Annotated in this window: 55 protein-coding genes (2 of these 55 only partly in view); 40 read left to right on the top strand and 15 right to left on the bottom strand. The window is 62.4% G+C overall.

The annotated features are described in order from the left end of the window. From aroQ to P3T20_RS07975, 3 genes are all read right to left on the bottom strand, one after another. Positions 1-279: the 5' portion of a type II 3-dehydroquinate dehydratase gene (aroQ, locus tag P3T20_RS07985; protein ID WP_074262516.1), read on the bottom strand. It extends 177 nt beyond the left edge of the window; the window shows 279 of its 456 coding nt (coding positions 1-279); it begins with the start codon at positions 277-279; the stop codon falls past the left edge of the window. 194 nt (positions 280-473) lie between these two features. Beyond that, positions 474-1,025: a TlpA family protein disulfide reductase gene (locus P3T20_RS07980; protein WP_429286632.1), complete on the bottom strand. Its 552-nt coding sequence runs from the start codon at positions 1,023-1,025 to the stop codon at positions 474-476. A gap of 10 nt (positions 1,026-1,035) precedes the next feature. Then, positions 1,036-1,689, bottom strand: coding sequence for a UDP-N-acetylmuramate--alanine ligase (locus tag P3T20_RS07975; RefSeq protein WP_429286631.1), 654 nt, complete (start codon positions 1,687-1,689; stop codon positions 1,036-1,038). Between the two features lie 232 nt (positions 1,690-1,921). Here P3T20_RS07975 and mpl point away from each other — a divergent pair, with 232 nt between their 5' ends. The 5 genes from mpl (at position 1,922) to mtgA (ending at position 7,885) form a co-directional block, all read left to right on the top strand. Then, complete coding sequence (mpl, locus tag P3T20_RS07970; RefSeq protein WP_429286630.1) at positions 1,922-3,361, top strand: UDP-N-acetylmuramate:L-alanyl-gamma-D-glutamyl-meso-diaminopimelate ligase; 1,440 nt, start codon at positions 1,922-1,924, stop codon at positions 3,359-3,361. After that, positions 3,358-3,957 carry a YqiA/YcfP family alpha/beta fold hydrolase gene (locus P3T20_RS07965; RefSeq protein WP_074262512.1) on the top strand — a complete coding sequence of 200 codons (600 nt, stop codon included), beginning with the start codon at positions 3,358-3,360 and terminating at the stop codon, positions 3,955-3,957. The genes mpl and P3T20_RS07965 overlap by 4 nt, the downstream gene beginning before the upstream one ends. Positions 3,958-4,095: 138 nt before the next feature. Further along, a complete protein-coding gene (locus tag P3T20_RS07960) occupies positions 4,096-6,219 on the top strand; it encodes a ribonuclease catalytic domain-containing protein (RefSeq protein WP_429286629.1) in 2,124 nt (707 codons plus the stop codon). Next, a complete protein-coding gene (gene aroE, locus P3T20_RS07955; RefSeq protein WP_429286628.1) occupies positions 6,216-7,157 on the top strand; it encodes a shikimate dehydrogenase in 942 nt (313 codons plus the stop codon). Before P3T20_RS07960 ends, aroE begins: the two co-directional genes overlap by 4 nt. A 5-nt stretch (positions 7,158-7,162) precedes the next feature. Beyond that, a complete protein-coding gene (mtgA, locus tag P3T20_RS07950) occupies positions 7,163-7,885 on the top strand; it encodes a monofunctional biosynthetic peptidoglycan transglycosylase (protein ID WP_429286680.1) in 723 nt (240 codons plus the stop codon). Positions 7,886-8,063: 178 nt separating this feature from the next. On the opposite strand, the gene P3T20_RS07945 is transcribed toward mtgA, so the two are convergent. Continuing rightward, entirely contained in the window at positions 8,064-8,204 is a 141-nt protein-coding gene (locus P3T20_RS07945) for a hypothetical protein (protein WP_429286627.1), read from the bottom strand. Positions 8,205-8,993: 789 nt separating this feature from the next. Here P3T20_RS07945 and P3T20_RS07940 point away from each other — a divergent pair. From P3T20_RS07940 to P3T20_RS07880, 13 genes are all read left to right on the top strand, one after another. Next, complete coding sequence (locus tag P3T20_RS07940) at positions 8,994-9,941, top strand: IclR family transcriptional regulator (RefSeq protein WP_429286626.1); 948 nt, start codon at positions 8,994-8,996, stop codon at positions 9,939-9,941. Beyond that, positions 9,938-11,065: a 2-dehydro-3-deoxygalactonokinase gene (locus tag P3T20_RS07935; protein ID WP_429286625.1), complete on the top strand. Its 1,128-nt coding sequence runs from the start codon at positions 9,938-9,940 to the stop codon at positions 11,063-11,065. Before P3T20_RS07940 ends, P3T20_RS07935 begins: the two co-directional genes overlap by 4 nt. 44 nt (positions 11,066-11,109) lie before the next feature. Next, on the top strand, positions 11,110-11,790 hold the full coding sequence (locus tag P3T20_RS07930) for a 2-dehydro-3-deoxy-6-phosphogalactonate aldolase (RefSeq protein ID WP_074262507.1): 681 nt from the start codon (positions 11,110-11,112) through the stop codon (positions 11,788-11,790). Next, positions 11,787-12,623 carry an SDR family oxidoreductase gene (locus P3T20_RS07925; protein ID WP_074262506.1) on the top strand — a complete coding sequence of 279 codons (837 nt, stop codon included), beginning with the start codon at positions 11,787-11,789 and terminating at the stop codon, positions 12,621-12,623. Before P3T20_RS07930 ends, P3T20_RS07925 begins: the two co-directional genes overlap by 4 nt. Before the next feature lie 193 nt (positions 12,624-12,816). Next, entirely contained in the window at positions 12,817-13,815 is a 999-nt protein-coding gene (locus P3T20_RS07920) for an arabinose ABC transporter substrate-binding protein (RefSeq protein ID WP_074262505.1), read from the top strand. Between the two features lie 193 nt (positions 13,816-14,008). Continuing rightward, a complete protein-coding gene (gene araG, locus P3T20_RS07915) occupies positions 14,009-15,538 on the top strand; it encodes an L-arabinose ABC transporter ATP-binding protein AraG (RefSeq protein ID WP_429286624.1) in 1,530 nt (509 codons plus the stop codon). A 71-nt stretch (positions 15,539-15,609) separates the two neighbouring features. Then, positions 15,610-16,626, top strand: a complete 1,017-nt coding sequence (gene araH / locus P3T20_RS07910) for an L-arabinose ABC transporter permease AraH (protein WP_074262503.1) — start codon at positions 15,610-15,612, stop codon at positions 16,624-16,626. 40 nt (positions 16,627-16,666) lie between these two features. After that, complete coding sequence (locus P3T20_RS07905) at positions 16,667-17,467, top strand: SDR family NAD(P)-dependent oxidoreductase (RefSeq protein ID WP_429286623.1); 801 nt, start codon at positions 16,667-16,669, stop codon at positions 17,465-17,467. Next, positions 17,464-18,387 (top strand): SMP-30/gluconolactonase/LRE family protein, encoded by a 924-nt coding sequence (locus tag P3T20_RS07900; protein ID WP_429286622.1) that lies wholly within the window; start codon positions 17,464-17,466, stop codon positions 18,385-18,387. The genes P3T20_RS07905 and P3T20_RS07900 overlap by 4 nt, the downstream gene beginning before the upstream one ends. A 105-nt stretch (positions 18,388-18,492) precedes the next feature. Beyond that, entirely contained in the window at positions 18,493-19,557 is a 1,065-nt protein-coding gene (locus tag P3T20_RS07895) for an aldose 1-epimerase (RefSeq protein ID WP_429286621.1), read from the top strand. A gap of 89 nt (positions 19,558-19,646) precedes the next feature. Then, positions 19,647-20,462 (top strand): orotidine-5'-phosphate decarboxylase, encoded by an 816-nt coding sequence (gene pyrF / locus P3T20_RS07890; protein ID WP_429286620.1) that lies wholly within the window; start codon positions 19,647-19,649, stop codon positions 20,460-20,462. Positions 20,463-20,526: 64 nt separating this feature from the next. Beyond that, on the top strand, positions 20,527-20,853 hold the full coding sequence (locus P3T20_RS07885; protein ID WP_074262498.1) for a type II toxin-antitoxin system RelE/ParE family toxin: 327 nt from the start codon (positions 20,527-20,529) through the stop codon (positions 20,851-20,853). Further along, positions 20,850-21,131: a helix-turn-helix domain-containing protein gene (locus P3T20_RS07880; RefSeq protein WP_074262497.1), complete on the top strand. Its 282-nt coding sequence runs from the start codon at positions 20,850-20,852 to the stop codon at positions 21,129-21,131. The genes P3T20_RS07885 and P3T20_RS07880 overlap by 4 nt, the downstream gene beginning before the upstream one ends. Positions 21,132-21,134: 3 nt before the next feature. Here the strand turns inward: P3T20_RS07880 and P3T20_RS07875 are convergent, their stop codons facing one another. The 4 genes from P3T20_RS07875 to thiL are packed head-to-tail and all read right to left on the bottom strand — an operon-like array spanning position 21,135 to position 23,756. After that, a complete protein-coding gene (locus tag P3T20_RS07875) occupies positions 21,135-21,659 on the bottom strand; it encodes a cupin domain-containing protein (RefSeq protein ID WP_429286619.1) in 525 nt (174 codons plus the stop codon). 2 nt (positions 21,660-21,661) lie between these two features. Beyond that, positions 21,662-22,162 (bottom strand): CinA family protein, encoded by a 501-nt coding sequence (locus P3T20_RS07870; protein ID WP_074262495.1) that lies wholly within the window; start codon positions 22,160-22,162, stop codon positions 21,662-21,664. Between the two features lie 27 nt (positions 22,163-22,189). Then, a complete protein-coding gene (locus P3T20_RS07865; RefSeq protein ID WP_429286618.1) occupies positions 22,190-22,768 on the bottom strand; it encodes a phosphatidylglycerophosphatase A family protein in 579 nt (192 codons plus the stop codon). Next, positions 22,758-23,756 carry a thiamine-phosphate kinase gene (gene thiL / locus P3T20_RS07860; protein ID WP_429286617.1) on the bottom strand — a complete coding sequence of 333 codons (999 nt, stop codon included), beginning with the start codon at positions 23,754-23,756 and terminating at the stop codon, positions 22,758-22,760. The genes P3T20_RS07865 and thiL overlap by 11 nt, the downstream gene beginning before the upstream one ends. A 221-nt stretch (positions 23,757-23,977) precedes the next feature. Between thiL and P3T20_RS07855 the strand changes: the two genes are divergently transcribed. The 3 genes from P3T20_RS07855 (at position 23,978) to P3T20_RS07845 (ending at position 27,628) form a co-directional block, all read left to right on the top strand. Then, a complete protein-coding gene (locus P3T20_RS07855; protein ID WP_074262492.1) occupies positions 23,978-26,272 on the top strand; it encodes an NADP-dependent malic enzyme in 2,295 nt (764 codons plus the stop codon). Positions 26,273-26,634: 362 nt separating this feature from the next. Then, positions 26,635-27,051 carry a ribonuclease gene (locus P3T20_RS07850; protein WP_429286616.1) on the top strand — a complete coding sequence of 139 codons (417 nt, stop codon included), beginning with the start codon at positions 26,635-26,637 and terminating at the stop codon, positions 27,049-27,051. Between the two features lie 7 nt (positions 27,052-27,058). Next, the gene (locus tag P3T20_RS07845) at positions 27,059-27,628 is read left to right on the top strand and encodes a barstar family protein (RefSeq protein WP_174567496.1); all 570 of its coding nucleotides are present in this window, start codon (positions 27,059-27,061) and stop codon (positions 27,626-27,628) included. Between the two features lie 99 nt (positions 27,629-27,727). Here the strand turns inward: P3T20_RS07845 and P3T20_RS07840 are convergent, their stop codons facing one another. From P3T20_RS07840 to speE, 3 genes are all read right to left on the bottom strand, one after another. Continuing rightward, positions 27,728-28,468 carry a 16S rRNA (uracil(1498)-N(3))-methyltransferase gene (locus P3T20_RS07840; protein ID WP_074262487.1) on the bottom strand — a complete coding sequence of 247 codons (741 nt, stop codon included), beginning with the start codon at positions 28,466-28,468 and terminating at the stop codon, positions 27,728-27,730. A gap of 19 nt (positions 28,469-28,487) precedes the next feature. Beyond that, positions 28,488-28,901 carry a VOC family protein gene (locus tag P3T20_RS07835; protein WP_074262486.1) on the bottom strand — a complete coding sequence of 138 codons (414 nt, stop codon included), beginning with the start codon at positions 28,899-28,901 and terminating at the stop codon, positions 28,488-28,490. Between the two features lie 105 nt (positions 28,902-29,006). Beyond that, positions 29,007-29,876: a polyamine aminopropyltransferase gene (gene speE, locus P3T20_RS07830; protein WP_429286615.1), complete on the bottom strand. Its 870-nt coding sequence runs from the start codon at positions 29,874-29,876 to the stop codon at positions 29,007-29,009. A gap of 287 nt (positions 29,877-30,163) precedes the next feature. Between speE and tkt the strand changes: the two genes are divergently transcribed. Next, positions 30,164-32,185 carry a transketolase gene (tkt, locus tag P3T20_RS07825; RefSeq protein WP_074262484.1) on the top strand — a complete coding sequence of 674 codons (2,022 nt, stop codon included), beginning with the start codon at positions 30,164-30,166 and terminating at the stop codon, positions 32,183-32,185. Between the two features lie 103 nt (positions 32,186-32,288). Continuing rightward, entirely contained in the window at positions 32,289-33,299 is a 1,011-nt protein-coding gene (gene gap, locus P3T20_RS07820) for a type I glyceraldehyde-3-phosphate dehydrogenase (RefSeq protein WP_074262483.1), read from the top strand. A gap of 125 nt (positions 33,300-33,424) precedes the next feature. On the opposite strand, the gene P3T20_RS07815 is transcribed toward gap, so the two are convergent. Beyond that, positions 33,425-34,117 carry a FadR/GntR family transcriptional regulator gene (locus P3T20_RS07815; protein WP_429286614.1) on the bottom strand — a complete coding sequence of 231 codons (693 nt, stop codon included), beginning with the start codon at positions 34,115-34,117 and terminating at the stop codon, positions 33,425-33,427. Positions 34,118-34,344: 227 nt separating this feature from the next. Here P3T20_RS07815 and P3T20_RS07810 point away from each other — a divergent pair, with 227 nt between their 5' ends. The 3 genes from P3T20_RS07810 (at position 34,345) to P3T20_RS07800 (ending at position 37,359) form a co-directional block, all read left to right on the top strand. Then, positions 34,345-35,673 (top strand): C4-dicarboxylate transporter DctA, encoded by a 1,329-nt coding sequence (locus P3T20_RS07810; RefSeq protein ID WP_429286613.1) that lies wholly within the window; start codon positions 34,345-34,347, stop codon positions 35,671-35,673. A 126-nt stretch (positions 35,674-35,799) separates the two neighbouring features. Next, on the top strand, positions 35,800-36,810 hold the full coding sequence (gene alc, locus P3T20_RS07805; RefSeq protein WP_429286612.1) for an allantoicase: 1,011 nt from the start codon (positions 35,800-35,802) through the stop codon (positions 36,808-36,810). Positions 36,811-36,849: 39 nt separating this feature from the next. Next, positions 36,850-37,359: an ureidoglycolate lyase gene (locus P3T20_RS07800; RefSeq protein WP_074262479.1), complete on the top strand. Its 510-nt coding sequence runs from the start codon at positions 36,850-36,852 to the stop codon at positions 37,357-37,359. Positions 37,360-37,492: 133 nt separating this feature from the next. Here P3T20_RS07800 and fur read toward each other — a convergent pair whose 3' ends face one another. Beyond that, positions 37,493-37,921 carry a ferric iron uptake transcriptional regulator gene (fur, locus tag P3T20_RS07795; RefSeq protein WP_074262478.1) on the bottom strand — a complete coding sequence of 143 codons (429 nt, stop codon included), beginning with the start codon at positions 37,919-37,921 and terminating at the stop codon, positions 37,493-37,495. Positions 37,922-38,083: 162 nt separating this feature from the next. On the opposite strand from fur, the gene bamE reads away from it, so the two are divergent. The 10 genes from bamE (at position 38,084) to P3T20_RS07745 (ending at position 49,888) form a co-directional block, all read left to right on the top strand. After that, positions 38,084-38,893 carry an outer membrane protein assembly factor BamE gene (gene bamE, locus P3T20_RS07790; protein ID WP_074262477.1) on the top strand — a complete coding sequence of 270 codons (810 nt, stop codon included), beginning with the start codon at positions 38,084-38,086 and terminating at the stop codon, positions 38,891-38,893. 176 nt (positions 38,894-39,069) lie between these two features. Continuing rightward, positions 39,070-39,867 carry a 4-hydroxy-tetrahydrodipicolinate reductase gene (gene dapB, locus P3T20_RS07785; RefSeq protein WP_429286611.1) on the top strand — a complete coding sequence of 266 codons (798 nt, stop codon included), beginning with the start codon at positions 39,070-39,072 and terminating at the stop codon, positions 39,865-39,867. Positions 39,868-39,931: 64 nt separating this feature from the next. Continuing rightward, positions 39,932-40,594, top strand: coding sequence for a MotA/TolQ/ExbB proton channel family protein (locus P3T20_RS07780; RefSeq protein WP_429286610.1), 663 nt, complete (start codon positions 39,932-39,934; stop codon positions 40,592-40,594). A gap of 70 nt (positions 40,595-40,664) precedes the next feature. Next, on the top strand, positions 40,665-41,096 hold the full coding sequence (locus tag P3T20_RS07775) for an ExbD/TolR family protein (RefSeq protein ID WP_429286609.1): 432 nt from the start codon (positions 40,665-40,667) through the stop codon (positions 41,094-41,096). 142 nt (positions 41,097-41,238) lie between these two features. Next, positions 41,239-43,830 carry a leucine--tRNA ligase gene (gene leuS, locus P3T20_RS07770; protein WP_429286608.1) on the top strand — a complete coding sequence of 864 codons (2,592 nt, stop codon included), beginning with the start codon at positions 41,239-41,241 and terminating at the stop codon, positions 43,828-43,830. Between the two features lie 88 nt (positions 43,831-43,918). Next, positions 43,919-44,470 (top strand): LPS assembly lipoprotein LptE, encoded by a 552-nt coding sequence (gene lptE, locus P3T20_RS07765; RefSeq protein ID WP_074262472.1) that lies wholly within the window; start codon positions 43,919-43,921, stop codon positions 44,468-44,470. Positions 44,471-44,518: 48 nt separating this feature from the next. After that, a complete protein-coding gene (holA, locus tag P3T20_RS07760; protein ID WP_429286607.1) occupies positions 44,519-45,646 on the top strand; it encodes a DNA polymerase III subunit delta in 1,128 nt (375 codons plus the stop codon). 139 nt (positions 45,647-45,785) lie between these two features. Beyond that, positions 45,786-47,108 (top strand): glutamate-5-semialdehyde dehydrogenase, encoded by a 1,323-nt coding sequence (locus P3T20_RS07755; RefSeq protein ID WP_429286679.1) that lies wholly within the window; start codon positions 45,786-45,788, stop codon positions 47,106-47,108. Between the two features lie 60 nt (positions 47,109-47,168). Further along, positions 47,169-47,585 (top strand): CopD family protein, encoded by a 417-nt coding sequence (locus tag P3T20_RS07750; protein WP_074262469.1) that lies wholly within the window; start codon positions 47,169-47,171, stop codon positions 47,583-47,585. Positions 47,586-48,292: 707 nt separating this feature from the next. After that, the gene (locus tag P3T20_RS07745; protein ID WP_429286606.1) at positions 48,293-49,888 is read left to right on the top strand and encodes a YadA family autotransporter adhesin; all 1,596 of its coding nucleotides are present in this window, start codon (positions 48,293-48,295) and stop codon (positions 49,886-49,888) included. Between the two features lie 163 nt (positions 49,889-50,051). Here P3T20_RS07745 and P3T20_RS07740 read toward each other — a convergent pair whose 3' ends face one another. After that, entirely contained in the window at positions 50,052-50,897 is an 846-nt protein-coding gene (locus tag P3T20_RS07740) for a MurR/RpiR family transcriptional regulator (protein WP_429286605.1), read from the bottom strand. Between the two features lie 290 nt (positions 50,898-51,187). Between P3T20_RS07740 and edd the strand changes: the two genes are divergently transcribed. The 4 genes from edd to P3T20_RS07720 all read left to right on the top strand — a co-directional run bounded on the left by edd (position 51,188) and on the right by P3T20_RS07720 (position 55,919). Next, positions 51,188-53,071 carry a phosphogluconate dehydratase gene (edd, locus tag P3T20_RS07735; protein WP_429286604.1) on the top strand — a complete coding sequence of 628 codons (1,884 nt, stop codon included), beginning with the start codon at positions 51,188-51,190 and terminating at the stop codon, positions 53,069-53,071. Between the two features lie 2 nt (positions 53,072-53,073). Next, positions 53,074-53,715, top strand: a complete 642-nt coding sequence (eda, locus tag P3T20_RS07730; RefSeq protein WP_429286603.1) for a bifunctional 4-hydroxy-2-oxoglutarate aldolase/2-dehydro-3-deoxy-phosphogluconate aldolase — start codon at positions 53,074-53,076, stop codon at positions 53,713-53,715. A gap of 328 nt (positions 53,716-54,043) precedes the next feature. After that, positions 54,044-55,411: a GntP family permease gene (locus P3T20_RS07725; protein ID WP_429286602.1), complete on the top strand. Its 1,368-nt coding sequence runs from the start codon at positions 54,044-54,046 to the stop codon at positions 55,409-55,411. A 10-nt stretch (positions 55,412-55,421) separates the two neighbouring features. Then, a complete protein-coding gene (locus tag P3T20_RS07720; RefSeq protein ID WP_429286601.1) occupies positions 55,422-55,919 on the top strand; it encodes a gluconokinase in 498 nt (165 codons plus the stop codon). 101 nt (positions 55,920-56,020) lie between these two features. On the opposite strand, the gene purB is transcribed toward P3T20_RS07720, so the two are convergent. After that, positions 56,021-56,497 carry the 3' end of an adenylosuccinate lyase gene (gene purB / locus P3T20_RS07715; protein WP_429286600.1) on the bottom strand. Its footprint extends 912 nt past the window's final position, so 477 of the gene's 1,389 nt are visible here — the last part of the coding sequence; its start codon lies beyond the right edge, outside the window; it ends in the stop codon at positions 56,021-56,023.

Raw genomic sequence — 56,497 nt, 5'->3', positions numbered from 1 at the left:
GACCCCCGCCAGTGCGTCCCGAACCGCCACGCTGGTGTGCGTGTACGCGGCGGGATTGATCAGAATGAAATCGGTTTTTTCGATCCGTGCGGACTGGATGCGATCGACCAGGGCGCCTTCATGATTGCTCTGGAACGACGCGAGTTCGACACCGGCGTCCGTTGCACGGTCGGCCAGCGCCTGATCGATCTGCGGCAGCGTCACGTGACCATAGACCTCCGGTTCCCGGGTACCGAGAAGATTGAGGTTAGGTCCGTGCAGTACCAGCAGTCGCGTCATGGTCGCTTCTATTTCCGTGGAGTTGGGCGCACTTTAGCGCTGATTAGAGAAACTTGTCTAGTTTCACGCGCACGAGGCTTGATCTGGACGGTCCGCGGCGGATCGTCCGTGCCCGCATCTTCTGGCAATTTTATGCAATTTGCACCCAATGCGACCCGTTCCGGCCGCAATTAACCGTTAGGCGAATGTCAAATTCAGAGTGCGTCGAGCGTGTGTTTCAGTTCGTTCGGCTGGATTTGCCCTAATTTTGTCGAGCGAACGTTGCCTTTTGCGTCGATCACGACGGTGAACGGCAAGCCGCCCGCATTATTGCCGAAGGCCCGGGCGAGGTCCGCACCGCCAAAGCCGATCACATAGACGGGGTAGTCCACCGGCACCTTCTGCAGAAAGGCTTTCACGTTTTTGTCCGAATCGACGCCAAGTCCGACGAACTCGATGCCTTTTTTCGCGTATTCGCGATGCAGCTGGGCGAGCGACGGCATCTCTTCCACGCACGGCCCGCACCACGAAGCCCAGAAGTTGACCACCACCGGGTGTCCCTTGAGCAGGCTGAGCGACTGCGGTTTACCATCGGCATTGGTGACGGGGGCCGCCCACAATTGTGCGACGGCGTTTTGCGGAGCCGGCTGGGCGGCCTCCGCGACTTCCATTCCGCCTGCGTCGAGCAGGCTGTGGCCCGCGAATACGCCCGCGCCTGCTGCGATCAACGCTACGAACGCACTTGCCACAATCAACTTGGTCTTCATTGTTGTCCGATCAATTATTGGGGGAGATGATGCCGTCTTTATCGAGCAACGCCTGCACGGCCTGTACGCTCGCGCGGGCGTGGCGGCCGCGCGCATCGGCACGCACCGCGCCGCGCAAGTCGTCAGTGCCGTAAAGTGCCACGTGGATGCCGACCGGCTCGTCGCCAGGCGTTGCCCGCTCGGGGCGCCACAGGAAACTCAGCGTTTCGACGTAGCCGCGGCCCGCGAAATGGCGCGTCTCGGACACGTCGTATTGCACATTGGCGTTGAGGAAATAGATCGCGACGTCTTTCGGGTTGTCGCAGAACGCCTGCAGATAGACATCCGAATGCTCGCCCGCGGTGCCGTTGAGCACCGCGCCGGTCAGATAGGGATTGAATGGGGCGAGCCGTTGCATCCAGTCCAGCGCTACGCCGCGCAAGCGGCGCAGCACCACTGGCTGGCTGTCGCCCTGAAAAAGAGACTGGTATTCGCGGATTTCTTCCTCGATCTGGTCGTTATCTGGCAGCCATTCACCAGCGACACGTGTCTCCCCGACGACTTGCCGCGCAGCTTTGCGCTTGGCCGTCGAGTAGTCCAGACCGTCCTCGGCGATCATCCGCGCAGCGGCGATGGCGATTTCCTCGCGCACCCGCTGCGGATCGAAATGTGATTTGCGAACCATCTCACAATCATACTAGAGATTGAAGTGCGGTCTTTTTGCGCCGGGCGGTCTGTCCCGCGCCGGGGTGACCGGCGTGAAGTCCGCCCGGCGGCCCGGAGCGGCGGGGCACGTCCGCGCTGCGTAGGGCATTCGGAGGGCGTCGGTTACAATAGCGTCCTTTGCAGACGGACCTTTTCGGCCCCTCCTGCGCACCTTCTCCCACGCAAATACGCCCGCGCGGCACGACAGGCTTATGCACATCCACATCCTCGGCATCTGCGGTACGTTCATGGGCGGTCTCGCGGTACTCGCGCGCGGCGCCGGGCATACGGTGACCGGTTGCGACGCCGGTGTCTACCCGCCCATGAGCACGCAGCTCGAGGCCCAGGGGATTCGTCTTATAGAAGGCTACGGCGCGGAGCAGGTCGATCTGAACCCCGATCTGTTCGTGATCGGCAACGTGGTTTCACGCGGCAATCCGCTGATGGAAGCGATTCTCGATCGCGGCCTGCCGTATGTGTCCGGCCCGCAGTGGCTCGGCGAGCACGTGCTGAACGGCAAGTGGGTGCTGGCTGTAGCTGGCACGCACGGCAAGACCACCACGAGTTCGATGCTCACCTGGCTGCTCGAGGATGCGGGGCTGAATCCGGGGTTTCTCATCGGCGGCGTCCCGCTGAACTTCGGCATCTCGGCACGGCTGACCGATTCGAGCTTCTTCGTGATCGAGGCCGACGAGTACGACACGGCCTTCTTCGACAAGCGTTCGAAGTTCGTCCACTACCGGCCGCGCACGGCGGTTCTGAATAACCTCGAGTTCGATCATGCCGACATTTTCCCCGATCTCGCCGCTATCGAGACGCAGTTCCATCATCTGGTGCGTACCGTGCCGGGCATTGGGCGGATTGTCACCAACGGTCGCGAGGACGCGCTTGAACGCGTGCTTTCGCGCGGCTGCTGGAGCGAAGTGGAACGCTTTGGCGTGCAGGGCGGTTGGGAAGCGCTGCCGGCTGAAGACGGCGTGCCCGTCGACGAGCGCTTCGCGGTGTATCACAACGGTGCGCGTGTTGGGGTGGTCGACTGGCAGGTGCAAGGCGAACATAACCGCATGAATGCGATCGCGGCGATCGCGGCGGCGCGCAGCGTCGGCGTGCCGCCCGCGCAGGCCGCGCAGTCGCTGGCGAGCTTCCGCAATGTGAAGCGCCGGATGGAAGTGCGCGGCAGCGTCGACGGCGTGACGGTCTACGACGACTTTGCGCATCATCCCACCGCCATCGAAACGACCGTCGCCGGTCTGCGGACACGCGTCGGCCGCGAACGCACGCGCATCCTCGCCGTGCTGGAACCGCGTTCGAACACGATGAAGCTCGGTGTGATGAAGGCGCAATTGCCGGCGAGTCTCGCGGATGCGGATCTGGTGTTCGGTTATGGCGCGCCCACCGGACGCGATGCGCTGGGCTGGAATCTCGGCGAGGCGCTGGCGTCGCTCGGCGACAAGGCGCAGGCCTTCGACAACCTCGATGCGCTTGTCAAAGCGGTTGTGGCAGCCGCCCGGCCTGGTGATCAGGTGCTGGTGATGAGTAATGGTGGCTTCGGTGGTGTCCATCAGAAGCTGCTCGATGCGCTGTCGGCGCGGCTGGTTCAGGCGCGGCCGGCTGAGGCGCGGCCCGATTCAACCGGACGAGGCGAGGCGTGATCCTCTATCTGCACGGCTTCCGCTCGTCGCCGAATTCGTTCAAGGCACGCGTGATGGCGACGCGTCTGGCCGAACTCGGCCGCTCGGCGGAATGGTGCTGCCCGATGTTGCCGGTGTCGCCGCTCGAAACCATCGCGCTGGCTGAATCGCTGGCCGCCAGGGCAGCAACGCCGGTGACCGTGATCGGCAGTTCGCTCGGCGGTTATTTCGCCACGCATCTGGCCGAAAAACACGGCTGGCCAGCGGTCCTGCTGAATCCGGCGGTCGTGCCGCAGCGCGATCTCAGCCAGTATCTCGGCGAGCAGCCGCTGTGGCATGGCGGCGGCAGCATCGTCGTCGAACCGCATCATCTGGACGAACTGCGGGCACTGGGTGTCACCGCCATCACGCGGCCCGAACGCTATTATTTGATTGCAGCGACCGGTGACGAAGTACTCGATTACCGTGAGATGCTCGCCCACTATCCGGGCGCACGCACGACGCTGATCGAAGGCAGCGACCACGCAATCAGTGAATTCGAGCAGTACGTCGACGACGTGCTGGCCTTTTGCGACGCAGAGGATCTGGAACCGCCGGCGCCACGCGCGGCGGCCTGATCCGGTGATGCATTGATTCATGCCGCCGGCGCCCAACATGAGCGCGGCGGATCTACCACCACGAACACGTTGCCGACGCGCCGGCCGGATTCAACCGCCAGGCGCTGCGGCAGATGCAAGTCAGAACGAGAGTATTGAGTGAACGTTTTCTTCGAGGAATCGGGCAGTTTCAAGGCGGGCAGCGTGCTGTCGCGCCAGGGCGATGCATTCCAGGTGGAGTTGCCGGGCGGACGGCGCACGAAGGTACGGTCGAAAGACGTGCTGATCGAATTCGAGAAGCCGAGCGCTGGCGATCTGATCCAGCAGGCCGACGCTGCTGCGCAGGAGATCGATCTGGATTTCCTGTGGGAGTGCGCCCCCGAGGATGAATTCCCGTTTGCGACGCTGGGCGCCGATTACTTCGGCGCGTCGTTCGGTCCGGTGGAGCGGGCGGCGCTGGTGTTGCGGATGCACAGCGCACCGGTGTACTTCCGCCGCAAGGGCCGCGGCCAGTATCAACGCGCGCCGGAAGAGCAGCTCAAGCTGGCGCTGGCCGCGCTTGAACGCAAACGTCAGCAGGGGTTGGTGCAGGCCGGGTATGAAGAGGAACTGAAGGCCGGCCGTCTGCCCGAAGCCTTCGCCGGCAAGGCGCTTGGCCTGTTGACCAAGCCTGACAAGAACACCATCGAATACAAGGCGCTCGAAGCTGCCGCGGCGGCGCGCGGCATTTCGCAGGCGCGACTGATGCTCGAATGTGGCGGTATTCCCTCGGCGCGCGCATTGCATGAAGCACGCTTCCTGTCGGAATTTTTCCCGCACGGTACGGGTTTTGCGCCCGTGACGGTCGGCGCTGTGCCGGAGGATTTGCCGACAGCGGACGTACAGGCGTTCTCGATCGACGACGTCACCACCACCGAAATCGACGATGCGTTCTCGGTTGAGCATCTCGCGGATGGCCGCGTGCGCATCGGCGTGCACATCGCGGCGCCGGCGCTGGGCATCCAGCGTGGCGACGAGGTGGATGGCATTGCCCGCACGCGTCTGTCGACGGTATATATGCCGGGTGACAAGATCACGATGCTGCCGGACAGCGTGGTGGAGGCGTTCACGCTGGCTGAGGGCGGCCTGCGGCCGGCACTCTCGCTGTATGTGATCGTCAATCGCGAGACGCAGGAAATTGTGGCAAGCGAGACGCGCGCCGAGCGCGTCTTCGTGAAGAACAATCTGCGCCACAACACGCTGGACGAACTGGTGACCGAAGAGGCGCTTGCCGCCGGTAGCGGCGAATATCCGCATAAGGAAGACATTGCGGTGCTGTGGCCGTTCGCGCTGGCCTTGTTCGAGAAGCGCCAGCAGGCGCGCGCGGGCTATGGTTTGCGTCGCGAAGTGCAGCGCAATACCGACTTCAATTTCTACGTGGACAGCGAGCACATCACGATCACGCCGCGCCGCCGCGGTTCACCGCTCGACACGATCGTCGCTGAGCTGGCGATTCTGGCCAATTCGTCATGGGGCGCATTCCTGCACGACCACGGCGTGCCGGGGATTTACCGCACGCAGCGGGCGTTCGGCGCGCCGACGGGTCCGAAGCGCACGCGTATGCAGACCACCGCCGCGCCGCACGAAGGCCTTGGGGTGACGCAGTATGCGTGGAGCACGTCGCCGCTGCGCCGTTATGTGGACCTGGTCAATCAATGGCAGTTGCTCGCCTGCGTGCAACATGGCGTGACCGCCAAGCTGGCCGCACCGTTCAAGCCGAAGGACGCCGATCTGTTCGCAGTCGTGCAAGGTTTCGACGACACGTATTCGGCCTATGCCGATCACCAGCGGCGCATGGAGTACTTCTGGTGCCTGCGCTGGTTGAAGCAGGAGAACAGGAAGCAGGTGGTGGCATCGGTGGTGAAGGACGACCTCGTGAGGCTTGAAGAGATTCCGTTGCTGTTGCATGTGCCGGCGCTCGGGGTGCATGCGCGCGGTACACGCCTGTTGATGGAAGTGATGTCGATCGACGAGCTGACGGTCGAAGCGTCCGTGCGGATGCTGCACGTGCTCGACGCGCCGACGGTCACGAGCGGTACGGAAGCGGAAGAGGCTGACGAGGGCGAAGAAGAGGTCATCGAGGCCGCGGATGACTCTGCGGAAAGCGAAGCGGAAGCTGCGGCGGAAGCGTCGGGAGAAGCTGAAGGCGAGGCCGACGCAGATTCCGCGGAAAACAGCGGCGCAGGCACTGACAACGGTGAGGCGGCGCCCGCCGATCAGCACGTGGCGGAGCCTGGGCAATGAGTCAAACGGCTAACGCGGCTAACTTCGGCGGCGGAGCCGCTGCTGCTCAGGCGAGCTCAAGTGCGTCTGGGCAACTAACGGCATCCGGTGTGCGCGACCGCTACGCAGTAATCGGCAATCCGGTTAGCCACAGCAAGTCGCCGTTCATTCATGCACGCTTCGCCGAGCAGACTGGCGAGCCGATCGAATACACCCATTTGCTGGCGCCGATCGATGCGTTTGTGCCGCACGTACGCGCTTTCATGGAAGCCGGCGGACGCGGGCTCAACGTCACGGTGCCGTTCAAGCTGGACGCCCACGCGTTGTCGACGACGCTGTCGCCTCGCGCCGCGGCAGCCGGTGCGGTGAATACCTTGCGCTTCGATGCTGCCGGTATCCACGGCGACAATACCGACGGCTTTGGGCTTGTGCGCGACATCGAAGTGAATCTGGCTACGCCACTCAAGGGTGCTCGCATCCTGCTGCTGGGCGCAGGCGGTGCGGCGCGCGGCGTGGTGCTGCCGATGCTGGAGCGCGCACCGCACACGTTGACCATTGTCAACCGCACTGCCGGGAAGGCCAGTGCGCTGGTCGATCAGTTCAGCGCGGCGGCGCGGGCGGCCGGTTGCCGTTTGAGCGGCGGCAGCGCAACAGCGATCGAGCCGGGCGCTTACGACGTCATCATCAATGCAACCGCCGGCAGTCTGGATGCCGCGTTGCCCGAGTTCGACGACGGCGCATTCGGCAGCGGTACGCTTGCCTACGACATGATGTACGGCGCGCAGCCGACCGTGTTCATGCAGCATGCGCAAACGCTGGGCGCGCGAGCGGCGGACGGCTTGGGCATGCTGGTCGAGCAGGCCGCCGAGTCGTTTTATATCTGGCGTGGCGTGCGTCCTGACGGCGCGCCGGTGCTGGCGCAATTGCGTCAGATGTTGTCTGCGCCGAGCGCAGCGTGACGATGATGGCGCGAACGAGGGGATCAGGCAGGCCGGGACCGACCCGCTGGACTCTTTACGTTGGCGCGGTGGTCGCGATTGCCTGGATAGCGACGCAACTGTTCTACTTCGTGCAGATTGGCATCTGGAACTACGTCAATCCGCAGTCGACGGCATTCATGCGCTCGGACGCGTGGACGCTTTCGCAGGACCGCCCCGACCTGTCGATCCAGCATACGTGGGTGCCATACGATCAGATCTCGCGCAATCTCAAGCGCGCGATCATTGCGTCCGAGGACGCGAACTTCGTGAACAACAACGGCTACGAGACCGACGCGATTCTGCAGGCGTGGGAAAAGAACAAGGCGCGCGGCAAGATCGTGGCGGGCGGTTCTACGATTTCGCAGCAACTGGCGCGCAATCTGTTTCTATCGCGGCAGAAGAGTTATATCCGTAAGGGGCAGGAGCTGATCATCACGTGGATGCTCGAGACTTTGATGGACAAGGAGCGGATCTACGAGATTTACCTCAACTCGGTCGAGTGGGGGAATGGGGTTTATGGGGCTCAGGCTGCCGCGAACTATTACTATAAGACTTCGGCGGCTAAGCTCACGGCCTGGCAGTCGGCGCGGCTGGCGGTGATGCTGCCGAGGCCTAAATATTTTGATGAGCATCGGAGTTCGCCGTATCTCGCGCAGAGGGCGGGGGTGATTGCTCATCGGATGGGGGCGGCTGAATTGCCGGAATGAAGGTGGGGGCCTGCGGCGGCTTGGTTTGGGTTGTTGCTCTTGCGGTGTTGGCCTTTCCTTGCTTTCTTATTGGTTTGCTTGCGTTGCCCCTGTGCGGGGCGGCACCTACTTTTCTTTGTCCCACAGGGACTACCTTCGGGTCGCCGCCGCAAAGAAAAGTAGGCAAAAGAAAGCGGGCTCACACCGCCAGCCTGTAGGTGTCCACCACTGGCATAAAGCCGGAGTGGTCCGCGCACGCACTGCGCTCTCGCACCACACCCGTCAGTGACACAGCGCTCATCCGTTCCAGCGTTGCGCTTCGCACCCCGCCGTCGGGCATAACCCTCCTTCTGCAAACTCTGCAGGAATTCTAACTTTACTGAGCGTCTGCCCATTCGGTGGACTGCCGAGCTCCGCTTTTGCGATCGCGCAATTGAACGTACGGACAGCCGAGTTCGCTCGGCATGTCCTGCGCGCCACCCTCACCGTCTCCCCTTGCAGACCGATCCGCCGCGCACGTAGTGCGCTGGCGGGATGGATGAGTCCTTTGTCACGAGGGGTGAGTGTGCGAGGGACGATTTCGTGCGCGGACCGCTCCGCCGTGAAGCGAGAGGTGGACACCTACAGGCTAGCGGTGTGAGCCCGCTTTCTTTTGCCTACTTTTCTTTGCGGCGGCAAAGAAAAGTAGGTGCCGCCCCGCACAGGGGCAACGCAAGCAAACCGATAAGAAAGCAAGGAAAGGCCAACACCACAAGAACAACAAACCAAACCAAGGCGCCGCAGGCAAACCCCCCAAAACCCGCGCCCAGCGGCCAAATCCCATTATATGAATACAACACTCACATATTGGAGATTTGAATAAAACCGCCCTACAATCCGAAGCACCAAGCCTGCAGAGCACGGCTAAGAAGCCCACGCGCCGAGCGCGAATTAGAGCCGCCTGCAAGGCAAAAAGAGTCCAGAACCTCCGCGCACCCAGCAAGCGCGGCCGGCTGGACCATACGATCGGAGACAACAGCCATGCCCCTCACCGTCAGGCAGCAATCGCGCGCACATAGCGCGCCGTCCCGTTTCCCTGGCCGCCACGCCGGTCCCGCGCGCTAACACCCCAACCAGTCGCCCAATCGCCATGAACAAAGCGATGTCCACCCACGCCGCAGCCGACCACGACGCCGACTCCGAAACCCTGCCGCAATCGCGCCCCCGCACGCCCAACGGTGCGCCCGGCTCACACTCCCCCGCCGACGGAATCGCGCTGCCCAGCACGCTGCTCGACATCACGCCGCAGCAAGCCGGCACGCAGACCCTGTTGCGCGGTCTCGCGATTCTGGAAGCTGCCGCCGCGGGTGTACGCGATCTGCGTACCTTCGGTGCCGCGCTCGGCACGACCCGCAGCACGACGCACCGGCTCGTCAGCAGCCTCGTCCAGGCGCGCTATCTGCGTCAGGTGCAAGGCGGCTATCTGCTCGGCCCGAAGCTGATCGAACTCGGCACCATCGCGCTCGAACAGATGCCGCTCACCACCGTGGCCCGGCAACATCTCGAATCGCTCGCCGAACAGACGCTCGATACGATCCACCTCGGCGTGCGCGATGGCGACGACGTGCTCTACATCGACAAGATCCCCGGCACGCGCGGTCTGGAAATGCGCTCGCGCGTGGGGCACCGCATGCCGCTGGCCTCCACTGGCATCGGCAAGGCGATGATGCTCGATCTCACGCCCGATTCCTGGCAGTCGCTATTCGACGCCTCGCGTCGTGCGCTCGCTGGCGTCAGCTTCAAACCCGATAACCGCCCCGACATGCCGACCTTCATGCAACGCATGACGAACTACTCGGCCGGCGGCTATACGTTCGACCTCGAGGAAAACGAGGCGTCGATTCGATGCGTCGCTGCGCCCGTGCGCGACGCGTCGGGTTCGATCGTCGCGGCGCTGTCGGTGGCGAGCACGATTCCCTATATGTCGCTCGAACGGATGGACGAACTGATTCCAGTCGTGCAGCGCGAAGCACGCGCCATCTCGGAAGAACTCGGCTGGCGTGTGCCGCAGCCGGCGACGCGCAGGATCAAACGATGACGCAAGCGGGTTCCCCCATGCCGGCCGCTCAACTCGCAGGCGCTGTGGATGCCGCCAGCGTGACGGACGCCGCGCTCGACGCGAGTGGCGCAGCAACCGCGCAAACGCAGGCCGTCAGCCTCGATCAGGCCGCGTTGGTCGCGCTCGACTGGGGCACGACATCGTTGCGCGCCTATCTGTTCGACGCCGCCGGTAACGTGCTGGACACACGCGAGTCGACCGCGGGCATCATGAATCTGCCGCGTCCGGCGGCTGATGGCGGCTTCGATGCGGCCTTCGAGTCCGCTTGCGGCGCCTGGCTGGAGCGTGCACCCAATGTCCCGGTGATCGCAGCCGGTATGGTCGGCAGTGCGCAAGGCTGGCTCGAAGCGCCGTATGTGGATGCGCCGGCGAGCGCCGATGCGCTGGTCGATGGCATCGTCCGTGTGCAAACGGCACGGGGCGTGACGCTGCATATCGTGCCAGGCGTGCTTGAGCGCGGCGAACTGCCGAACGTCATGCGTGGCGAAGAAACGCAAATTTTCGGCGCGCTCGGCGATAGCCCCGCAGCCGCAACCGATGGACAGCACGAACTGATCGGCCTGCCCGGCACGCACGCGAAATGGGTGGTGGTGCGTGGCAGCCGCATCGAGCGCTTTCATACCTTCATGACCGGCGAAGTCTTCGCAGCCCTGCGGGAGCACACGATTCTCGGCCGCACCATGGTGACGCCCGATCGTATGGACACCGAGGCATTTCTGCGCGGCGTGAACAACGCACGCCTGAAAGGGCAGGCTGGGGTGCTCGCCACGATATTCAGCACGCGCACGCTCGGCCTGACCGGGCAGCTCGCGGGCCAGCAGCAGCCCGACTATCTGTCAGGTCTGCTGATCGGCCATGAGCTTGCCGGCCTCGACGCGGTCCTCGTGCAGCATCAAAGCAAGCTCAACGGGCACTCGCTGCGCCTGATCGGCAATGAGGCGCTGTGCGGGCGTTATCAGCTCGCGCTGACCCAATTCGGTTGTACCGAGGCGGAACTGGCCCGGCAAGCCACCGAACGCGGTCTGTGGCGCATCGCGACGCAGGCCGGGCTTGTCGCGCCGGCGTCCGGTGCTGCACAGGCCGCACGTGCGGCCGGCGGTTAGTCAGAAGGTTAAGCGGCCGCGCACGACATAGACAAGGAATCGACATGCAACCTCATATCAACCTACCCGCTCCGTATCTGCCGCATGCCGGTCTGATGGCGGCATTCGAAGCGTGTCCGCTTATCGCCATCCTGCGCGGCGTCACGCCGGCGGACGCCGCCGAGCACGCTCAGGCGCTGTATGAGGCGGGGTTTCGGATCGTCGAAGTGCCGCTGAATTCACCGCAGCCGTTCGACAGCATCGCCGCGATCCGTAAGGCATTGCCGGCCGATGCGATCGTCGGCGCGGGCACCGTCCTGCATGCGAGTTTCGTCCACGATGTGCTGTTGGCCGGTGGCGAACTGATCGTGATGCCGCATAGCGACGCCGAGGTGGTGGCGGCAGCGAAGGCGCGTGGCCTTGCCTGTGCGCCGGGCGTCGCTACGCCGAACGAAGCGTTCCTCGCGCTGAAGAACGGAGCAGACGTGCTGAAGATGTTCCCGGCTGAACAGCTTGGCTGCCAGGTCGTGAAAGCCTGGCGCGCGGTGATCGCCGCCGAGGTGCCGCTGGTGCCAGTCGGCGGCATTACGCCGGACAACATGGGGCCGTTCCTGACCGCAGGCGCGAACGGTTTCGGGCTCGGTTCTGCGCTTTACAAGCCGGGCCAGAATGTGGCGGCGACGGCGTCGCATGCACGGGCCTATATCAACGGCTTGCGAATCGCACGGGCGAGTGCAAAGAAATGAACCGGCTCGCCAACAAGGTCGCGTTGATTACCGGTGCCGGTCGCGGCATCGGCGCAGCCATCGCGCTGGCGTTTGCGCGCGAAGGTGCGGCGGTCGTGCTGGCGGAACTGGATGTTGAAACCGCGCAGCGCACCGCGCGCGACATCGAGGCGGCGTGCAAGGCAAGTGGCGCCGGCAGTGCGAATGGCGCGAGTGCAGCGCGTGGCCCTGCAGCAAGCGGCGCCAGAGTACTCGCGGTGCAGACCGACGTGACGCAATCCGCCTCGGTGCAGCACGCCGTGCACGAAGCGGAAAGCACCTTCGGCGCGGTCGATGTGCTGGTCAACAACGCCGGCATCAACGTGTTCTGCGACCCGCTGACGATGACCGACGACGACTGGCGCCGCTGCTTCGCGGTGGATCTCGACGGCGTCTGGAACGGTTGCCGCGCGGTGTTGCCGGGAATGGTGGAACGTGGTGCGGGCAGCATCGTGAACATCGCTTCGACACATGCGTTCAAGATCATCCCGGGCTGCTTCCCGTACCCGGTTGCGAAGCACGGTGTGATTGGATTGACCCGGGCCCTCGGTATCGAATACGCGCCGCGCAATGTGCGCGTCAACGCAATCGCACCGGGCTACATTGAAACGCAGTTGACGCATGACTGGTGGAACGGTCAGCCGGACCCGGCGGCCGCGCAGCAGGCGACGCTCGATCTGCAGCCGATGAAACGCATCGGCCGCCCGGAAGAAGTCGCGATGACGGCGGTCTTTCTCGCCTCGGACGAGGCACCGTTCATCAACGCGAGCTGTATCACGGTAGATGGCGGGCGCTCAGCGCTGTATCACGACTGAGCCACCGTCTGGAGAAAAACCAGGCGGCACGCCGTGGAAAGTGTGCCGCTGTGAAGCACAACGAAGCGAAGCGCCACAGAGCGCGACGATCAGTTTCAGCCGGTTGACGCGCTGGCCGCGTGTGTCAAGGACCGGATAAGAAGACGCGGCCGATACCTTCTCGTTATCTACTAATTAGTCAGGAGACTGCAACATGAAACGTAGAATTTTCCTCACGCTGGCAGCTGCAGCAGCAGGGGTGCTGTTCAATGCACCGGTCGTCCAGGCCGCCGATCAGGTCAAGATCGGTTTTCTGGTGAAGCAGCCGGAAGAACCGTGGTTCCAGGACGAATGGAAGTTCGCCGAGATCGCTGCCAAGGAAAAGGGTTTCACGCTGGTGAAAATCGGTGCTCCTTCCGGCGAGAAGGTCATGAGCGCGATCGACAACCTGGCTGCACAGAAGGCGCAGGGTTTCATTATCTGCACGCCGGACGTCAAGCTTGGACCGGGGATCGTCGCCAAGGCGAAGGCTGACGGACTGAAGATGATGACGGTTGACGACCGCCTCGTCGACGGTGCCGGCAAGCCGATCGCATCGGTGCCGCATATGGGCATTTCGGCCTACAACATCGGCAAGCAGGTCGGCGACGGTCTGGCTGCGGAAATCAAGAAGCGTGGCTGGGACATGAAGGATGTGGGCGCGATCGACGTGACCTACAACCAGCTGCCGACCGCAGTCGACCGCACCGGCGGTGCAACCGACGCGCTCGTGGCCGCCGGCTTCCCGAAGGCTAACGTGATCGAAGCGCCGCAAGCGAAGACCGATACGGAAAACGCTTTCAACGCCGCCAACATCGCGCTCACCAAGAACCCGCAATTCAAGCACTGGATCGCCTACGGCCTGAACGACGAAGCCGTGCTCGGCGCTGTGCGTGCAGCGGAAGGCCGCGGCTTCAAGGCGGACAACATGATCGGCATCGGTATCGGTGGTTCGGACTCGGCTCTGAACGAGTTCAAGAAGCCGACGCCGACGGGCTTCTACGGCACCGTCATCATCAGCCCGAAGCGCCATGGCGAAGAAACCTCGACGCTAATGTACGACTGGATCACGCAAGGCAAGGAACCGCCGGCACTTACGCTGACGACCGGCATGCTGGCCACGCGTGACAACGTCGCGGACGTGCGTGAAAAGATGGGTCTGGCATCGAAGTAAGCAGTCTTTAATAGAAGTGCAGCGGCTGGGCGCCGGACAATGATCCGGCGCTCAGTCGTCCCGGCAGCACATGCAAGGCGCGGATCAATTGCCGTGCTCGCAGGCGCAACAGCAGTAGAGACAAACCGGTGTGCCGGCAACGTGGGAGTAACGCGCCGGACCGCTCGGTTCACAGGATGCAACAGGAGGCGAAGTGTCAGCGACGCTGCGTTTTGACAATATTGGTAAGGTCTTCCCAGGCGTGCGTGCGCTCGACGGCGTGTCCTTCGACGTGAACGTCGGCCAGGTGCACGGCCTGATGGGCGAGAACGGCGCGGGGAAATCGACCTTGCTGAAGATTCTCGGTGGTGAATATCAGCCGAATTCCGGCCGCCTGTTGATCGATGGCAACGAGGTGCGCTTCGGTAGCGCGGCCGCGTCGATTGCGTCCGGAATCGCGGTGATTCACCAGGAACTGCAATACGTGCCCGACCTCACGGTCGCGGAAAACCTGCTGCTTGGCCAGTTGCCGAACTCGCTCGGCTGGGTCAACAAGCGCGAAGCCAAACGCTTCGTGCGCGAGCGGCTCGAAGCGATGGGCGTGGCGCTCGATCCGAACGCGAAGCTGCGCAGGCTCTCGATCGCACAGCGTCAGATGGTCGAAATCTGCAAGGCGCTGCTGCGCAATGCGCGGGTGATCGCGCTGGACGAGCCGACCAGCTCGTTGTCGCACAGCGAGACCGAGGTGCTGTTCAAACTGGTGCGCGACCTGCGCGCCGACAACCGGGCGATGATCTATATCTCGCACCGGATGGATGAGATTTATGAGTTGTGCGACGCCTGCACGATCTTCCGCGACGGTCGCAAGGTGGCCTCGCATCCGACGCTGGAAGGCGTGAAGCGCGACACGATCGTGGCCGAAATGGTCGGCCGCGAGATTTCCGACATCTATAGCTACAAGCCGCGCGAACTCGGCGAAGTACGCTTTGCCGCCAAGGGGATCGAAGGGCACGCGCTCAAGGAGCCGGCCAACTTCGAAGTGCGGCGCGGTGAAATCGTCGGCTTTTTTGGTCTGGTGGGCGCGGGCCGTAGCGAACTGATGCACCTCGTGTACGGCGCCGACAGCAAGAAGAACGGCGAGATCGTGCTTGACGGCAAGCCGATCAAGGTGCGCAGCGCCGGCGAAGCGATTCGCCACGGCATCGTGCTGTGTCCGGAAGACCGCAAGGAAGAGGGCATCGTCGCAATGGCGACCGTGTCCGAGAACATCAACATCAGCTGTCGCCGCCACTATCTGCGTGCGGGTTTCTTCCTGAACCGCAAGAAAGAAGCGCAAACAGCGGACAGTTTTATCAAGCTGCTGAAGATCAAGACGCCGAGCCGTCGCCAGAAGATCCGTTTCCTCTCCGGCGGCAACCAGCAGAAAGCGATTCTGTCGCGCTGGCTCGCGGAGCCGGATCTGAAAGTGGTGATTCTCGACGAACCGACGCGTGGGATTGACGTCGGCGCGAAGCATGAGATCTATAACGTGATTTATCAGCTTGCGGAACGGGGTTGCGCGATCGTGATGATTTCGTCGGAGCTGCCGGAAGTGCTCGGCGTGTCCGACCGGATCGTGGTGATGCGGCAGGGGCGCATCTCCGGCGAATTGCTGCGCAGCAAGGCGAACGAGCAGGCAGTGCTGAGTCTCGCATTGCCGCAAAGTTCGACCGCACCGCAAGCCGCCGCGCCCGAAGCGGCCTGATATCGACCACCGACCGGACGCAAGTCCCCAATAACCCGTCAGCCCGTGACGAAAACGGGAGGAGTAATCAAATGCAAGCCAGAGAAAACCTCGCGCAACAGGCCGCCAAGAGCGCCGCCGAAGCGCTGATTCCGCAGAGCAACGACAAGCAGAAATGGTGGCAGCAGGTCACCGACTACAGCCTGATCGTGATCTTCGCGATCATGTTCATTACGATGTCGCTGACCGTCGATCACTTCTTCTCGATCGAAAACATGCTCGGGCTCGCGCTGTCGATCTCGCAGATCGGCATGGTCGCGTGCACGATGATGTTCTGTCTCGCTTCACGTGACTTCGATTTGTCCGTGGGTTCCACCGTGGCATTTGCCGGCGTGCTGTGCGCAATGGTGCTCAACGCGACGGGTAACACGTTTATCGCCATCATTGCAGCAGTCGTGGCGGGTGGCGTGATCGGCTTCATCAACGGCGCTGTGATTGCGTACCTGCGCATCAATGCGCTGATCACCACGCTCGCGACGATGGAAATCGTCCGTGGCCTCGGCTTTATCGTGTCGCATGGTCAGGCGGTGGGCGTGTCGTCGGATACGTTTATCGCGCTGGGCGGCCTGTCGATGTTCGGCGTCTCGCTGCCGATCTGGGTCACGCTGTTGTGCTTCGTCGTGTTCGGCGTGATGCTTAACCAGACCGTGTATGGCCGCAATACGCTGGCAATCGGCGGCAATCCGGAAGCCTCGCGTCTCGCTGGTATCAACGTCGAACGCACCCGCGTGTACATCTTCCTGGTGCAAGGCGCGGTGACCGCGCTGGCCGGTGTGATTCTCGCTTCGCGTATCACCTCGGGTCAGCCGAACGCTGCCGAAGGCTTCGAGCTGAACGTGATCTCCGCGTGCGTGCTGGGCGGTGTCTCGCTGCTGGGCGGCCGTGCGACGATTTCGGGTGTGGTGATCGGCGTGCTGATTATGGGCACGGTCGAAAACGTGATGAACCTTTTGAACATCGACGCGTTCTACCAGTACCTGGTGCGCGGTGCGATCCTGCTCGCTGCCGTGCTGCTCGACCAGCTGAAGAACCGCGGCTCGCGCGATTGACGCGCGGCGTCTGACTAACTGCCTTTTGAGGAAACGAACGATGTCGTCACCTGCCAATGCCAACGCCCGCCAGGCGGACAACGTGTACGCACGTTATCCGAGTCTTGTAGACCGCACCGTGTTGATCACGGGCGGCGCGACCGGGATTGGCGCGTCGTTCGTCGAGCATTTTGCGGCACAGGGTTCGCGGGTTGCCTTCTTCGATATCGACGCGAGCGCCGGCGAGGCGCTTGCGGACGAACTCGGCGATTCGCGTCACAAGCCGCTGTTTCTGTCCTGCGATCTGACCGACCTCGACGCACTGCGCAAGGCCGTTGCCGATGTCAAAGCGGCACTCGGCCCGGTCGAGGTGCTCGTCAACAATGCTGCGAACGACAAGCGTCACAAGATCGAAGAGGTGACGCCGGCGTTTTTCGATGCGGCTATTGCCGTGAACATCCGCCACCAGTTCTTTGTGGCGCAGGCCGTGATGGACGACATGAAAGTGGCCGGACGCGGTTCGATCATCAATCTCGGCTCGATTAGCTGGATGTTGAAGCAGGGTGGTTTTCCGGTCTACACGATGTCGAAATCGGCCGTGCAGGGCCTCACGCGCGGTCTGGCGCGCGATCTCGGCCACTTCAATATCCGCGTGAATACACTGGTGCCGGGCTGGGTCATGACCGAGAAGCAAAAGCGCCTGTGGCTCGACGATGCGGGGCGCCGTGCGATCAAGGATGGCCAGTGCATCGATGCCGAGCTGATGCCCGCTGATCTGGCACGTATGGCGCTGTTCCTTGCCGCCGACGACAGCAGCATGATCACCGCACAGGACCTCGTCGTGGATGGAGGCTGGGCGTGAGCGCAGCCGTGCCTGTCACGCGTGCGGCGCTGCTGGTCGACGCCAAATGCACGCTCGGCGAGGGCGCGACGTGGTGCTCGCGCAGCGGCCGTTTCTACTGGACCGACATCGAAGGCGCGAAGCTCTGGCGCTATGACCCGCGCGACGGCCGTAGCACATTCTGGCGCATGCCGGAACGGCTCGCGACATTTGCGCTCTGCGCCAATCCGCACTACCTTTTACTCGGACTCGCCTCGCATCTCGCGTTCTTCAACCTTGCAACTGGCGAGACAGAGCGTATTGTCGATGTCGAGCCGGGTTTGAATACACGCGTCAACGACGGCCGCTGCGACCGTCAGGGGCGTTTCGTCTTCGGTACGAAGGATGAGGGTTCGCCCTTACGCGCAGTGGGTGGGTTCTACCGTCTGAACCGCGATCTGTCGCTCGAGCGCCTGCCGCTGCCGGCGCCCGCGATTTCGAACAGCATTGCGTTCAGTCCGGATGGCGCGACGATGTATTACTGCGATTCGCCGACCCGCGAGATTCGCGCGTGCGATTACGGCGCGGACGGCAGCATCGCGAACGACCGTGTGTTCACGACGCTCGCGGACGCGACCGGCGAGCCCGACGGTTCGACCGTCGATCGCGACGGCGGCCTGTGGAATGCGCAGTGGGGCGGCGCTCGCGTGGTGCGCTACGGCGCCGATGGTGTCGAAACCGCGCGCGTCACGGTGCCGACCGTGCAACCGAGTTGTGTGGCGCTGGGCGGCGCACAGCTTGGCACGCTGTACATCACGAGCGCGCGTACCGATCTGGATGCGGCGGCGCTTGCCGGCGACTCCCGCGCGGGCGGCGTGTTTGTGGCCGTGCCGGGACAGCGAGGCTTGCCCGAAGCGGTATTTCAGGGCGCACCGCTGCGGTGCAGGACGCAGGACGAGTGAGTTGAGCAAGGAAGGACTCAAAGAGGCAGCCGGCCAAGGCGCCCACCAATAAAACATCCGTCAGCGATGACGGCAACGTCTCACGCCTCTCGATTGGAGCCTGATATGACTGTAGCGAATCTCGCATCCGCTTCACAGAATTCCCAGACTGCACAGACGCGCCGCGCCCGGCTGGCGGCCGCCGCCCATCCGGTGCTGGCGGGGCCGAGCACATCGGCGGTGGCGGTGGGTGAGACGAGTGGCGGCGACGTGGCGTGCGTGACGCTCGCCAACACCCATTTGCGGCTCGACGTGGCGCCGTCGCTTGGCGGCGGCATCACCCGCTTCGACTGGCGTAGCGACGGCGCGCTGGTGCCGATATTCCGCCGCTGCCGTCACGTCGCGTCCGATACCGATCCGAACCAATTGGCGTGCTATCCGATGCTGCCTTACTCGAATCGCATCGGCGGCGGTCATTTCGGCGTGGGCGGGCGACGCATCGACGTGCCGCGCAATCGTGTGGCTGAGCCGCTGCCCATTCATGGCGATGGTTGGCTGGCCCACTGGGGTGTTGCGGAAACGAGCCCGGACCGCGTGCGCCTGACGCTTGACCGCAGCGATGGCAAGCCCTTCGCATACCGCGCGACGCAGACGTATGCGCTCGAAGGCCCGACGCTCGTGATTACGCTCGAGGTCGAGAATACGGGACGCGATGCGCTGCCGTTCGGACTCGGTATCCATCCGTTTCTGGTGCGCGATGCGCAAACTGAGCTGTCCGCGGCTGCCGCGGGACTCTGGTTGCAGGGTGACGACTGGCTGCCGCTGCGTCACGTGCCGGCGCCGCCGGCCTGGCAGTTCGGCGTGGCCTATCCGTTGCCGCAGACCATCGTCAATCACGCGTTTACCGGCTGGAGCGGACAGGCGGCGGTGGTCTGGCCGAAGCGGCGTCTATCGCTGACGATTGCCTCGGATACCGACTACTACGTGCTCTACACGCCTCCGGGCGAGGATTTCTTTTGCTTCGAGCCGGTCGATCATCCGATCAATGCGATGAACCTGCCCGGCGGGGCGGCCTCCCATGGCATGACCATGCTCGCGCGCGGCGAGCACTTGCGCCGCTCGTTCCGGTTTACCGTCGAACGGACCGGCTTGCGCGCAGCGGCAGGGGCGCGGGGTTCGCGCCGGCAGTGAGAGGAGGTGGCGGCCCGCCCGCCGTGCTCTTCGCGAGGACGGGTAGAATACGCGCGCCACTTCTTTCATCAGCCCGCCGCGAGCCCGATATGTCCACCTTTCTCCAGACACTCAACGACGCCTGGCAGCGCACGAATTCGCTGCTGTGCGTCGGCCTTGATCCCGAGCCCGCGAAATTTCCGGGGGCGCTCGCCGGCCGCGCCGATTCGATCTTCGAGTTTTGCCGCACGATCGTCGACGCGACCGCGCCTTATGCCTCGTCATTCAAGCCGCAGATTGCGTACTTCGCCGCTCATCGCGCGGAAGACCAGCTTGAACAGTTGATCGCGCATATTCATGCTCAACATCCGGGCCTGCCGGTGATTCTCGATGCGAAGCGCGGTGATATCGGCAGCACTGCCGAGCAATACGCACGCGAGGTGTTCGAGCGCTACCAGGCCGATGCGGTGACCGTCAATCCGTATATGGGCTTCGATTCGATCGAGCCGTATCTGGAACACGAGGGTAAAGGCGTGATCGTGCTGTGCCGGACGTCGAACCCGGGCGGCTCCGATCTGCAGTTTCTGGATACGGCGGGGCGTCCGCTGTATCAGGTGGTCGCGCAACTGGCGGCTCAGAAGTGGAACGCAAGCGGCCAGCTCGGGCTGGTGGTGGGCGCGACTTTCCCGAAGGAGATCGAGGTGGTGCGCGGCATTGTCGGTGAGATGCCGCTGCTGATTCCGGGCATCGGCGCTCAAGGCGGCGATGTCGAGGCAACGGTGAATGCGGGGCGCACCGCGGCGGGTACGGGCATGCTGATCAATTCGTCGCGCGCGATTATTTATGCGGGCAAGGGCGACGACTACGCCCAGGCCGCGGCGAAGGCGGCGCTGGAAACGCGGGATCGGATTAACGGGTATCGGTGAGGGAAGGGCGAGCTAGCGCAGATGACCTCTTGCGAATTATATCCATTTGGATATAATTTCGTTCATGAAGCCAGTGCGATTTCTTGGAGACTCGCTGAAGTGCTTGCGCGAGTTCCCTGAAGACGCCAGGCAGGACGTGGGTTATCAGTTAGACAAAGTGCAACGAGGTCACCAGCCGGACGACTTTAAGCCCATGCCTTCGATTGGCAGGGGCGTAGAGGAACTTCGTGTCTGGGATGAGTCTGGCACTTACCGTGTTGTTTACACCGCTCGCGTGGCCGAAGCGGTGTATGTATTGCATGCCTTCCAGAAGAAAACTCAGGCCACATCGCAACGTGATGTAGACGTTGCCAAGGCGAGATATAACGAACTGATGAGGGGTGTGAAATGACTCGAACCGAAACCTACGCCAGCGTCTGGGACGCACTAGCCGATACGCCGGAGCAGGCTGCCAATTTGCGTACTCGCGCCGAACTGATGCAGCAGATCGCCGAGCTTGTTAAATCGAGCGGATGGACGCAGGTGGAAGCGGCGTCGCATTGTGGTGTGACGCAGCCTCGCATCAACGATTTACTGCGTGGCCGTGTATCGCGCTTTTCGCTTGATGCGCTGGTGAACATTGCCACCGCACTGGGTCGACGAGTGCACGTGGAACTGGAAGCGGCCTAGGCGCTAATCGATCGGCGCCGTAGGCCCCAGCCGCGTGATAAATTCCGCCTGCGCCGGATAGGCGCTTCGCAGTGCGTCGACATCAGCCAGTTCAAACTCACTGAACTCGAACCCCGGCGCGACCGTGCAACCGACCAGCGCGAACGTCGCTGGATCTGCGCATTCCGCTGCAAACCACAAACCGGCTGGCACCACCGCCTGAAACACGGTGCCAGGATGCGTCAGTGCGTTGCCGAGCCGGTGCGTGACCAGTTGCCCATTCTCATCAAGAACGTGAACCAGCAGCGGCTCGCCAGCATAGAAGTGCCAGACTTCATCGGACTTGATCCGATGCCATGCCGAATGAGCGCCGTCGCATAACAGGTAGTAAATCGCCGTAGACGCCGAACGCGTTTCTCCAGCCCCGGCCCCATCACGATCCACCCTCGCCGCCGAGCGATACGTTTCGCGAAAGTAGCCGCCCTCCGGATGCGCCTGCAACTCGAAGCGCCGAACCAGATCGTCTTTAGCCAACGAGGAAACCGGCATCGTTATCGCTCACGCTCATCGAGCAACGCCAGCAGTCCGCGCAGCGCATGCGCCGCCGCCTGCACGCGGATCCTCTCGCGGTCACCCTTGAATACAACCGTTTCCACCGACGTATGCAGCCGGTTGGTCCAGCCAAATGAGACCGTTCCGACCGGCTTCGTCTCGGTGCCGCCGCTCGGGCCGGCCACGCCGGTAATCGCCAGCGACACCTGCGCGCGGCTATTGCGCAGCGCGCCCTCGGCCATCGCGCGGGCGACTGGTTCGCTGACTGCCCCGTGTTTTTCGATCAGATCCGGCGGCACGCCGATCATTTCGCTCTTGGCCTGATTCGAATACGTGACGAAGCCGCGCTCGAACCAGCCGCTGCTGCCGGAGATGTCGGTAATCGCCGTTGCGACCATGCCGCCCGTGCAGGACTCGGCGGTCACGAGCATCAGGCGTTCGTCGCGCAACCGGTTGCTGACGCGGATAGCGAGTTGGTGGACGACGGAATCGGTAGCCATGCGTAGGTCCGGAAAAACGTGTGACGGTCAGACCGCCATGCGCCACAGCGCGATCACGAGCAAAGTGAAAAAGGCGGCGACCAGGTCATCGAACATGATGCCAAAACCACCTTTCAGTCTGCGGTCGAAGTAACGGATAGGCGGAGGTTTCACCATGTCGAAGAAACGGAACAGGATGAAGGACCACACCTGGCCGGTGAAAGTGATCGGGGTCACCATCAGCAGCACCAGCCAGAACGCAACAATTTCGTCCCAGACGATTGCCGATGGATCGTCGATGGCGAGCTTTTTCGCGGTAAAGGCGGTGATCGAGATGCCGGCGAAAAAGCCCACGATAATCAGCACGCCCCAGTCGAGCACCGTCAGATAGCGGTTGAGCACGGCGAACGATGCCCATCCGAACAGCGTGCCGACCGTGCCGGGCATGATCGGCGACAGGCCGCTGCCAAAACCGAGCGAGATCAGATGCAGCGGATGCGTCAGCATGAAACGCGCGGTGGCCCGGCGCGGCCGGACAGGACGGGGCTCGGGCGAGTCTGGCGGCCCTCCGCGTAACGGGCCGTCGGACAATTCGTCGGCCGGGCCGAGCGAGGGTTCAGTCTGCATGGAAATGATCGAAGCCTTGCAAGGTCAAGGTGAGCGGGGCGCCGGTTGCGTCATGCCAATGGATCGCAGGGCCGTTTGCCGATGGCCCAAGAGCGTTTATTGTACCGACACGGGTAAGCGGAAGATTTACCTTGTGACCAGCTTCTTCGACCGCTGCGCGCGCGCTCACCGGCGCGGTGAAGCACAGTTCGTAGTCGTCGCCGCCCGCCAGTGTGCAGCGGCGTTGCACTTCGGCGGGCAGCCTGCGCAGCGCATTCGAGCGGGGCACGGCGTCGGCGTCGACCCGCGCTTCGAGTTGCGAGCGTTCGAGGATATGCAAGAGGTCGCCGGCGAGGCCGTCGGAGATATCGAGTGCGGCATGTGCAATACCGCGTAACGCCAGGCCCAGTTCGACGCGCGGTTCGGGGCGTTCAAGGGCGCGGCGAAATGTCGCAGCATCCTTCTCTCCGGCTGACCACTCGCCGCGTATCACGCCCAGTCCCGCGCGCGCGTCGCCGAGCGTGCCGGAAATCCAGATGTCGTCGCCGGGCTTGGCTGCATCGCGACGCAGCGCCAACTGTGGCGGGACGCTGCCGAAAACGGTAATGCACAGGTTCAGCGGTCCGGCAGTCGTATCGCCGCCCATCAGCTCGCAACCATAGCGTTCTGCAAGTTCAAAGAGGCCGTCGCTAAACGCGGAGAGCCAATCTTCGCGCGCCTCCGGCAGGGCGAACGCCAGCGTGAACCCTTGTGGCTGCGCGCCCATCGCGGCCAGATCCGAGAGGTTCACGGCCAACGCTTTATGTCCGAGGGCGTGCGGATCGATATCCGGGAAGAAATGACGTCCTTCGACCAGCATGTCCGTCGAAATCGCCATCATTTCGCGAGGACGCGGCGCAAGCAATGCGCAGTCGTCGCCGATGCCGAGTTCCCCCTCTTGAAGGCGCCGGCTCATGGCGTCGGCGCGGCGCGCAAAAAAACGGTCGATTAGCGAAAACTCGGAGAGCATAGTAGAGGTCCGTGCACGGAAAAGCGCTTTAGCAGCGGCCAACGGCGCGCATTGTACGGTTAAATTGCTGCGCCGCGGCAATGATCGCGACCACGGAGGCACGAAAACTTTCGCTTTATTTCAGTCGCGGCAGCTATGTCCCTGATTGCAGGAATCACGATGGGGAATGGCGCTACAATGCCGTCGAGTATCTATTCTAATCCGCACTCCAAGCCCGCCTTATGTCGAATCCCGTCAACACCAAACTCCGCGAAGCCGCTCTCGATTATCACGAATTCCCGACCCCCGGGAAGATCGCGATCGCGCCGACCAAGCAAATGATCAACCAGCGCGACCTCGCACTGGCGTATTCCCCGGGTGTCGCGTTCGCGTGCGAAGAAATCGTCGAGAACCCGTTGAATGCCGCGCGCTTCACCTCGCGCAGCAACCTGGTCGGCGTTGTGACGAACGGCACCGCGGTACTGGGTCTCGGCAATATCGGCCCGCTCGCATCCAAGCCGGTCATGGAAGGCAAGGCGGTGCTGTTCAAGAAGTTCGCCGGCATCGATGTGTTCGATATCGAGTTGAACGAGTCCGATCCGCACAAGCTGGTCGAAGTGATCGCGGCGCTCGAACCGACCTTTGGCGGCATCAACCTCGAAGACATCAAGGCGCCGGACTGTTTCATCGTCGAACGCGAATGCCGCAAACGCATGAAGATCCCGGTGTTCCACGACGACCAGCACGGCACGGCTATCGTCGTCGCGGCGGCGATCACCAACGGCCTGAAGGTCGTCGGCAAGAGCATCAAGGAGGTCAAGCTGGTCTCGTCCGGCGCGGGCGCTGCCGCCCTGGCCTGTCTGGACCTGCTGGTCGACATCGGACTGCCGCTCGAGAACATCACCGTGACCGACCTGGCCGGCGTGGTCTACAAGGGCCGTACCGAGCTGATGGATCCGGACAAGGAGCGTTTCGCGCGCGAAACCGACGCCCGCTCGCTGGCGGAAGCGATCGGCGGCGCGGATGTTTTTCTCGGCCTGTCAGCTGGGGGCGTGCTCAAGCAGGACATGGTCAAGCAGATGGCAGACAAGCCGCTGATTCTGGCGCTGGCCAATCCGACGCCGGAAATCCTGCCGGAACTGGCGCTCGAAGTGCGCCCGGATGCCGTGCTGTGCACCGGCCGTACCGATTACCCGAATCAGGTGAACAACGTCCTCGTGTTCCCATTCCTGTTCCGCGGCGCGCTGGATGTGGGCGCGACGACGGTAACGCGGGAAATGGAAATTGCTGCGGTCAATGCCATTGCTGAGCTGGCGCGTCAGGAGCAGAGCGACATCGTCGCGACTGCTTATGGCATCCAGGACCTGTCGTTTGGGCCGGCTTACCTGATTCCGAAGCCGTTCGATCCGCGTCTGATCGTCAAGGTCGCGCCTGCTGTTGCGAAGGCCGCGATGGCGTCGGGCGTGGCGGAGCGTCCGATCGAAGATATGGACGCGTACGAGCAGCATCTGCAGCAGTTCGTCTACCACAGCGGCACGACGATGAAGCCGATTTTCCAGCTCGCCCGTGGCGTCGAGCCGGAGAAGAAGCGCATTGTGTTCGCGGAAGGCGAAGAAGAACGCGTGCTGCGCGCCTTGCAGATCATCGTCGACGAAAAGCTGGCCAAGCCGATCCTGATCGGCCGTCCGGCGGTGATCGAGCAGCGCATTGCGCGCTATGGCCTGCGTTTGATCAACGGGCAGGACTACACGGTGGTCAACACGGACCACGACGAGCGTTATCGCGACTTCTGGCAGACGTATCACAAGATGATGGCGCGTAAGGGCATCAGCGAGCAGATGGCCAAGCTCGAAATGCGCCGCCGCACCACGCTGATCGGCTCGATGCTGGTGAAGAAGGGCGAGGCCGACGGCATGATCTGCGGCACGGTCAGCACGACGCATCGCCATCTGCACTTCATCGACCAGGTGATCGGCAAGAAGGAAGGCCGCAACACCTACGCGGCGATGAACGGGCTGGTGCTGCCGGGCCGGCAGATTTTCCTCGTCGACACTCATGTGAACGTCGATCCGACGCCTGAGCAGCTCGCCGAGATCACCATCATGGCGGCCGAGGAAGTGCGCCGTTTCGGCATCGAGCCGAAGATCGCGCTGGTTTCGCATTCCAACTTCGGCACCAGCAACGCGCCGACTGCCCAGAAAATGCGCGACACGCTCGAGATCCTGCGCGAGCGCGCGCCTGACCTGCAAGTGGACGGCGAAATGCACGGCGACGTCGCGCTCGATCACAACCTGCGCCGCGAAGTGCTGCCCGAATCGACGCTCGAGGGGGACGCGAACCTGCTGGTCCTGCCGAACATCGACGCGGCCAACATTTCCTACAACCTGCTGAAGACGGCTGCCGGCAACAACATCGCGATTGGCCCGATCCTGTTGGGCGCGGCCAAGCCGGTCCATGTGCTGACGGCTTCGGCGACGGTGCGCCGGATCGTCAACATGACGGCGCTGCTGGTGGCAGACGTGATCGCCGCGCGCTAAGCGGCGATAGCCCACACGAGCGCCGCAAGGCGAAAAAAAAGGCGTGCCCGCAATGGGCACGCCTTTGGGCAAACAGGGGATTGTCACCCAATAAAGACCAAACACGACGGTAAATCCACCTCACTGTGCGCGAAACAGAGCGGCCAGATTCGCCCGTTCCACGCCCCTACCGTCGAGGCTAATTTTATCTTGACTAAGCTATAAAAATCTGTCAAAAGTCGTCAAGATTGCTTGAGCGGCGTGTTCCCGCAACATGGGAACCTTTCGTTCGCCGAACGAACGTTGATTCCAGAGACCATTAGCGATACCCTTACGTCTTTCATGGTCGTCAAACTCGTGATCTGACAGCGGGAACCTGATTCATGGCACGCAAGTGGCTCCGCAACGGCGTGCTGATCGGCGCCCTGGCGTTTGGCGGTTTGTGCGGGGGTCTGGTCAACAGCGCGTTTGCGCGGGACTATTCGGCGCCCAGCAATGGCGACAATCAGGTGCAGGGCACCATCGCGGTCGCGCAGTTACCGCGTGAAGCAGTCAATACTTTGAACTTGATTGCCGCAGGCGGGCCTTACCCGTATGAGAAGGACGGGATCGTATTCGGCAACCGCGAAGGGCTGCTGCCACCGCATCGGCGCGGCTATTATCACGAATACACCGTTCCTACGCCGCGCGCCCACAATCGCGGCGCGCGTCGCATTGTCTGTGGGGGTCCGCTGCAGCGCACCGATAATTGCTTCTACTCGGACGACCACTACACCAGTTTTAATCGTATTGTTGAATGACATCGGGATGAACGGCATGAGCGACAACGTCTACGCGCACGACTCCGGAGTCGCGACGGATCTTTTCGCGGCCGGCGACGGCAATATGTTTCAGCGCGTCATGCAGATGCGCACGGCCGGTGACGGACGGGACACCCAGAGCGAAGCCAGCACTGTGCTTTCATCGAACGAGGGGCCTATGAGTCTTTTCAAGACCGTACGACCGAACATCGTACAGTCGATCCGCGCCTTTCGCGTGCAGGATCTCGCTGACGAGGCCAGCCAGCTCGGCCAGCACTTTCTGTATGCGTTCTGCGCGAACGCGCAGTCCAAACAAGAAGTTCTCGAAACGATTGCGACGTCATTTCTGTTTCCGAAGCACTTCGGCAAAAATTACGATGCCCTCTACGATTGCCTGACCGATCTGGTCGCCAAGGCGGGTGCGCAACCGGGTTTCGTCATCGTGCTGGAGGCGCTGCCGGTGGCACAGAAATTCGATAAGGAAGGGCGCGAAACGCTGCTCGACGTATTCCGCGAGGCCTCCGAATTCTGGGCCGAGCGCAAAGTGGCGTTCCGTGTGTTTTATTCGTTCGCCTGAGCGTCCGAGTCGCCAGAATACGCATGACTGAACAAAGCAAAGGCCCGCCAATTGGCGGGCCTTTGCTTTGGATCGGGTCAGTTCGACATACTGATCAGATTACCAGCCACCCCAGCGTGCAGCCAGCGCGGCCAGTACGGCGATCCCCGCTGTTTCCGTGCGCAACACGCGCGGTCCTAGCCCCACAGCGGTAAAACCATGGCTCGTCGCTGCTGCCTCTTCCGCGGCCGAAAATCCGCCTTCTGGTCCGATTAGCAACATGACGCGTCCGCGCGGCGGCTCGACCGGCAATGCGTTGAAGCTGATGCTTGCCCGCGGCGACAACAGCAGGCGCAACTCGCCTTCTTCGGTGGCACGCGGCAGCGCGCCCAGCCATGTCGCGATTTCACGCACCGGTGCGACTTCAGGCAGGCGATTGCGTCCGCACTGTTCGCACGCCGCGCGCACGATGCCTTGCCAGTGCACGTGACGCCGCTGTGCGCGTTCGCCGGACAAGCGCACCACGCTGCGCGTCGTGGTGAGCGGCACGAAACTGGACGCGCCGAGTTCCACGGCCTTCTCGATCAGCCAGTCCATCTTGTCCCCACCGGCGATGCCTTGCGCGAGGGTCAGGTGATAGGGCGGTTCCACCTCGATTTCGCGGAATTCCCGAATCTTGACGGTGGCCGAACGGCGTTCTACTTCGATCAGTTCAGCGCTGTACTCGCCGCCGTCGCCGTTGAAAAGCACGATCGAATCACCCGGTTGCAGACGCAGGACCAGGATGTGCCGTGTGACGTCATCGGGAAGCTGCATGATGTCGTCGGGCTTGAGTGACGTACCGACGAAGAAGCGAGGCATCAGGAAAATACTCATTAGTTCACGAAAGGTGGCGAGCGAGCGCCCATCGGTAGCCGTCCAGGTCTTCGACCTGTGCAAAACGGTCACCCCAGAACTGATCTTGCGGCTCGCTCAACGATTTCGCGCCAGCCGCCAGCGCTCGCGCATAAACCGCGTCGACATCGTCGACATAAACATAGAACGATTGCGGTGCAATTGCGCCCGCGCTTTTGGGAGTCTTCGCTGTCGAGCCGAACGCGCCTTCCGGCGCGAACATCACAATCAACTGGCCTTGATAGACCATTTCGACATGCATGACGATCCCGTCGTCCTGGACGCTGTCGCGTACCTCGAAGCCAAAGGCGGCTTCGAAGAATGCAATGGCGGCACGTGCATCCCGTACCGTCAGATAGGGGGTCAACCAGGGCACACCGGCTGGGCGGGAGGCGGTCATGGATTTCTCCGGATCTAGCTAGGGTCAGCGGGGCACGAGCAGCAGAGCCAGGTGGCCGGCGCACGAGACCTCCGCGCCGACCAAACCGCACATTCTGCCGCTGCGTTACCTTACTGGCTTTAAGAATTGACTTAGTTTATCGCGCACTGCGCGAGATGCGGAGAAGAGTCCGGCATGGGCATGCTCGTCGTACCAGCCGAGCCCGGAAATCTGCCGGGCGGCGAGGCGTCCGGCGAGTTCGGCCGGAGTCAGGGCGGCGGGATCGAGCGAATCGCTGGCGGTGGCCATCATCCAGAGCGAGCCGTGCAGCGGCACGTATGCGCCCATGGTACGGACCACAGTGAAGGCTTCGTTCAGCCCGTCTAACAGTTTCGCAGCACGCGTGGCCTGGAAATACGGCGCGCCGAGATGCATCGACAAGGCTGCGTTCGGGTTCATCACGCGTTTGAGTTGTGCATAGAACGCCTGGGTGTACAGGACCGCGGCCGGAGAGTCGGGTGGAGTCAGGTCGAATACGACCAGGTCGAATCGTTCTTCGCAGGTCGCGACGAATTCGGCGGCGTCTCCTATTACCAGTTCCACACGCGGATCGTCGAACGCGCCGTCGTGAACCTGAGGCAGATACTCACGTGTGAGGCGCACGACTTCCGCGTCGAGTTCGGCTACGACGATTCGCGTAATGCTCGGATGCCGCAGCAGTTGCCGCGCCGCTCCTCCGTCGCCACCGCCCAGCACCAAGGCCGCGCGCGGCGCCGGATGGGCCAGCGCGTTCGGATGCACCATGCATTCGTGATAGATGAACTCGTCGCCGACGGAAGTCATCGGGCGGCCGTCGAGCGTGAAAAGCCGCCCGAGTTGCGGCGTGTCCCAGACTTCGATCTGCTGATGAGGCGACGCGACACTCGCGAGGCGTCGCGAGTTGGGGAAGCCGTACAGGACGTAAGGGGTCGGCTGGAAAAGTAGCGGGACGCTCACGGTGAACGGGGCGCGGACGGGCGCGGCGAGTTGGCGATGCTCGGATTATAGAGTCGAAGATGGGGTGAACTGGCGTCCGGCCCCAATCTAAACCCGCCGTCCCATGCGGTTTGCAGCCGGAAAGGCCACAACCATCTGTTAGAATGTGACGCTTTGCAGCCTTGTCCGTTTGCTCTGCCCGTATCGCGTCTCCAGGCGCCGCACCGTGCGCCGTAGCAGACTGGCCGCCGAGCTTCCGGACCCGCCGCCCGCGCCCCGCTTTTTGGACTCGTTCTCCGGAACTCGACATGACGACCTCGTCTCCCGCCCCTACCTCCCTGATGGCCAATGCGATCCGCGCGCTGGCTATGGATGCAGTTCAGCAAGCGAACTCCGGTCACCCCGGCATGCCGATGGGCATGGCCGAGATCGGCGTTGCGCTGTGGTCGCGCCATCTGCGCCACAACCCCAAGAATCCGCAGTGGGCTGATCGCGACCGCTTCGTGCTGTCGAACGGTCACGGCTCAATGCTGCTGTATTCGCTGCTGCATCTGACCGGCTACGACCTGCCGATCGGTGAGCTGAAGAACTTCCGTCAGATGCATTCGAAGACGCCGGGCCACCCGGAATACGGCATGACGCCTGGCGTCGAAACGACCACCGGCCCGCTCGGCCAGGGTCTGGCCAATGCAGTTGGCATGGCGCTCGCCGAGTCGCTGCTCGCTACGGAATTCAACAAGCCGGACGCGAAGATCGTCGATCACCACACGTACGTGTTCGTCGGCGACGGCTGCCTGATGGAAGGCATCTCGCACGAAGCCTGCTCGCTCGCGGGCGTGTTGAAGCTGAACAAGCTGATCGCGTTCTACGACGACAACGGCATTTCGATCGATGGTGAAGTGGTGAACTGGTTCCACGACGACACGCCGAAGCGCTTCGAAGCGTACGGCTGGAACGTGGTGCCGAACGTGATTGGTCACGACGTCGAAGCGGTGGATGCGGCCATCAAGAAAGCCAAACTGTCGGACAAGCCCACGCTGATCTGCTGCAAGACGGTGATCGGCGAAGGCGCACCGACCAAGGCCGGCAGTCACGATTCGCACGGCGCGCCGCTCGGCGAGAAGGAAATCGCGGGTGCGCGTGAAAAGCTCGGCTGGAAGTGGGCGCCGTTCGAGATCCCGGCGGAAGTTTACGCAGCGTGGGATGCGAAGGAAGCCGGCGCGCAAAACGAAGGCGAGTGGAACAAAGCGTTTGCCGCCTATCAGGCCAAGTATCCGCAGGAAGCGGCGGAATTCACGCGCCGGATGGCCAAGCAACTGCCGGCCGATTGGGCACAGAAGGCTCAGGCCATCATCGCCGGTGCGAACGAGCGCGCGGAAACCATCGCCACGCGTAAGGCATCGCAGCAGACCATTGAAGGCCTGTCGACTGCTTTGCCTGAACTGCTTGGCGGCTCGGCCGACCTGACCGGTTCGAACCTCACCAACTGGAAGGCGGCCAAGCCGGTGCGCGTCAACGCGGAAGGCCACGCAGCCGGTAACTACGTCAACTACGGCGTGCGCGAATTCGGCATGAGCGCCGCCATCAACGGCATCGCGGTGCACGGCGGCTTCAAGGCATTCGGCGGCACGTTCCTGACGTTCTCCGACTACAGCCGCAACGCGCTGCGCGTCGCCGCGCTGATGAAGGCGCCGTCGATCTTCGTGTTCACGCACGATTCGATCGGCCTCGGCGAAGACGGCCCGACCCACCAGTCCATCGAACACGTTGCGAGCCTGCGTCTGATTCCGCATCTGCAAGTCTGGCGTCCGGCCGACACCGTTGAAACGGCGGTGGCGTGGACCCAGGCGGTTGAGCACCACGGTCCGTCGGTGCTGATCTTTAGCCGTCAGAACCTGCTGTTCTCGGAACGCACGGATGCGCAGATCGCCAACGTCGCCAAGGGCGGCTACGTGCTGCGCGACTGGAACGACGAGATCGTTGCGCGCAAGATCATCCTGATCGCCACCGGCTCTGAAGTCGAACTGGCGCTGAATGCGGTTGAGCCGCTGGCGCGCGAAGGAATTGCAGCGCGCGTGGTGTCGATGCCGGCTACCACCGTGTTCGACCAGCAGGACGCCGAGTACCGCGAACGCGTGCTGCCTACGGGCGTACGCCGTGTCGCGATCGAAGCGGGTGTGACGGATTTCTGGCGCAAGTACGTGGGTCTGGAAGGCGGCGTGGTCGGGATCGACACGTTCGGCGAATCGGCCCCGGCTGGCGTGCTGTTCAAGCATTTCGGCTTCACCGTCGAAAACGTCGTAGCGACGGCTAAAGCCGCACTCGGCTGATGAGTGTCCGGTTCTCGCCGCATGCGTGCACCCCACGCCTGGCGGGAACCGGCCTGGCAGAGCCAAACATGGACGTATTTTTTCAGCCATCAGGAGATAGACCATGACGATTCGCGTCGCAATCAACGGCTACGGCCGGATCGGCCGCAACACGCTGCGCGCCTTCTATGAAAACGGCAAGAAGCACGACATCCAGATCGTCGCCATCAACGACCTGGGCGATGCCAACACCAACGCTCATCTGACGCAATACGACACGGCTCACGGCAAGTTCCCGGGCGAAGTGTCGGTAGACGGCGATTACCTCGTCGTCAACGGCGACCGTATCCGCGTGCTGGCTAACCGTAACCCGGCCGAACTGCCGTGGGGCGAGCTGAACGTCGACGTCGTGATGGAATGCACGGGCTTTTTCACGACCAAGGAAAAGGCCAGCGCGCACATCAAGGGTGGCGCGAAGAAGGTCATCATCTCGGCACCGGGCGGTAAGGATGTCGACGCAACGATCGTCTACGGCGTGAACCACAAGGTGCTCAAGGCATCGGACACGGTCATCTCCAACGCATCGTGCACCACCAACTGCCTCGCGCCGCTGGTGAAGCCGCTGAACGACAAGATCGGTCTGGAAAACGGTCTGATGACCACGATCCACGCGTACACGAACGACCAGGTTCTGACTGACGTGTATCACGAAGACCTGCGCCGCGCGCGCTCGGCCACGCACAGCCAGATCCCCACGAAGACGGGTGCTGCATCGGCTGTCGGCCTCGTGTTGCCGGAACTGAACGGCAAGCTGGACGGTTACGCGATTCGCGTCCCGACCATCAACGTGTCGATCGTCGATCTGTCGTTCATCGCCAAGCGCGATACGACGGTGGATGAAGTCAATGCCATCATGAAGGAAGCGTCGGAAGGCGAACTGAAGGGCATCCTCGGCTACAACAAGGCGCCGCTGGTGTCGATCGACTTCAACCACAACCCGGCTTCGTCGACGTTCGACGCGACGCTGACCAAGGTGTCGGGCCGTCTGGTGAAGGTGTCGAGCTGGTACGACAACGAGTGGGGCTTCTCGAACCGCATGCTGGATACGGCTGTGGCGCTCGCGAACGCGAAGTAAGCTCGACCGCTGCTGCTGCACTGCGCCTGATTGAATTCAGGCGCCGTAGCTTAGAAAGCCGCTCCAAGGAGCGGCTTTTTTATGCGCGTGTGGTTAAGCGGCCGACGCTTCTCTCGCCGGCGGGGCTATGCCTTCGGCACCGGGAAGAACACGCCCGCACGCTGCGCAGCATTGGTGATGTGCGTCTCAATCGCTTCACCGGCCGCGGCGGAATCGCGCGTCTTGAGCGCATCGAGAATCTCGCGGTGCTCGTGATAAGTGGAGAGCACCAGCTCGCGCTTGAAGAACGGCATGCGCTGGCTTTCTTTCATGATGTCCGAACTGCTGCGCAGGATCGACTCGATCGCGGCGTTGCCGGCAATGCTGACCATGCGCATATGAAAATCAAAATCCAGCTGCGCGGCTTCATCGAGTTCGTTGCTGGCGAGAGCACCGTGCATCGCGTCGATGTTCTCCTCGAACCACGCGAGGTCAGTGTCGCTGATCGCCAGCGCCGCCATGCGCGCAACGAAGCCTTCGAGCGCAAAGCGCATCTGATACGTATCCGGCAGGGAAGACTGCTCCGCGAAACGCCATGGATTCGCTGAGGACACCTGCGAACTCTCGACATATACGCCCTTGCCGGGACGGATCATCAACAGGCCGAGCGCCTCGAGCGTTGAGAGCGCCTCGCGCAGCGAAGCACGGCTGATGGCCAGTTCTTCGGAGAGCTGACGTTGTGCGGGCAACAAACTTCCCACCGGATACACGCCGCCCTCGATCCGTTCGCGGATGGTGGCAATGGCGGAGTCGGTGACGGTATGCGGGACGTTCTTCATGATCCTCGACGGAAGCGCGTGGTCTGACCGGCATTGTAATCCCGGGCTTCGACGCACGCATCGCGCAATTAATCTCCCGACAAAATAGCCCGTAAGCAGGGCAAAGACAGGCGGGTAAACGCTATTTATTTCGACCTTGACGGGACTATATCGGCTTCCTACTATTCGCCATAACAGTACTGGTCTGACCAGTATGAACAGATGAAATCCGTAACCGGGAGAAGGCCGTGTTGAAGTTTTTCAATTCGCTGTTTGGCCGGGTGGTGATCGCTCTAGTGGCGGGCATCGTGATCGGCGCGCTGTTTCCGCATTTCGCCCAGTCGTTGCGACCGCTCGGCGACGGCTTTCTCAAACTGATCAAGATGGTGATTGGTCCGATCGTGTTCTGCGTGGTGGTGAGCGGCATGGCGCATGCGGGCGATCTGAAGAAAGTGGGACGGGTGGGCCTGAAAGCGGTGGTCTACTTCGAGTTCATGACGACGATTGCTCTGGTGATCGGCGCGGTGCTGGCCTATGTCACGAAGCCCGGCGTCGGCATGAACATCAACCTGCATTCACTCGATGCGGCCTCGCTCAATACGTACACCGAACACACCAAAGATCTGAAGGACACCGCAGGATTTCTGCTGAAGATCATCCCCGATACCGCTTTCAACGCGTTCGCCACCGGCGACATCCTGCAGATTCTCGTGTTCTCGGTGCTGTTCGGTTCGGCTCTGTCGCTGCTCGGCGACAAGGCGCAGAAGGTGAGCGGCCTGATCGACGAACTGGCACAGGTGTTCTTTCGCGTGATGAGCTTCATCATCAAGCTGGCGCCGCTCGGCGTGCTTGGCGCGATTGCGTTTACGACGGGCACTTATGGTGTCGCTTCGCTCGAACAACTCGGATTGCTGGTGGTGGTGTTCTACGCGAGCTGTATCGTGTTCGTGGCCGTGGTGCTTGGCGTCGTGATGCGTCTGGCCGGCTTTAGCGTCTTCAAGCTGATCCGCTATCTGCGTGAGGAAATGTCGATCGTGCTCGGCACAGCCTCCTCCGATGCGGTGTTGCCGCAGGTGATGCGCAAGCTCGAATGGATGGGGGTAAAAGACTCGACGGTAGGCCTCGTGATCCCGACGGGCTACTCGTTCAATCTCGACGGCTTCTCGATCTATCTGACGCTCGCGGTGATCTTCATTGCGCAGGCCACCAACACGCCCCTGTCGCTTCACGATCTGATCGTGGTGGTGCTGGTGTCGCTGGTGACGTCGAAAGGGGCGCATGGTATCCCCGGTTCGGCAATCGTGATTCTGGCCGCGACGCTTTCTGCGATTCCTGCGATCCCGGTACTCGGTCTGGTGCTGATCCTGCCGGTGGACTGGTTCGTCGGCATTGCGCGTGCATTGACGAATCTGATCGGCAATTGTGTTGCCACGGTGGTCGTTGCCGTCTGGGAAAACGATATCGACAGAGCCCGCGCTCGAAGCGTATTGAACCGGGAAGCCGCGTTCCTCTATGTTCCCGCAGGCGAAGAAACGAATGTGGCGGGCGTCTCAGTCAATCCCGCGCACGCAACCTGATTCAAACGGCACCACCAACTACATCTCATCACTGGTCCGTCAGGCGCAACGCAGCGGTACGCCAATACCGGCAACACAAGCAGCCGCGCCAGCGGATTTTCACCCTCTTACCGTGAGACCGAGACCATGGCTACTCCGACCCTCGACCCAAACGCTCCCGCTTTCACGCGCCGCTACATGAACCTGGCCGACCCGCGCCTGGGTGCGCAGGCGCTCTATGCAAGCGATGAATTCTTCGCGCCCAAAGAGCGCATGCTCGAACCGCAACCGGCGGTGTTCATTCCCGGCAAGTACGACGATCACGGCAAATGGATGGACGGCTGGGAGACCCGCCGCAAGCGCACCACCGGACACGACTATTGCGTGGTGCGGCTCGCGCGCCCGGGCGTCATTCATGGCGTGGACCTGGATACGAGCCACTTCACCGGCAACTTTCCGCCGGCGGCGTCACTGGAAGGCTGCCATGCAGAAAGCGACACGCCGCCCGACAACGCCGACTGGCAAGTCGTCGTGCCCGCGATGACGCTGCAGGGCAATCAGCACCACTACGTGGAAGTCAGCGACCCGCGCGCCTTCACGCACCTGCGTGTGAACCTTTACCCGGACGGCGGTCTCGCGCGCCTGCGTGTCTACGGACAGCCGAAGCGCGATTGGGATCGCGTCGAACGCGCCAGCCTGATCGATCTGGCGGCGATCGAAAACGGCGCCTATCTGGTCGCCGCGAACAACCAGCATTTCGGACCGGCCTCGCAGATGCTGATGCCAGGACGCGGGGTCAACATGGGCGACGGCTGGGAAACGCGCCGCCGCCGCGAGCCAGGCAACGATTGGGCGATCGTCGCGCTGGCGCGACCCGGTGTGATTCGCAAGGTCGAAGTGGACACGGCGCATTTCAAGGGCAATTTCCCGGACCGCTGTTCGCTGCAGGCTGCGAGCGTGACAGGCGGCACGGACGAGTCGCTCGTCACCCAAGCCATGTTCTGGCCGGTGCTGATGGGCGAGCAGACACTGCAGATGGACCATGTGCATCCGTTTGAGGCCGAACTGGCCGCGCTCGGGCCGGTCACCCATGTGCGCTTCAATATCTATCCGGACGGTGGCGTCTCGCGCCTGCGTCTGTGGGGTGAGTTGGCGTAAGCGAAGCACCCGGAGGAGCATGGCAACGGAGACACCGCAATGAAGATCCTGCAGATGGAGCGCCTGACGCGCGAAGCTTTCGCACCGTTTGGAGACGTGATCGAACTGGACGGCGCACGTCACTTTCCTATCAATGGCGGCACGACCGAGCGCTACCACGATCTTGCGCAGGTCGACGTGGGCGAGCAGGGCGGCCGCCCACTGATCAACCTGTTTCGCGCGCAACCGCGTGCGTTGCCGGTCGAGATCAACATGATGGAGCGCCACCCGCTCGGCAGTCAGGCTTTCCTCCCGCTTTCAGCGTTGAGCTACCTGATCGTCGTCGCGCCGGCTGGCGAGTTCGATCCGGCGCACATGCGCGGCTTCTGGACCGAGGGTTGGCAGGGCGTCAACTACGCAAAAGGGGTCTGGCACCACCCGCTGCTCGCGCTCGAGCGCGTCAGCGATTTCGTGGTGGTGGATCGAGGCGGCGATCAGCCCAATTGCGACGAGATTGCGCTGGCTGAGCCATGGCATCTCGCGCGTGTTACCTACGCTTACGGCCTCTGAGCAGCCCGAACGCACCGTACGGTAGGCCCTGCGTACCCTGGACGCAAAAAAACCCGGCCGACTGACGACGACCGGGTTTCTCTTTATTACCTGCGCGGCTCGCGAACCATGAGGCTCGCGACGATAATGCCGCTCAATGCTTGCGATGCGGGCAGTTTTCCTTCGTGCAGGCGCCGTACAGCGCGAGCGCGTGCTCCTGCAGCTTGAAACCGCGCTCTTTGGCAATAGCCTGCTGGCGGCTCTCGATTTCCTGGTCGAAGAACTCCTCGACCAGCCCGCAGTCGATACACACCAGGTGATCGTGGTGGGTGCCTTCGTTGAGTTCGAACACGGCTTTGCCGGATTCGAAGTTGCTGCGCGACAAAAGCCCCGCCTGCTCGAACTGAGTCAGCACGCGATAGACCGTAGCAAGCCCGATATCGAGCTCCTCGTGCAGCAGGTTGCGGTAGACGTCTTCCGCAGTCAGGTGGCGCACCGGGCTGTGCTGGAAAATCTCCAGAATCTTGAGGCGCGGTAGGGTCGCCTTGAGCCCGATATTTTTCAGATCGGTTGGATTGGTCATGACAAGGGATCCCTAGAGTACAATGCAGGGTTCTAATAGTAATGTGTTTACGCTGTTCAGGTCATCTTCGATGCAATGAAACTCGCGCGGTCCGCCACAGGCAGGGCCCGCACGGTGAGTGAAATGATTTCAAAATCTCTACTGATCTACCGGGGGAGCCGCATGCGGGGTACCTTGATTGCTGCAGCGACTGTCGCGGTTCTTGCCGGGTGCTCGACCTACGACAGCGTAACGCAGCGAATCGCGCAAAGCATCACGCCTTATCGGATTACCGTTGTGCAGGGCAATTTTGTCTCGGCTGAGGCAGCTGCGCAAATGAAGGTGGGTATGACACGGGACCAGGTGCGCCAGTTGCTCGGCACGCCGCTCCTGGCGGATATGTTCCACGCAGACCGCTGGGACTACGTGTTCTATTTCAAGCGTGGCAATACGAGCGTCGTGCAACAGCGTGACTTCGTCGTGAACTTCTCGGGCGATACGGTTGCGAACTGGTCGGGCGGTCAGGATCTGCCGTCCAACCTTGAATTGCTCGCCGAAATCGACGGCGACAAGCGCGGCAAGAAAGCGTTTGTGGCAGCAGAGGCTGCGGCAGCCAGCGGGGCGGTTGCCGCTTCGGGCGCCGCTGCGGCTACGCCGCCGGCAACGGCCGGCACGGTGTCTGCGCAGTCCATGGATCCGAACGCCGAAGCCGCGCAGGCGGCCAATCGTGCAACGGACGCCGTGCAGGCCCCGAGCGGCAAGATCACGCCGTCGGTGCGGGCAGGTACGCCGACCGCGAACGGTGGGGTGGTCCCGCAAGGCGCTACGTCGCCTGGGGCGCCGCAGTTCCAGTTCACGCGTCCGGCGCCGCCTACCGTGCCGAGCGAACAGCAGGACAACCCGGTGGGACCGGCGGGCTCGCAGAGCAACAACGGGCCGACCTACAACGCACCGCTGACGTCCGCTCCGGCGACCACGGGAACGGGTAGCTAAATACGCTGTCCCTGACAATGACGGGCCGCGTTTAGCGCGCGAGCCCGTCATTTGTGTTTGTTGCGCCTTGTGTTCTGTCCTGTGGGGCGCGCTTTCAGGTGCCCTGTGACGCGCTTTGCGCTTCGCGTTGTTTTTTACCCCGTCGTTTCTAACGTCATATTTCGCGCGTGACTGCCATGAACATTGCTATTGCCGGTGCCTCGGGCCGTATGGGCCGGATGCTGATCGAAACCGTCCTGAACGATTCTGGCGTCAAGCTTTCCGGCGCGCTCGTGCGGACCGGGTCGGCGCAACTTGGTCAGGATGCCGGTGCTTTCCTCGGCAAGCAAACTGGGATTCTGCTGAGCGACGATATCGAGCAGGTGTTCGCCCAGTCCGACGCCCTGATCGATTTCACGCGGCCGGCGGCCACGCTCGTGCATCTCGAAGCGGCGCAGCGCCACAACGTCAAGATGGTGATCGGCACCACGGGTTTCGAAAGCGAGCAGAAGGCGCAACTGCGCGCGGCGGCTGAAAAGATCGGCATTGTCTTTGCCGCCAACATGAGCGTGGGTGTCAATGTCACGCTAAAGCTGCTCGAATACGCCGCGCGTCATTTCGCGACCGGGTACGACATCGAGATCATTGAGGCGCATCACCGTCACAAGGTCGACGCGCCGTCCGGTACCGCGCTGGCAATGGGCGAAGTGATCGCCGGCGCGCTCGGCCGTAATCTCGACGACTGCGCGGTCTATGGCCGCGAGGGCATCACCGGCGAGCGTGACCCGTCCACCATCGGTTTCGCGGCGATCCGCGGCGGCGATATCGTCGGCGATCACACCGTGCTGTTCGCCGGTACCGGCGAACGCGTCGAGATTACGCACAAATCGGCGAGCCGCTTGTCTTATGCACAGGGCGCGCTACGCGCGGCGCGTTTCCTCGAAGGCCACGCAAGCGGCCTGTACGACATGCAGGACGTACTCGGCCTGCGCTGAGCGCACGTATGCTCGGCGTGCGCCCCGTATCCCATCTGCGCACACTTTCCGACGGCGAGGTCCAATGGCAGGCACCGGCATTCTTCACTACCTGCAATCCAGCGACACGATCACCCATGCGGTAGCCTATGTGCTGCTGGCGATGTCGGTGGCGAGCTGGTGTTTTCTGATCGTCAAAAGCTGGGTTCTGAGCCGCGCGAAGCGTCAGGCTTCGCGCGCGATAACCGAGTTCTGGCAGGCGTCGACCTTAACCGACGGTGTCGCGGCGCTGCGGCGTGTCGATAGCGAACGGGTCTTCACGCCGCTCGCCGAAGCCGCGTTGCATGCCTCGGAGGTGGATATCCCCGGTGCGTTGCTCGCACGCGTCGAGCGCAGCGAGCGGGTCTTGCGGGCGCTGCGTCAAGCGCTCACCACCTCGCAGCGGCGGCTCGAGTTTGGCCAGGTGCTGCTGGCATCGGTGGGTAGCACGGCGCCGTTCGTCGGCTTGCTCGGCACCGTGTGGGGCATCTATCACGCGCTCGGCAGTATTGCCGCGAGCGGGCAGGCGATGATCGAAAACGTTGCCGGGCCGGTCGGCGAGGCGCTGATCATGACGGCCTTCGGCCTCGTGGTTGCGATTCCCGCGGTGCTTGCCTACAACGTGCTCGGCCGCATGGTGCGGCAACTGTCCGAGGAACTGGACGGCTTCGCGCACGATCTGCACGCCTACGTCTGCGCGCCCGCCTGAGCGGCGCCGCCGCTCGCATCAGATGAAACCAGCTTAGCCCAGTTCAGCTTTAGTCAGGCAGGAGGTCGACATGGCATTCGGCGGACTCGAAAAACGGCAGACCGCAGCGCCGATGGCAGAGATCAACATGACGCCGTTGATCGACGTGATGCTGGTGCTGCTCGTGATTTTTATCATTACCGCGCCTTTATTCACGCACGCGATCCGGCTTGACCTGCCGAAGGTCGCCGCCGCGCCGGCCCGTCAGACGCCGCAGACGATCTCGCTGTCTATCGACGCGGCGGGCAAGATCTACTGGAACGGCAATGCCCTGACGCTCGACCAGATGCGCGCGCGCTTTGTGGAAGCGGGCAAGCAGCAGGAACAGCCGGAGATCCAGTTGCGCGCCGAGCGCTCGACGCGCTACGAGGTCATCGCCCAGGTGATGGGCGCGGCGCAGCAGGCGGGGCTACAGCGGCTAGGCTTTGTGACGGACCCGCCGCCGCCCGTGCTGGGCCATTAGCCATGCCGCGCGGCGCGCGGCAGACCCCTCGGCGAACGGTATAATCAGCGTTTTCCCCTGCACAAGGGGAAACGACGCCATTTCATCTAGCAGAGCACCAGGCCCGGTGCGAAAGCACCGAACCTAGCGATCCCATCACACCATGCACGAAAAATACGTTCCCTCCGACGTCGAAGCCGCCGCGCAAGGGCAATGGCGCGCCAGCGACGCCTATAAGACAACGGAAATCACCGACAAGCCCAAGTTCTATTGCGTCTCGATGCTGCCGTACCCGTCGGGCAAGCTGCACATGGGCCACGTGCGCAACTACACGATCAACGACGTGATGTACCGCTATCTGCGGATGAACGGCAACAACGTGCTGATGCCGATGGGTTGGGACGCGTTCGGTATGCCGGCGGAAAACGCCGCGATCGCCAACAACGTGCCGCCGGCCAAGTGGACGTACGACAACATCGCGTACATGAAGAAGCAGATGCAGGCGATGGGCCTCGCCATCGACTGGTCGCGCGAAGTCGCCACCTGCAGCCCCGATTACTACAAGTGGAACCAGTGGCTGTTCCTGAAGATGCTCGAAAAGGGCATTGCGTACAAGAAGACCGGTACGGTGAACTGGGACCCGGTCGACCAGACCGTGCTCGCCAACGAGCAGGTGATCGACGGGCGCGGCTGGCGCTCCGGCGCTCTGGTCGAAAAGCGCGAGATCCCGATGTACTACATGCGGATCACGCAGTACGCCGACGAACTGCTGAACGACCTCGAAGGCCTTGGCTGGCCCGAGCGCGTGAAGGTCATGCAGCAGAACTGGATCGGCAAAAGCTTCGGCGTGAACTTCGGCTTCCCGTACGAGATCGACGGTGAGCAGAAAGTGCTGCGCGTCTTCACCACGCGCGCCGACACGATCATGGGCGTGACCTTCTGTGCAGTCGCGGCCGAGCATCCGCTCGCCACGCGTCTGGCGCAAGACAAGCCGGAACTGCAGGCGTTCATCGAAGAATGCAAGCGCGGCGGTGTCGCCGAGGCCGACGTTGCAACGATGGAAAAGAAGGGCATGGCCACCGGTTTCTACGTCACGCATCCGCTGACGCAGGAACAGGTCGAGGTGTGGATCGGCAACTACGTGCTGATGAGCTACGGCGAGGGCGCCGTGATGGGCGTGCCGTCGCACGACGAGCGCGATTTCGCGTTTGCGAAGAAATACGGTCTGCTGATCAGACAGGTGGTGGCGCTCGAAGGCAAGGAATACTCGACCGACGCCTGGCAGGAATGGTATGGCGACAAGGACGGCACGCTGATCAACAGCGGCAAGTACGACGGTATGACCTACACGCAAGCCGTGGATGCGATCGCAAGCGACCTGAAGGATCTGGGCCTCGGCGACAAGCAGGTCACCTACCGTCTGCGCGACTGGGGTGTCTCGCGTCAGCGTTACTGGGGCACGCCGATTCCGATCATCCACTGCCCGACCTGCGGCGACGTGCCGGTGCCCGAGAAGGATCTGCCCGTCGTGCTGCCCGAGGATCTCGTGCCGGACGGCACGGGCAACCCGCTCGCCAAATCCGAAGCGTTCGTGAACTGCACGTGTCCGACGTGTGGCGGCGCCGCGAAGCGCGAAACCGATACGATGGACACCTTCGTCGATTCGTCGTGGTACTTCTATCGCTATGCGTCGCCGGATGCGAAGACCATGGTCGACCAGCGCACCGATTACTGGGCGCCGATGGATCAGTACATCGGCGGCATCGAGCACGCGATCCTGCACTTGCTGTACTCGCGTTTCTGGGCGAAGGTGATGCGCGACATGGGCCTGGTGAATTTCGGCGAGCCGGCCAAGAACCTGCTCACGCAGGGCATGGTGCTCAACGAAACCTTCTACCGCGAAAGTGAAGCGGGCAAGAAGACCTGGTACAACCCGGCCGACGTCACCGTGACGCACGACGAAAAGGGCCGTCCGGTCGGCGCCGTGCTGAACTCGGACGGCGAGGCTGTGGTGCTCGGCGGCATCGAGAAGATGTCGAAGTCGAAGAATAACGGCGTCGATCCGCAGGTGCTGATCGACGAGTACGGTGCCGACACGGCGCGTCTGTTCGTGATGTTTGCGTCTCCGCCCGAGCAGCAGCTTGAATGGTCGGGTTCCGGCGTGGAAGGTGCGAGCCGCTTCCTGCGCCGCGTTTGGGGCTTTGGCCACGCGAACGAAGCGGCCTTGCGCAAACAGGCTTCGTTCGACGCCGCGCAACTCGGCGAAACGGACAAGGTACTGCGCCGCGAGATCTACAGCGTGCTGAAGCAGGCCGATTTCGATTACCAGCGTTTGCAGTACAACACGGTGGTGTCGGCGGCCATGAAGATGCTCAACGCGCTCGACAGCGCCAAAGGCGCCCACCCCGCCGTGCTGCGCGAATGCTATGGCGTGCTGCTGCGCGTGCTGTACCCGGTTGTGCCGCACGCGACCTATCAGCTGTGGCAGGAACTCGGCTATGCCGACGAATTTGGTACGCTGCTGGACGCGCCCTGGCCGAAGGTCGACGAGAAGGCGCTGGAGCAGGCCGAGATCGAACTCGTGCTGCAGGTGAACGGCAAGGTGCGCGGTGCGGTCACGGTCGCGAAGGACGCCCCGCGCGACGCGATCGAGCAGGCCGCGCTCGCGCACGAGATGTTCGCCAAGTTCAGCGAAGGCAATGCGCCGAAGAAAATCATCGTCGTGCCGGGCCGCCTGGTGAACATCGTCGTTTGACGCCGAAGCTGGCAATAAGCAGGGTGGCGCCACGAGCCGTGGCGCCACCCGAGTGTGGTACAGCATTTACTGCGAACCAGGAGCCAATGTGACTCGCAGATCGTTTTTGACGCTGGCGTGTGGGGTAATGGTGTTGTCCGCGTGCGGCTTTCAGCTACGCGGTCAGCAGGACTATCCGTTTAAGCGCCTCGCTGTTGCGGGCGCGCCGGCCCCGTTCCTCGGCCGTTTGACTCGAATGGTTCAAGGCGGCAGCGACACGGTGATCGTCAAAGCGGTGTCGAACGCGGATGCCGTTCTGCATGTTTCCGAGGTTCGTGGCAACAGCGTGCTGACGATGAATTCTCTCGGCGTCGTCGAAGAATATGAAGTCACCTACACGTTGCTCTACTCGCTCAACGGCACGGACGGAACGGTACTGATTCCGCAAAGCGCGATCGAGCTGAACCGCGCCATGACTTACAGCGATGAGTTCACGCAGGCGAAAATGGCCGAAGCGGATCTCCTGTACGCGGACATGCAAAGTGACGCCGTCGATCAGTTGATCCGCCGTCTGGGTGTCGTGCATTCGCTGCATCCGGCGCCGGGCCAAGGCGCGCCTGCGGTTGCGCCGCGCGTGCCGTTGCCGCCGCCGCCGCTTTGAGCGGCGCCTTGCACGGACGTGCTTTGCCAATCCTGTTGATCCGTAGCCATGCAACTACGACTTGACGCGCTCGAAGCGCACCTCGCGAAGGGACTCGCCGACCTGTACGTCGTGTACGGCGACGAGCACCTGCTCGCGCAGGAAGCGGGCGACCGGATCCGCGCGGCCGCGCGTTCGGCCGGCTATACCGATCGCTCGGTGTTCACGGTGGAGCGTGGCTTCGACTGGAGTTCGCTGCTGGGTGCGAGCCAGTCGATGTCGCTGTTCGGCGACAAGCAGCTGGTCGAGCTGCGGATTCCATCGGGCAAGCCGGGTAAGGAAGGCGCGGATGCGTTGAAGTCGCTCGCTGACGCGGTGAATTCCGATGTCCTGACGATGATCACGCTGCCTCGTCTCGATGCGGCAACGCAGAAGTCCGGCTGGTTTACTGCGTTGGCCGAGGCGGGTGTGGCGCTGAAGATCGATCCGGTGGAGCGGGCGCAGTTGCCCAACTGGGTCGGCCAGCGGTTGTCGCAGCAGGGGCAGCGTGTGGCTGCCGGCGAGGAAGGGCGGCGCGCCTTGCAGTTTATTGCGGAGCGCGTGGAAGGCAATCTGCTTGCTGCGCATCAGGAAATTCAGAAGCTCGGGTTGCTCTATCCGGCCGGGGCGTTGAGTCTCGAGCAGGTGCAGGACGCTGTGTTGAACGTCGCGCGCTATGACGTCTTCAAGCTGAACGAGGCGATGCTGGCGGGCGACGTGGGACGGCTTGCCCGCATGCTCGACGGCTTGCGCGGCGAAGGCGAGGCGGCGGTGCTGGTGCTGTGGGCCGTTGTCGAAGAAGTGCGGACGCTTTTGCGCATCAAACGCGGCGTGGCGGCGGGCAAACCGCTTGCGATGCTGGTGCGCGAAAACCGCGTGTGGGGGCCGCGTGAGCGGCTGATCGGCCCGGCGTTGTCGCGCGTAACCGAAGCGGCGCTGGAGAAGGCGCTCGCGCTCGCGGCGAAGCTCGATCGCCAGGTCAAGGGGCTGTCCGGCGGCACGCCTGGCAATCATCGCAATGACCCACCGCCCGACCCATGGGATGGGCTGTTCGAACTGGCGATGACAGTCGCTGCGCCGGCGAAGGCGACGGCTGCGCCAATCGGGTTGCCTGGCAGGTCACGACCGCCAGCCGCGCCAGCGCGCAGGCCGGTCTGAACAGAGCGCACGCCTGCAGGCTGCGTTTTGACGCTGGTCTGACTGTGAGCGTGCAGCAACCACTCTGATCGGCCCCGTTGGCTGCGCATCCAGCAAGCCGCTGCAACCAGACTTACAATCGTTTGATCTTTCGCCAATTCTGCCTGTCCACCGCGTACCGAAGACACGTACGGACATCACGAGAATCACCATGAATATCGACCAGTACATGACCGAACTCGGCCGCCGCGCCCGGCACGCTTCGCGTGCGATGGCGCGGGCGTCGACGGCAGCGAAAAACACCGCGCTCGAGGCAGTGGCCCGCGCGATCGAACGTGAGTCGGCGCAGCTGAAAGAGGCCAATGCACGCGACGTTGCACGCGCACGCGAGAAAGGGCACGACGCTGCGTTTATCGACCGTCTGACCTTGTCGGACAAGGCGCTGAAGACGATGGTCGAAGGCCTGCGCCAGGTCGCGGCGCTACCGGATCAGATCGGTGAGATCAGCAACCTCAAATACCGTCCGAGCGGCATCCAGGTCGGGCAGATGCGCGTGCCGCTAGGCGTGATCGGCATCATCTACGAATCGCGGCCGAATGTGACGATCGACGCCGCCGCGTTGTGTCTGAAGTCAGGCAACGCAACGATTCTGCGCGGTGGTTCGGAAGCGCTCGAATGCAATACCGCGCTGGCGAAGCTGATTGGCGAAGGCCTCGAGATGGCCGGTCTGCCGCAGGATGCCGTGCAGGTGGTGGCGACTTCGGATCGCGCTGCCGTGGGTGCGCTGATCACGATGACGGAATACGTCGACGTGATCGTGCCGCGTGGCGGCAAGAGCCTGATCGCACGTCTGATGGAAGAAGCGCGCGTGCCGATGATCAAGCACCTCGACGGAATCTGCCACGTGTACGTCGACGACCGTGCGGACATCACCAAGGCAATGACCGTGTGCGACAACGCGAAGACGCACCGCTACGGCACCTGCAACACGATGGAAACGCTGCTGGTGGCGCGTGGCATTGCGCATCAAGTGCTACCGCAGCTTGGGCGCCTGTATCGTGTCAAGGAAGTCGAACTGCGCGTCGATCCGGCGGCGCGCGAGGTACTTGAAGCGGCGGGCGTCGGTCCGCTCGTCGATGCAACCGAGGAAGACTGGAGCACCGAATATCTCGCACCGGTGCTGGCGATCAAGGTGGTCGACGACCTCGACGCGGCGATCGAGCACATCAACACCTACAGTTCCGCGCACACCGATGCGATCGTCACCGAAGACCACGACCGCGCGATGCGTTTCCTGCGCGAAGTAGATTCGGCGAGCGTGATGGTCAACGCATCGACGCGCTTCGCCGATGGTTTCGAATTTGGCCTTGGCGCAGAAATCGGCATTTCGAACGACAAGCTGCACGCGCGCGGGCCGGTAGGACTGGAAGGGCTGACGTCGCTGAAGTACGTTGTGCTCGGGCACGGCGAAGGCCGTCAGTAACCCTCGGCGCGCTGATGGGCGCGCGATCAACAACGCCAACTCGACGCACGAGGATCGCCAATGCTTCTGGTAAAAACGTTTCACATCGTTCTGATTGCTTCCTGGTTTGCCGGCCTGTTCTACTTGCCGCGCATCTTCGTCAATCTGGCGATGGAAACGGAACCGGCCGCCACGGCACGCCTGCTGATCATGGCGAGGAAGCTTTATCGCTTTATGAGCTTCATTGCAGTTCCCGCGCTCGCCTGTGGGCTGTGGCTGTGGCTGGTGGTCGGCATTGGGCGTGGGCAGGGCTGGATGCACGCGAAGCTCACCGTCGTCGTGCTGCTGATCGTCTATCACTTCTATTGCGGACGTTTGCTGGCGACGTTCGAACGGGGTGAGAACCGTCGTACGCATAAGTGGTATCGGATGTTCAATGAACTGCCCGTGCTGGGGATGCTGGCGGCGGTGGCGTTGGTGGTTTTAAAGCCGTTTTAAAAATAATCGGAATTCTTCTAAAAGAACCGATGCGGTAAATCTTCATCAATTGCGGCAACCCGGTATCAATTCATAAATGCCGGGTTAAAGCGTCCTTTTGGCATCTCGAGATTCGTTCGGATGCTATCCATCGGTACGCACTTCTAATATTCAGCCTGTGACGATACGGTCCCCGTCTCCAACGCGGAGGCAAGGATTTGCCCATCCTGTGTCACGTTCTATGCGATTTAAATAAGAGTTATGCAATCGACATAACTTGCTGTGTCTATTTAACGGATTTAAGACTGGTCCGATGTCGACCGGATACTCAGATCAATAACGTAGATTTCCTGGTCTGGACCTCAATTCTGTTTTGCCACTCGACATACTGCTCTCGTCTCCTTTGACCGTGAGCGGCGACTGTCGAACGAGTTGACCCCGGCCAGCGCGTCGCGTGTTCGCTGCAAGCGCGCACGCTTCTGCGAATTGAAATCTGTGTATCTAATGGGGACAACTTAATGAATAAAATATCTCGGTCAATGTGCAACGATGTCACGTGCGCATGGACAGCAGCCTCAAAGTTTATTCGCGCCTCTGCGAAAAAATCCTCCGTAAAGAATGGTGTTATTTCACTGGTTGCGGCCGGGTTTCTTTCTGCCGGAACAGCGTATGCGGCGACAGCTCCCGTTGCGGTTTTTAATGACGCTACCGACGATACCTGTGCCGCGGTGAACGATGGCATTCCAGGCGGCGGCACCACTACCGCTCTGACTTCGCCGGCCTGCCAGGCGACCATCGGCAACAAGAGCAGTTCCCAAACTGCGCTCGCCAGCAATACGTCTCTCAACCTCATCTCGAACTCATCTGGCCTGATTGCCAGAGGTGGCCTGGAGATTTTCGGCGACGGCGTTTCTGCCGGGTCTCCCGTTGCGTACCTTCATGGTCAGCTCAGCCTGTTTAGCAATGGCACGACCTCGGGCACCGCGAACAAGATTATTGGTGTGGCGGCGGGCACGGTGTCGGCGGCTAGCACGGACGCCGTGAACGGCAGCCAACTGTACGGCGTTTCGCAAAGCGTCGCGGGTGCATTGGGCGGCAACTCGACTGTGAATCCGGATGGTTCGGTCGCGAGACCGCAATACGACATCGGAGGCAGCACGTTCTATACCGTCGGCGATGCGCTGAATAATCTGGACGGCCGCACAGCGCAGAATACCGACAGCATCGCGAATATCAACAGCATCCTGAACAACATCGGCGGTGGCTCAGGCATCATGTATTTCCACTCGAACTCGACGCTGGTGGATTCGCAGGCAACAGGGGTGGATTCAGTGGCGATCGGCGGCAACGCGCAGGCCTGGGACGAGGGCTCGGTCGCCCTGGGCGCGAACTCGGTGGCGAATCGTCCGAATTCGGTGTCGGTTGGCTCAGTGGGCAAGGAACGGCAGATCACCAACGTCGCAGCCGGTACGGCCGATACCGACGCGGTAAACGTATCGCAGTTGAAGGCGGCTGGCCTCGTGGACAAGAATGGCAACGCAAATGCCGCGGTCATTTACGACCATAACGCCGACGGTTCGGTCGACTACGGTAGCGTGACAATGGGCGGCGGCGCCTCGGGCGGAACTACGATCCACAACGTGGCGGCAGGTGTGGCCGATACCGACGCAGTGAATGTCGCCCAGATGAACGCGGCGCTCGGCGCCGTGGCGAATGTCGCGGTCAATGCCACGAATCCGCTTTTCACGGCTAGCGGTGATCGCAATGCGGAAGCAGCAATGGCAAGCGGCACGCACGCTACGGCGATGGGCGCCAACGCCGCGGCTGCGGGTGTCAATGCGGTTGCAGTGGGTGCGGGCTCGGCCGCGCAGGCTGACAACTCGGTCGCGCTAGGTGCGAACTCGGTGGCCGACCGTGCCAACTCGGTATCGGTGGGTGCGGTGGGTAGCGAACGTCAGGTGACGAACGTTGCGGCCGGGCAGCAGGGCACCGACGCGGTCAACGTGGACCAGTTGAACGCTGCCACAACGCAGGCGAATAGCTACACGGACAGTCGCATCGCGGGTGTGCAAAACTCGATCAACGAAGTCGCGAAGAATGCCTATGCCGGCGTAGCCGCCGCTATGGCCATGCCGAACATGACGCCGTCGGGTCCGGGCAGGACCGTCGTTGCGGCCGGTGGCGGAACATACAAGGGCGCATCGGCGGCCGCGGCGGGTGTTACCTATCGCTCGCTGAGCGGCCATTGGCTTGCGAACGGCGCGGTGTCTGTGACGTCGACCGGCGACGCGGGCGTGCGCGCTCAGGTCGGTTACGAGTTCTGAGCTGGTTGCCTTGAATAGCGCACGGTAGCTGAGCTGAAATCCCCGGTGGCCGGAAGGTCACCACAAGTGAGGGGATTATCGTTCCCACCCTGCATGCGAGTCGCGCTGCAGGGTGTTTTGTTTCTGCGGACCATGCCACGCACGATGCCAAGCGTGACGCTGATCACGTCTGCGGATCGATCCTTCGGCGGTTGATCACTTCCTTCGCCTGCGCCAGCTTCTCCACCAACTCCGGTCCCCGGCTCAACGCTACCCCGACCGCGAGGATGTCGCCGATGGCCAGGTGTGAGACGCGCGAGGTCATCGGCGAAAAGATATCCGTGTCCTCATCCACATTCGCAAAGAGTCCGACGGTCGCCAGTCGCGCGAGGGGCGAATTGCCATGCGTGATAGCAATCACCTTGGCGCCTGCGGCCAGCGCCGCCTTGACCGCATCGACGATGTCGCGTGTGCGTCCCGTGTTCGAAATCGCCACCACGACGTCGCCTTCACCTAGCAGCGACGCCGACATCAGAAACGTATGCGGGTCCGAATAGGCGACGCTCGGCATGCCGAGCCGGAAAAACTTGTGCTGCACATCGAGTGCTGCGACACCGGAGCCGCCTGCGCCGTAAAACTCGATCCGCCGTGCTTTGGAAAGCAGTTCGATAGCCGCTGCCACGCTGTCCGACGACAGGTTATTGCGCACCTGGATCAGCGCGCCGATAGTCCGGTCCAGCACCTTGGCCGCGACGCCGGGCGCCGGCTCGTCGGGCCGAACATCGCGATAGACGACCGGCACCTCCGCAGCGATGCCTTGCGCGAGCCGGATCTTGAACTCCCGAAAGCCCGAAAAGCCGAGCGCATGGCAAAAGCGCGCAATGGTCGGCTGACTCACGCCTGCACGAGCGGCCACCTCGTTCATCGACAGATCCAGTACTTCGCGCGGCGCTTCGATCACGTAGTCCGCTAACTTCCGCTCGGACGGGCGCAACTGCTCGCGCATCGCTTCCACCTGGGACAGCATCATTGGAAAACTCGCACTATGCTGAAGAATGCGTGGACTATAGCTGATTGCTGAAGATGTACAAAAACTACATTTCGCGCTGTAGGTGTATTCCCTAAGTGATTCGAGTTTTTGGTCGAACGGCTTTGTAGTGGGCGTTTCATGGAATTCCGGGCGATGGAAAATGGAAAGATGGCCGCATTGCGATCGTGTAGTTTTTCTACTAAACTCTCGATGTCGGTCTAATCCGACGTCCCCGCGATCCCCACCTGGCCCCGCGCATGTTCGCCCCAGCCAGCGACGAAGGAGCTTCGATGGTTTCCCCGCATTCGCAATTGCTCAAGGTTACGCAACGCGTGATCGAACGCAGCAAGCCTACCCGCGACGCCTACCTGGCCCGCATCGATAAAGCCCAAGGCAAGTTTCCGGCGCGTGGCGCGCTGTCCTGCGCGAATCTCGCGCACGGCTTTGCCGGCCTCGAGGGTAACGACAAGCTCGTGATCAAGCAGATCCGCGAGCCGAATATCGGCATCGTGTCGTCGTACAACGAGATGCTGTCGGCCCACGCGCCCTTCAAGAATTATCCCGATCTGATCAAGCAGGCCGCCCGTGAAAACGGCGGCGTGGCGCAATTCGCGGGCGGTGTGCCGGCCATGTGCGACGGCGTCACGCAGGGCAACGCGGGCATGGAACTGTCGCTGTTCTCGCGTGAAGTGATTGCGATGAGCACGGCGGTCGCGCTCACGCACAACATGTTCGACGCGGCGCTGTGCCTCGGTATCTGCGACAAGATCGTGCCGGGTCTGCTGATTGGTGCGCTGCAGTTTGGCCATATCCCGACCATCTTCGTGCCGGCTGGCCCGATGACGAGTGGTCTGGGCAACGACGACAAGGCGAAGGTGCGCCAGCAGTTCGCGACCGGTCATTGTGACCGCAGCGCGCTGCTCGAAGCGGAAGCCGCTGCGTATCACAGCCACGGCACCTGCACGTTCTACGGCACGGCCAACAGCAACCAGATGCTGATGGAAGTGATGGGCCTGCATCTGCCGGGTTCGGCATTTGTGCATCCGCACACACCGCTGCGCGATGCGCTTACGGCGCAAGCTGCGCGTCGCGTGCTCGACCTGACGGTGGAACGCGGCAATTACACGCCGATCGGTCATGTGGTCGACGAGAAGGCGATCGTCAATGGCATCGTTGCATTGCTGGCGACGGGTGGTTCGACCAATCACACGCTGCACCTCGTGGCCATTGCGCGTGCGGCGGGCATCGTGATCGACTGGGACGACTTCGATCAGTTGTCACAAAACGTGCCGCTACTGGCGAAGATCTATCCGAACGGCAAGGCCGACGTGAATCACTTCCACGCGGCGGGCGGCGTGGCGTTCCTGGTCCGCAATCTGCTGGAAGGGGGCTTGCTGCACGAAGACGTCAACACCGTGGCGGGCAAGGGGCTTCATCACTACACGGAAGAGCCCAAGCTGCTCGACGGAAAGCTGACGTGGGTACCGGGCGTGAGGGAGAGCCAGGAAACGGCTGTGCTGCGCGGCATCAAGGAACCGTTCCAGGCTGACGGCGGTCTGCGGCTGATGCAGGGCAAGCTGGGACGTGGCGTCATCAAGATTTCGGCGGTTGCGGCGCAGCATCGCAAGGTGAAGGCGCCGGCGATCGTGTTCGATTCGCAGGAAGCGGTGCAGGAAGCCTTCGATAAAGGCGAACTGAAGCGCGACTTCGTGGCCGTCGTCCGCTTCCAGGGCGCTCGGGCAAACGGCATGCCCGAGCTGCATCGTTTGACGCCGCTGCTCGGCGTGTTGCAGGATCAGGGTTTCCATGTCGCGCTGGTTACCGATGGACGCATGTCGGGTGCCTCGGGCAAGGTGCCGGCGGTGATCCACGTGTCGCCGGAAGCGTTGCTGGAAGGCCCGATCGGCAAGGTGCGCGATGGCGACATGCTGGTGATCGACGCCGAAGCGGGCGTGCTCGACGTCGAAATCGATGCGGCCGAATGGGCGGCGCGGCCTGAGGCCGTCCCGCAGCATCAGGCGGAAAACGAAGTCGGCTTCGGCCGGGAACTGTTTGGCGTCTTCCGTGCGGCCGCTGCGCCGGCGGAACTGGGCGCTTCGGTATTTGGTCCGATGGTGGGCGAAGTTCACGCAAGCGTTCACCCAAGCCACGAACTGCAGAAACAAGGAGTCTGACTATGACGGCAAAGAAAGTAAGCGACATCGTGCGCCTCGGCCCGGTGATTCCGGTGCTGGCGTTCGACTCGGCGGAACAGGGCGAGAACGTGTCGCGCGCACTGCATGCTGGTGGTGTAAAGGTGCTCGAGATCACGCTGCGTACGGCGGCCGGTCTGGAAGCCATCGAACGCGCGAGCCATCTGGCGGAAGACATCGTCGTCGGCGTCGGCACGATCACGAGGCCGGAGCACTGCGCGCAAGCCAAGAAGGCTGGCGCACAGTTCGGCGTGTCGCCGGGTCTCACGAGGGAGATGCACCAGGCTGCGCAGGATGCCGGCTTGCCGCTGCTGCCGGGCGTGATGACGCCGTCCGACATCATCGTCGCGCTGGAGCTCGGCTATGAGATCGTCAAATTCTTCCCGGCCCAACAGGCCGGTGGCGTGCCGATGCTGCAGGCCTTCCACGGTCCGTTCCCGGCCCTGAAGTTCTGTCCGACCGGCGGGATTACGGCTGAAACCGCCCCCAATTTCCTCGCACTGCCGAACGTTGTGTGCGTGGGCGGCTCCTGGCTCACGCCGAAGGCCGCACTCGCGGCGCAGAACTGGGATGAAGTCACGCGTCTCGCACGTGCGGCAAGCGAACTTGCTGCACCGGCGCGTTGAGTTCGGACTGAGTCGAACCGGATGATGCTGGAGGTGGGACAGCAAGCACCAGCATCCACGTAAGCAGTAGATGGAGCAGAGAGTGACGTCAGAGTCCGGCTGCATCCGAAGAAGCCTCGCCGCTGCAGCCGTTAAGGCCGCGACGGCGAGGCTTCTTTTTAATCCGCGTGCAGAGTTTCCGCGCGCTCATCCACAAACAGACAGTAAAATTGGCGTCCACGTGATTACCGGTGACACTGCGGTTTCACGTCAGGCGTAGAGACAGGCAGCGCGAGAAAGTTTGCACCGCGTTTGCAACTAGAACCAACAATGCAAAAGGAGGAGCTCCATGGGAGCTAGCCATGGCAGCTTGCTGCTGATTTACGCGGTGGTCGCCATCGCCGCGTTGATCCTGCTGATTACGCGCTACAAGGTCTATCCGTTCCTCGTCCTGATCATTGTGTCGCTGCTGCTTGGTCTTGTGGCCGGCATGCCGATGGGCACGATCGTCAAGTCGTTCGAGACCGGCAACGGCAACACGCTCGGGCACATTGCGATCGTGGTTGGACTCGGCACCATGCTCGGCAAGATGATGGCCGAATCCGGCGGGGCGGAACGCATTGCGACGACGTTGATTGACAAGTTCGGCGAAAAGCATATTCACTGGGCGATGATGGTCGTGGCGATCATCGTCGGTTTGCCGGTGTTCTTTGAAGTGGGCTTCGTGCTGCTGATTCCGATTGCGTTCAACGTCGCCAAGCGTACCGGCAAGTCGCTGTTGCTGATCGGTTTGCCGATGATCGCCGGTTTGTCCGTCGTGCACGGGCTGATTCCGCCGCACCCTGCCGCGATGCTCGCTGTGCAGGCGTATCACGCGGACATTGGCAAGACGATCATGTTTGGCCTGATCGTGGGTGTGCCCTGCGCGATAGTCGCGGGGCCGCTGTTCGCGCTGCTGGTCAGCCGCTACATCAAGTTGCCCGAGCATAATCCTCTGGCTGCTCAATTTCTCGGCTCGGCTGGCGACGACAAGGCAACGAAGCGTGAGCTGCCGAGCTTTGGCATCACGTTGTTCACGATTCTGCTGCCGGTGATTCTGATGTTGATCGGCAGTTGGGCGGACCTTGTGTTCGCCCCAAAGACCTTGCCGAATGACTTGCTGCATTTCGTCGGCAACTCGGATGTGGCGTTGCTGATCGCGGTGCTCGTGAGCTTCTGGACGTTCGGCGCGAAACGCGGCTTCAATCGCGAGCAGATCCAGAAGTTCTGCGGAGAGTGCCTGGCGCCGATCGCCGGCATTACACTGATCGTCGGTGCAGGCGGTGGCTTCGGACGTGTGCTGATGGATAGCGGTATTTCGAAGGAAATCGTCAATGCAGCGACTGCGGCGCATCTGTCGCCGCTGGTGTTTGCCTGGTGCGTGGCCGCGCTGATCCGTCTTGCGACGGGATCGGCTACGGTTGCCATGACGACGGCCTGCGGCATCGTCGCACCTATCGCGGCTGCGGGCGGTGTGCAGGTGCGTCCGGAGTTGCTGGTGCTGGCGACGGGTTCGGGCTCGCTGATTTTTTCACACGTCAACGACGGCGGATTCTGGTTGATCAAGGAATACTTTGGAATGACGGTGGGACAGACGTTCAAGACGTGGTCGCTGCTCGAAACCATCATTTCCTTGATGGGTTTGGGGTTGACCTTCGCGCTCGCGACGGTCCTGTAAGGAGTATTGAATGATTCTGATCGGAATGGGCGTCTCGGGCGCCGGCAAGACGCGGATCGGCGAGATGCTGGCGGAGCGTCTGCACTGCAGCTTCACCGATGGCGACGCGTTTCATAGCGCAGCCAACAAGGAGAAGATGCACAAAGGCATCCCGCTGACCGACGAAGACCGTTGGCCCTGGCTGAAGACGATTCGTGCGGCGATCGAAGAGAAGCAACGCGCGGGGGAGACGGCGGTGTTCACATGCTCGTCGCTGAAGCGCTCGTATCGCGACGTTCTGCGTGGAGGTGGTGATAAGGACGTGGTGTTTGTCTATCTGAAGGGCTCATACGAGGTGCTGCACGAGCGTCTGGCGACGCGCACCGGACACTTCTTCGATCCTTCGTTGCTGCAAAGCCAGTTGGATACGCTTGAAGAGCCGGGTGCGGATGAGGCAATTACGGTGAGTATCGAGTTGACGCCGGATGAGATCGTCGACGAAGTATTGGTGCAAATGAAGGCGCGTTGATAGTTCGCGTTTCTTCTACACGTCGCACGAAAAAATGGCGCTCCGAGGAGCGCCATTTTCATCTCTGCGTGCAAGCACGCTAGCGGGTAAAGCTTCGCGGCTTACGCAATCCGCTTGGCCAGCTCAATCGCCTTGCCCACATACGAAGCCGGCGTCATGGCCAGCAAGCGTTCCTTCGCATCCGCAGGAATATTCAACCCGCCAATAAACGTCTGCAGCGCCTCGCGCGTAATACCCTTGCCGCGCGTGAGTTCCTTCAGCTGCTCGTACGGATTCTCGATGCCGAAACGGCGCATCACGGTTTGCACCGGTTCAGCCAGCACTTCCCAGCAGTTATCCAGATCTTCGTTCAGACGCGCGGGGTTCACTTCGAGCTTGTCCAGACCGCGGATCAACGCGTCATATGCCAGCAGCGAGTAGCCAAACGCCACGCCGATATTGCGCAGCACGGTCGAATCGGTCAGATCACGCTGCCAGCGCGAGATAGGCAGCTTGTCTGCCAGATGCCGCAACGTTGCATTCGCCAGCCCGAGGTTGCCTTCCGAGTTTTCGAAGTCGATCGGATTGACCTTGTGCGG

The organism is Paraburkholderia sp. GAS206C (assembly GCF_050435645.1).
Taxonomy (GTDB): domain Bacteria; phylum Pseudomonadota; class Gammaproteobacteria; order Burkholderiales; family Burkholderiaceae; genus Paraburkholderia; species Paraburkholderia phenazinium_B.
Note: the sequence above shows the minus strand (reverse complement) of the source record. Positions and strands in the feature narration are given on the sequence as shown.

Excerpts from the sequence above, each read along its gene's own strand:
- P3T20_RS07725 (WP_429286602.1), top strand. The coding sequence starts at position 54,044 with ATGGGAGCTAGCCATGGCAGCTTGCTGCTGATTTACGCGGTGGTCGCC.
- tkt (WP_074262484.1), top strand. The coding sequence starts at position 30,164 with ATGACGACCTCGTCTCCCGCCCCTACCTCCCTGATGGCCAATGCGATC.
- P3T20_RS07875 (WP_429286619.1), bottom strand. The coding sequence starts at position 21,659 with ATGCCGGTTTCCTCGTTGGCTAAAGACGATCTGGTTCGGCGCTTCGAG.
- leuS (WP_429286608.1), top strand. The coding sequence starts at position 41,239 with ATGCACGAAAAATACGTTCCCTCCGACGTCGAAGCCGCCGCGCAAGGG.
- P3T20_RS07835 (WP_074262486.1), bottom strand. The coding sequence starts at position 28,901 with ATGACCGCCTCCCGCCCAGCCGGTGTGCCCTGGTTGACCCCCTATCTG.
- P3T20_RS07920 (WP_074262505.1), top strand. The coding sequence starts at position 12,817 with ATGAAACGTAGAATTTTCCTCACGCTGGCAGCTGCAGCAGCAGGGGTG.
- P3T20_RS07840 (WP_074262487.1), bottom strand. The coding sequence starts at position 28,468 with ATGCCTCGCTTCTTCGTCGGTACGTCACTCAAGCCCGACGACATCATG.
- mpl (WP_429286630.1), top strand. The coding sequence starts at position 1,922 with ATGCACATCCACATCCTCGGCATCTGCGGTACGTTCATGGGCGGTCTC.
- pyrF (WP_429286620.1), top strand. The coding sequence starts at position 19,647 with ATGTCCACCTTTCTCCAGACACTCAACGACGCCTGGCAGCGCACGAAT.
- P3T20_RS07870 (WP_074262495.1), bottom strand. The coding sequence starts at position 22,162 with ATGGCTACCGATTCCGTCGTCCACCAACTCGCTATCCGCGTCAGCAAC.
- thiL (WP_429286617.1), bottom strand. The coding sequence starts at position 23,756 with ATGCTCTCCGAGTTTTCGCTAATCGACCGTTTTTTTGCGCGCCGCGCC.
- P3T20_RS07935 (WP_429286625.1), top strand. The coding sequence starts at position 9,938 with ATGACGCAAGCGGGTTCCCCCATGCCGGCCGCTCAACTCGCAGGCGCT.
- P3T20_RS07885 (WP_074262498.1), top strand. The coding sequence starts at position 20,527 with ATGAAGCCAGTGCGATTTCTTGGAGACTCGCTGAAGTGCTTGCGCGAG.
- P3T20_RS07775 (WP_429286609.1), top strand. The coding sequence starts at position 40,665 with ATGGCATTCGGCGGACTCGAAAAACGGCAGACCGCAGCGCCGATGGCA.
- P3T20_RS07980 (WP_429286632.1), bottom strand. The coding sequence starts at position 1,025 with ATGAAGACCAAGTTGATTGTGGCAAGTGCGTTCGTAGCGTTGATCGCA.
- edd (WP_429286604.1), top strand. The coding sequence starts at position 51,188 with ATGGTTTCCCCGCATTCGCAATTGCTCAAGGTTACGCAACGCGTGATC.
- aroE (WP_429286628.1), top strand. The coding sequence starts at position 6,216 with ATGAGTCAAACGGCTAACGCGGCTAACTTCGGCGGCGGAGCCGCTGCT.
- P3T20_RS07975 (WP_429286631.1), bottom strand. The coding sequence starts at position 1,689 with ATGGTTCGCAAATCACATTTCGATCCGCAGCGGGTGCGCGAGGAAATC.
- P3T20_RS07945 (WP_429286627.1), bottom strand. The coding sequence starts at position 8,204 with ATGCCCGACGGCGGGGTGCGAAGCGCAACGCTGGAACGGATGAGCGCT.
- alc (WP_429286612.1), top strand. The coding sequence starts at position 35,800 with ATGGCTACTCCGACCCTCGACCCAAACGCTCCCGCTTTCACGCGCCGC.
- P3T20_RS07720 (WP_429286601.1), top strand. The coding sequence starts at position 55,422 with ATGATTCTGATCGGAATGGGCGTCTCGGGCGCCGGCAAGACGCGGATC.
- P3T20_RS07940 (WP_429286626.1), top strand. The coding sequence starts at position 8,994 with ATGAACAAAGCGATGTCCACCCACGCCGCAGCCGACCACGACGCCGAC.
- P3T20_RS07905 (WP_429286623.1), top strand. The coding sequence starts at position 16,667 with ATGTCGTCACCTGCCAATGCCAACGCCCGCCAGGCGGACAACGTGTAC.
- P3T20_RS07740 (WP_429286605.1), bottom strand. The coding sequence starts at position 50,897 with ATGATGCTGTCCCAGGTGGAAGCGATGCGCGAGCAGTTGCGCCCGTCC.
- P3T20_RS07925 (WP_074262506.1), top strand. The coding sequence starts at position 11,787 with ATGAACCGGCTCGCCAACAAGGTCGCGTTGATTACCGGTGCCGGTCGC.
- P3T20_RS07930 (WP_074262507.1), top strand. The coding sequence starts at position 11,110 with ATGCAACCTCATATCAACCTACCCGCTCCGTATCTGCCGCATGCCGGT.
- P3T20_RS07855 (WP_074262492.1), top strand. The coding sequence starts at position 23,978 with ATGTCGAATCCCGTCAACACCAAACTCCGCGAAGCCGCTCTCGATTAT.
- mtgA (WP_429286680.1), top strand. The coding sequence starts at position 7,163 with ATGGCGCGAACGAGGGGATCAGGCAGGCCGGGACCGACCCGCTGGACT.
- P3T20_RS07850 (WP_429286616.1), top strand. The coding sequence starts at position 26,635 with ATGGCACGCAAGTGGCTCCGCAACGGCGTGCTGATCGGCGCCCTGGCG.
- P3T20_RS07815 (WP_429286614.1), bottom strand. The coding sequence starts at position 34,117 with ATGAAGAACGTCCCGCATACCGTCACCGACTCCGCCATTGCCACCATC.
- bamE (WP_074262477.1), top strand. The coding sequence starts at position 38,084 with ATGCGGGGTACCTTGATTGCTGCAGCGACTGTCGCGGTTCTTGCCGGG.
- P3T20_RS07880 (WP_074262497.1), top strand. The coding sequence starts at position 20,850 with ATGACTCGAACCGAAACCTACGCCAGCGTCTGGGACGCACTAGCCGAT.
- holA (WP_429286607.1), top strand. The coding sequence starts at position 44,519 with ATGCAACTACGACTTGACGCGCTCGAAGCGCACCTCGCGAAGGGACTC.
- P3T20_RS07845 (WP_174567496.1), top strand. The coding sequence starts at position 27,059 with ATGAACGGCATGAGCGACAACGTCTACGCGCACGACTCCGGAGTCGCG.
- P3T20_RS07780 (WP_429286610.1), top strand. The coding sequence starts at position 39,932 with ATGGCAGGCACCGGCATTCTTCACTACCTGCAATCCAGCGACACGATC.
- P3T20_RS07865 (WP_429286618.1), bottom strand. The coding sequence starts at position 22,768 with ATGCAGACTGAACCCTCGCTCGGCCCGGCCGACGAATTGTCCGACGGC.
- gap (WP_074262483.1), top strand. The coding sequence starts at position 32,289 with ATGACGATTCGCGTCGCAATCAACGGCTACGGCCGGATCGGCCGCAAC.
- fur (WP_074262478.1), bottom strand. The coding sequence starts at position 37,921 with ATGACCAATCCAACCGATCTGAAAAATATCGGGCTCAAGGCGACCCTA.
- P3T20_RS07895 (WP_429286621.1), top strand. The coding sequence starts at position 18,493 with ATGACTGTAGCGAATCTCGCATCCGCTTCACAGAATTCCCAGACTGCA.
- araH (WP_074262503.1), top strand. The coding sequence starts at position 15,610 with ATGCAAGCCAGAGAAAACCTCGCGCAACAGGCCGCCAAGAGCGCCGCC.
- P3T20_RS07800 (WP_074262479.1), top strand. The coding sequence starts at position 36,850 with ATGAAGATCCTGCAGATGGAGCGCCTGACGCGCGAAGCTTTCGCACCG.
- dapB (WP_429286611.1), top strand. The coding sequence starts at position 39,070 with ATGAACATTGCTATTGCCGGTGCCTCGGGCCGTATGGGCCGGATGCTG.
- eda (WP_429286603.1), top strand. The coding sequence starts at position 53,074 with ATGACGGCAAAGAAAGTAAGCGACATCGTGCGCCTCGGCCCGGTGATT.
- P3T20_RS07750 (WP_074262469.1), top strand. The coding sequence starts at position 47,169 with ATGCTTCTGGTAAAAACGTTTCACATCGTTCTGATTGCTTCCTGGTTT.